We start from the raw sequence: 57,671 nt of genomic DNA, 5'->3' as shown, positions 1-57,671 counted from the left end.
CAGGTGGTGAAGCTCCAGGCCGCCATCGATCTCACGCTGGACTTCGCCCGCCGGCTGCAGACCGACACGGTGCTCCGGGCCAGCGTGCGGCTGGCCGTCGAGCAGTCGTCCTTCTCGTTCCCGGCCCAGGAGCCGTACAACCAGTCGGTCTCCGTGATGGAGGACCTTCTCGGGCAGGCGGAGAAGCAGGGCGAACTGCTGCCGGGGATGGACCTGGGAGAGGTGGCCTCGACCGTCGTCGGGGCCTTCACCGGCCTCCAAGTCATGTCGCAGGCCTACAGCAACCGGCGGGACCTGCCCGCCCGGATCTCCGCGCTGTGGCGGCTCCTCCTGCCGGGGCTCGCCGCCCCGGGCATGCTCCCGCGACTGCGGACGACCCCGCTGCCGGACGCCGAGGGGCCGTTGGCGAGGGAGGTGTCCGGATCGGTCTGAGAGTGGGGAGGGCGCGGCGCCCGCGCCGCCGACGGCGCACGGACCCTGGGGTCGCCGAACACTGCGTCGGCCCGAGGGTGTCGGGTCGGCGCGCGTCGTCGTCGGGGCCGTGCGACCGCGGCGTCGGCGGTGCGGGACCTCTGTCGTCCGGACCACGTGGAGGTGGTTCGGGCTGCGAGTGGCCCGGGCCGCACGTCACCAGATGGGGAGCGGCACGTCAGGAGGCGAGGAGCTGAGCCACGTGGACATCCCCGACGCTTCGCCCGAGTTCCTCGATGAGCCAGGTGATGTGTTCCTCGTCGCGCCGGTAGTGGGTCCACTTGCCGACGCGCGTGGAGCGGACGAGACCCGCGCGTTCGAGTACGGCCATGTAGGCGGAGACCGTGGACTGGGCGAGTCCGGTCTTGGCCTGGATGTGGCTGACGCAGACGCCGACCGCGCGCGGGTCGGTGACGGCCGGGTTGACCGGGAAGTGTTCCTCCGGTTCGCGCAGCCACTGAAGCACTTGGAGCCGCACGGGGTTGGCGAGTGCCTTGAGCGGTTCGAGCAGGGGTGCGAGCTCCCCTGCCGCGGGCGTGTCGTGTGTCGTCATGAGCCTTCCGGGCGGACGCGGGGCCGACTGTGATGCATCGATGATAGGCGATACGTTACGGCTTCGTAAGCTGCCGGCCGCCCGGTGAGGTGCCGCACGGTCCCCCTTGACACCACATATCGAAGTTCTGCGATACTTCGATGTGTCAGCGTTCCGCAACGGCACGCCCCGTACCGCATGCCACTGCAACGGAGGGTTTTTCTCATGCCTATCGGGCTCATCGCCCTGGCGCTGGGGGGCTTCGGGATCGGCCTCACAGAGTTCGGGATCGTCGGCCTGCTGCCGGAGGTCGCAGGCGACTTCGGTGTCTCGGAGTCGGTCGCCGGGTACCTGGTCTCCGGTTACGCGCTCAGTGTCGCGATCGGCGCCCTCGCGCTGACCGCGGCCATCTCCCGCTTCGACCGCAAGAAAGTCCTGGTCAGCCTGATGGTGCTGTTCATCGCGGGCAACCTGATCTCCGCGATCGCTCCCACCTACTCGCTGCTGATGGTCGGCCGGGTGGTCGCGGCCCTGTGCCATGGAGCGTTCTTCAGCGTCGGCGCGGTCGTCGCCTCGGACATGGTCGCCGAGAACAAGAAGGCTAGCGCCATCGCGCTCATGTTCGGCGGACTGACCGCCGCGAACGTGCTCGGTGTGCCGCTGGGCACCTTCCTCGGCCAGCAGCTCGGCTGGCGCTCCACCTTCTGGGCCATCACGGTCATCGGCGTGGTCACGCTGGTCGGCATCCAGGCCCTGGTCCCGCAGACGACGGCGGCCACCCGGACCAACCTGCGCAGCGAACTCGCCGTCTTCCGCCGCGGCCAGGTGTGGGTGTCCATCGCGCTCAGCATCCTCGCCTTCGGCGGTGTCATCGGCGGCTACACCTACATCGCCTTCACGCTCACCAAGGTCAGCGGGTTCTCCAACAGCACCGTTCCCTGGCTGCTGGTTCTGTTCGGGGTGGGCACCTTCATCGGCAACTTCATCGGCGGCAAGGCCGCCGACAAGTCCCTCAACGCCGCTCTGATCGGCAACATGGCGGTCCTCGCGGTGGTCATGGCCGTCTTCGCCCTCACGGCGGAGAACAAGGTGGCCACGGTCCTCTCGCTGCTGCTGATGGGCACCATCGGCCTCGCGACGGCGCCCGGCCTGCAAGTGCGGACCATGAAGTACGCCGCCGACGCGCCCACCATGGCCTCCGGCGCCAACATCGCGGCCTTCAACGTCGGCAACGCGATCGGCGCCTGGCTCGGCGGGCTGGCCCTCGCTGCCGGGTACGGGTACGTCTCCCCGCTGTGGGTCGGAGCCGGGCTCGCCCTCGCCGGGCTCGTCGTGGTGGCGGGAGGATCCCTGGGCGGCACCTCCGCGGCGTCCAGGACCGCGCCGGCGCCCGCCGCCCGCCGGACGGACCACGTCGAAGCCGGCGCGCAGTAGGAGCGCCGCCCGCTGCGGGGATAAACGTCTCGAAAAACGGATCCGAGGAACCGGAGAGGTTCCTCGGATCCGTTTTTAATTTCTCGTTCAGCGGGTGTGGAGAATTGCTTTGACCGGGTGGGGCAAGAGATCGGTTGAGCTCGTGTGCACCGCAGTGACCAGCATGTTTGATATTTCTCTGACATTGTCCTGAGTTTTCTTGATATCTGTCTTTGCATGGCTTGAAGAGGTCTGACAAACCCTGTATCGGTGTCTGTTGAAACGGATCGTACGGGCGGAAAGAATTTCCATGGGAGCCCGATGCGATGCGTCGGTCGAATTCCCGAAGCGCGTTCCTCGGGAACGCGAACCCGCCGCGCCCGAAGACGAGCGCGTGACGCACCTCGACGGAACGAAGGTGCCTTCCGTTTCCGCCCAGAACACCCGAGAAGGGGATGCCTGTGTCCCGCTCTCTTTCCCATGCCGATCCGACGCCGGACACCCTTGGACGGCCCGCGCTCGTAGAGGACGTCCTCAGTACCAGGGACCGCATCCGCGTGGCCGGGTTCTTCCCCGGTCTCGGCAGCCGGGCCTTCTACCGGGGTCTCGGCCGGTCCCTCTTCGACTCCGGGATCCCGGAGATCACCGACATCTACCGGGACGCCGCCCGCGCCCTCGGTTTCCCGGCCCGGCCCGACCTCCTCCTCATCGCCCCCGAGAACCTTCCCGAGGGCACGATGGAACGCCAGGGCTTCATCGGGGCAGCCCTGCTGGTGCACAGCCTGGCCCTGGACGCCTATCTTCGGCATCGGGTCGCCGAAACCGGAACCCCCGCCAGTTTCATCGCCTACACCGGCGAGAGTTTCGGCATCCTGACGGCCGCGGTGGCGAGCGGATCCCTTTCGGTCCCCGACGGTGCGCGGATCGCCCAGGCCTTCACGCCGCTGATGCTCCTGGCCGCCGGTGCCCGGAGCACCGACGAGGCGTTCGCCCGGAACATCGCCTCGTACCTGGACGACTCCGTCCGGCAGACGTCACTGGTCCCCGAACCCTTCCACGTGGTCGCCGTGAAGGCGCGGACCCCGGAGGGCCTCGTGGACGTTCTCGACGCGACAGGAGCCGCGTACCCGGTCACGGATGTCGAACTGCACAAGACGTACTCGCCGACACAGGCGAACCTCTACGTGCGTTCCGGTGTCAAGCCCGAGTTCGACCGGTTCGTCGCCGCCTTCCCGGAGGTGGTCACCCGGGAACTGAAGGATCCCACCGTGTTCCTGGCCCACTCGGCGCGGATGCGGCCGGCCCGCGACGCCCTGGAGCGGTTCCTCACCACCCACCGGATCCGCTTCGAAGAGCCTCGCGTCCCCGTGGTGTCCAACCACGACATGTCGTTGCTCACCACCGCGTCCGCCGTCCGCCAGGGAGTCCTGGCGATGACGGACCGGGTCATGGCCTCCCGGGACACCTGCGAGACGCTCGGCGGCCTCGACCCGGACATGGTGCTGGAGCTGGGCCTGGGCGCCAAGTCGGTTCAGCTGCTCAGGGACAATGCCGTCGCCGCACCCGTCATGGCGTACACGGGCAGTCACGAGGACACCGAGAGGTTCCTGCGTTCCGTCGACGTGACGGACGCCCTGATGGAGAACTTGGAGCGGCTGTACACCACCGACCAGGAGCTGACGGACCGTCATTACGACGTGCTCCGCGACCTGTTCCGGGTCGCCGCCGGGAGCGACTTCTGCGACGCCTACGTATCCCGGACGCTCGGGCGCGTCGTCACCGCGGAGATGCTGCGGCCCCACCGCGAAGGGTCGCCCGCGTTCCACCGGTTCCTCGAAGTCTTCCAGCACACGCGGAACCACCGGGACCACATCGCCGTCGACCGGGGCGAGCTCGTCATCAGGGCGCGGCTGAAGAAGAAGCTCACCGGCGATGACCCCGCATCACTGGGCAGGGCCCACGTCGAACTCAGGGTCGTCGACGGCGCCGGCGGGATGACGACGAGGACGGTCGACACCCGCCGCCCGGAGGTCGTCGTCTTCCACTTCGACCGACTCGCAGACGTCGACGACGCGTGTCTGGGCCGCCGGACCGGACTGCTGCTGGACACACAGCCGACAGCCGTGCAGATCCACCGGCAGACGCTCGACGGCCCGGACGCCGACGGCACCTCCCCGGCAGGCCGCCGCATCGTCTACCAGTACCTGTTGTTCCACACCCTCGCCCAGCACCGGCCCGCGTTGTTCGCGCAGAGCGACCACTACCTCGAAGGCGGCGACATCCCCGGCTGGCTGGCGGCCCTGGCCGTCTCCGGCGCGGTCTCCCTGACCGACGCGGTCGCCCTGTCGGCCGCGCGCCCGCAGGGCGACGCCGTGGAGCGGATACTGAGCCGCATCACCGAGGCGGTGATCCCGCTGGTGTCGCCCGAGGGCGTGCCGGTCCAGTCCAGGAGGGACCTTCAGGACGCCACCCGCGCCGTGCTCGCGGGCGGTGTCCTCGGTACCGGCGCGCCACGGCGGATCCATCTCAACGGCAACTGCCAGATCATCGCCCTCGGTGGAGACCCCGACATCGCCGGAGTGGACGCCGGCCCCTGTGACACGCATGTGGTCCGTGTCGTGGAGCCGGGCGAGGCGTGGAAGAAGCGTCTCAACCCCGCCCTGGACGAGTTCGAGTACGCCTGCGTCCTGTGTCTGACGGAGGAGAACGAGCGGGTCCTTCACAACGCGCGCAGCCGCAGGATCCTCTCCAGCACGGTGTACGCCTACATCGACAGCGACGAATCGGTCGTCAGCTTCGGCAAGGGCGGCAGCGAGTCCATGACGATCTTCGTCAGGAAGGAGGGCGAGGAGGGCATCACGGTCCGGAAGATCCTCAGCGAGGCACTCACGACCGCGCGGTGGAACCCGGACGGGGACGGCGTGATGCTGCCGCCGTTCGCGAAGGCCCGGAAACAGGCGGAGTTCCTGCAGTCCCTGCCCGCGTCGGTGCGCGGCTACTTCCCCGAGGTGTACTCCGTCCTGGAGCGAGAGGTCCCGGTCCCCTCCCATCTGCGCCGCGACGGTCGTACGGTCGACCGGGAGGTCATCTACGAGATGAGCTACGTGGAGGGGGACGAGGTCAGCCGGTTCGTCGAGCGGCACACCCCGCCGCCGGCGGTGGTCGCCCGCCTCTACGAACAGATCATCCGGGTGCTGAGCGAACGTGTGCACAGCGTGGGCCGGGTACCGGCACCGGGCGAGACGCTGGACGTCTCCTACTTCAGGAAGATCGAGGACCGCCTGGACCTGTGCCGCCGCACGGCGCCGCGCACCTTCAACGAGCACCTTCTCGGCACCGAGCGGATCGTCGTCAACGGGATCTCCTACCTCAACTCGGCGGCGCTGCTCAAGCGGTTCCGGGAGACACCCGAGTTCGCCGAGGTCCTCGAACCGGCCTATCACTCGCTCGTGATGGGCGACACGAACACCGAGAACATCAAGATCGCCAACAGTGAGCCACTGCTGCACGCCCAACGCGTCATCGAGTCCGGAGCACGGCAGGAGGACGTCGACGCGGCGCTGGCCGCCATCACCCCCGCCTCACTGGGCATCAAGTTCCTCGACCCGAGAGCCATCGGCTTCAAGAGCGAGGGCAAGGACACCCGCGACGACGCGATGTACGACAACAAGCCGTGGCACAACTCCATCGGCCACTACGACGAGATCCACTTCGAGTGGTTCACCCTGAGCGTCGACGCCGGCGAGGGGAGGACGCCCCGGGTCGACATCGCTTTCGTGGACGGCAACCCGTACCAGAGGTCGTACCGGGTGCGGGACGTGGTCGCCACCGGAACGGCGGTGGACCCGGAGGCGCCCGAAGGCATCGAGGACTACTTCGCCCCGGTGATGACGGCGGCGCTCGGACTGGACGACCCCGGCTCGGCCTACCTCAGGGACGACCCCTACTGGCTGGTGCGTTTCGTGTTCATGATGGGGCAGCACTTCACGGCCATGCCCCCGTTCCACTTCCAGCAGGAGCTGGACGGCACGCTCATGGACACCTACCAGACCCAGCGCCGCCCGGTCGCCATCTACTGCGAAGGCATCAAGTGGCTCAACTGGGCGCTGCAGATGCTGGAAGGCACGAGGACCGAATTCCTCGGCCTCGAGGTGCCCCGCCTGCCGCACCTGGGCGGCTGACGGCCGCCGGCCCGCGCAGCCCGCAGCGTGCCACGCACTCCCGGTCGCCGGGCGAACCCCGTCCGCACCTTGCCGCCCGGCGACCGGGCCCCGCACACCCGCACCGCACACCGCACCGCACAGAAGGAGCCTCCTGTGACGTCCCTGTCGTTCTCGGCACCGGTGGACGGCTTGCACCACCTGTCGAACGAGACCCGTGTGATCGCCACCCCGTGGAGCCGCATGGTGCGCGGCATAGGCCTCGGTCAGCACCCCGTCGCCTACGACGCCGAAGCCGCCGCGCGGATCCGGCACACGTTCGACCTGCTGTCCGCCAAGGGCGCCGACAGCAGCGCGTACACCCGTTTCTCCCGCCTGCTCGCCCACTTCGTCCTCGACGTCGCGGATCCCGACCGCCACCTGCGCCGCTCCGACCTCGAACAGGGCCTCGTCCCGATCCTGGACGCCGTCCGCGCCGAGGCGAACCCGTACTTCCGGGTGATGGCCGGCTGCATCCTGATGGACGCCTTCGCCAAGCTGGGCCTGGACCGGGCCCTGCTGGTCAATGCGGAGACGGACTTCCCGGCGGAGATCCTGGCCGTCGCCGACACCATCGAGCCGGACCGGATCAAGGACGAGAACGCGGGTCGGCACGGCCACTACGAGAAGCTGTCCGCCTACTCCGCTGTCTTCCTCGCGTTCGGCCAACTGGGTCTGAGGGACAGGCTGGTGGTCGGGCGGCGCAACCACGTCCGCGAGGCGCTGGGCCTGCTGGAGAGGATCCCCGCACCGTTCTTCCGCGGCCGCGGCGGCTCCATGCTGCTGTCGGTGATCTCGGTGCTCGGCTACGAGCGGTTCATCTCCGGCGAGGGCCGGGACTACAGGAAGGAGGTCCTCTCCTACCTCGACCGCGCGGACGAGCTGAGCCTGCCCCCCGCGTTCCCGCAGCCCATGTCGGAGAGCTTCCCGAAGGTCTATCCGCTCCTGACCATGCTGAACGCCATCGCCATGAGCGACCGGCCCGAGGAGTACCTGACCCACGGCCGGGACCGGCTGGCCGAGGCCAAGGAGCTGATGGGCCGCATCACCCCGGTCGAACGCACCCATATGGGCCTTTACTACATCATCGCCCTGCACAACCTCGGCCGGCTGCACGAACAGGTGCCGGACCTGGACGCCCTCGTCGAGGACATCGTCGGCCAGTGGGTGCACATCGATCCCGGAGCGAACTACTTCCTCCACGGGATCTCCTACGCCTACATCGTCCAGACCGCCCTGCTCACCGGCCGGCTGGCCCTGATCGACGGCAAGACGCTGGACCGGCTGGTGGACGGGTTCCCGGACCTGGACCGCACCGACGACGACCGGATCAACCGCCCCTATCCGTTCGCGTACGCGCTGAACGTCCTCGGCGAGGTGGGCTGCTCGCACCTCCTGTTCGAACCCAGGGACGCCTACGGCGGCGCCACGCCCATCGCCTGGGTCATCGACCGGCTCTCCGAGGGGGGCCGTGAGGAGCACCGCCTGTACATGCTGAACCACGCCCTCGTCAGCTACGCCCTGCGTCTGCGGGGGCCGAGGTGGGCGGAGACCCCCCTGTTCAAGAACTTCCGCTTCCCCCGCCCGAACGACAGGGGCGCGGACCGGCACGGCCGGTGAACCCGCGGCGGCGGTTCAGAGCGCCTTCGCGAAACACAGGCTCGATTCGTAGAAGCGGTAGTAGCCGAACTTCGCGCACGGTTCGTAGCCGCTGGAGGTGTACAGGGCCACCGCCTCCGGCTGCTTGGTGCCCGTCTCCAGGACCATGCGGGTGCGGCCGGCCGCGCGGGCGTCCTCCTCCAGGGCGGCGAGGATGCGGCGCGCCAGGCCCCGGCCGCGCATCTCCTCTATGACGAACATCCGCTTGAGTTCGGCGTCCCCGTCCTCGTATCCCTCGTCGCTCTTCTCCTGGGAGCGCCAGCCGCCCGTGGCCACGGGACGATCCTGCTCGTCGTACGCGATCAGGTAGAGGCCGGCCGGCGGTACGAACATCGCCGGGTCCAGGTGCGTGGCGTCGCCACCGTCGCCGTAGCGAACGTGGTACTCGGCCTGGACGAGGTCGTTGAGCTTGACGGCGTCGGGGTGGCCGAAGGAGGCACGGCGAATATTCACGCCGGAAAGCGTACATCTATACGAATACCGCTACCGGGGCTCTGCCCGCCTGCCGGTATCGTTCCCGGGTGCTCACTGTGACCTCCGTGAACGTCAACGGGATCCGTGCCGCCGCGAAGAAGGGCTTCGTGGAGTGGCTCGACGGTACCTCCGCCGATGTGCTGTGCCTCCAGGAGGTGCGCGCCGAACCCGGGCAGATCCCCGAGGGCGTCCGGGCGCGAGACGGCTGGCACGTCGTGCACGCCCCGGCCGCCGCCAAGGGGCGCGCGGGGGTGGCGCTCTACACGCGGCGCGAGCCCGACCGGGTGCGGATCGGGTTCGGGTCGGCCGAGTTCGACGGCAGCGGGCGGTATGTCGAGGCCGATCTGCCCGGTGTCACCGTCGCGAGCCTGTACCTGCCCTCGGGTGACGTCGGGACCGAACGGCAGGACGAGAAGGTCCGGTTCATGGCCGAGTTCCTCGGCCATCTCAAGCAGTTGCGGGAGCGGGCCGCCGCCGACGGACGCGAGGTGGTCGTCTGCGGCGACTGGAACATCGCCCACCGCGAGGCCGACCTGAAGAACTGGCGCGGCAACCGGAAGAACTCCGGCTTCCTGCCCGAGGAACGCGAGTGGCTGGGGCGGGTCTTCGAACCCGAGGACGGCGGGTACGTCGACGTGGTCCGGGCGCTGCATCCGGACGTCGAGGGGCCGTACACCTGGTGGTCCTACCGCGGGCGCGCTTTCGACAACGACGCAGGATGGCGCATCGACTACCAGATCACCACGCCGGGTCTCGCCGCCAAGGCGGTCAAGGCGTACGTGGAGCGCGCGGCGACGCACACCGCGCGCTGGTCGGACCATGCGCCGGTGACGGTGGTCTACGACCTCTGATCCGCCAGCAGTCGCCGGTCCAGGGCCAGTGACAGTTCCGCCTCCACCACGCTCTTCGCCAGTGGGCGCAGGCGTTTGATGTCCTCCGGCGAGCGGTCCTCCGTGGCCACCAGGTCGTCGAACACCTCCGCCAGGGCCTCCGCGTGTTCGCGGACGCGGCGGGCGGCGGCCAGGACGTCCGCCAGCGGGATGCCCTCACGGACCAGGGCCGCCGACACGTCCAGCAGTCGGCGGCTGACGTGCACGATCTCGCCGCCGTCCGTGCCGAGGTAGCCCAGTTCCAGTGCGGCGGACAGGTTCTCCGGTGTGGCCTGGTCGCCGAAGACGTCGGCCAGCGCCTCGGGGGTGAGCCGGACCGGGGTCTCCTCGCTGGGTGCGCCGAGGCCGAGCAACTCGCCGACGTTGCGGCCGTGGTCGAAGGCCTCGGCGAGTTCCGCGATGCCGCTGAGGGTGTGGCCGCGTTCCAGGAGCGCGGAGATCGTCCGCAGCCGGGCCAGGTGCGTGTCGTCGTACCAGGCGATACGGCCCTCGCGGCGCGGCGGGTGGATCAGCTTGCGCTCGCGGTAGAAGCGCAGCGTGCGCACCGTGACGCCGGCCTTCCTGGCCAGCTCCTCCATGCGGTACTCGCGCTGCTCCCCGTTGCCTGCCACGCCCGAACCCTACGTCGTACCGCCGGTAACTTTCCTTGCCCCACCCCTACCCATCGGTACGGCCGCTGCCCTACCCTCCCGATTGCGCCAGTGTTCACTGGCAGAGTCTGGCGGACCGGGAGGCTGCGGGATGGCCGAGCACGAGCATGTACGGGTGGCGGTGATCGGGACGGGGTTCGGCGGGCTCGGTGCCGCCGTGCGACTGCGCCGGGAAGGGATCACCGACTTCGTGGTCCTGGAACGGTCGGACGCAGTCGGCGGCGCCTGGCGCGACAACACCTATCCGGGCTGCGCCTGCGACGTCCCCTCCCACCTCTACTCGTTCTCCTTCGCCCCCTACCCCGACTGGCCGCGCACCTTCTCCGGTCAGGAGCACATCCGCGCGTACCTGGAGCATGTGGCGGACGTCTTCGGGCTTCGGCCGCACATCCGCTTCCGCAGCGAGGTGAAGCTGATGACCTGGGATGCCGCGAAGCTGCGCTGGGACATCGAGACCAGCAGCGGATCGCTCACCGCGGACGTCGTCGTCTCCGCAACCGGCCCGCTCTCCGACCCGAAGATCCCGGACATCCCCGGCCTCGACTCCTTCCCGGGCGCGGTCTTCCACTCCGCCCGCTGGGACCACGACCAGGACCTGCGCGGCAAGCGGGTCGCCATGGTCGGCACCGGGGCCTCCGCGATCCAGATCGTGCCGGCCATCCAGCCCGACGTCGCGAAACTGGTCCTCTTCCAGCGCACTCCGCCGTGGGTGCTGCCCCGCGTCGACCGCGCGATCAGCGGCCCGGAGCGGGCACTGCACCGCGCGCTGCCCGCCACCGCGCGGCTGCGACGCGGACTGCTGTGGGGAATACGGGAGTTGCAGATCCAGGCGTTCACCAAGCACCCGAACGAGCTGGGCCTCGTCGAGCGGCTGGCCAAGGCCAACATGGCCCGCGCCGTCAAGGACCCGGCCCTGCGGGCCAGGCTGACCCCCGACTACCGCATCGGCTGCAAGCGGATCCTGCTCTCCAGCGACTACTACCCGGCCCTCGCGCAGCCGAACGTGGACGTCGTCGCGAGCGGGCTCGCCGAGGTCCGCGGCTCGACGGTCGTCGCGGCGGACGGCACCGAGGCCGAGGTCGACGCGATCGTCTTCGGTACCGGGTTCCATGTGACGGACATGCCGATCGCCGAGCGGGTCGTCGGCGTCGACGGCAGGACGCTCGCGGAGACCTGGAAGGGCGGGATGCAGGCCCTGCGCGGGGCATCGGCCGCCGGGTTCCCCAACTGGATGACGATCATCGGGCCCAACACCGGGCTCGGGAACTCCTCGATGATCCTGGTGATCGAGTCCCAGCTGAACTACATGGCAGACTTCCTGCGGCAGTTGCGGGTCCTCGGCGGCCGGGTCGCGCTCGACGCCCGCCCGGATGCCGTCGCGGCCTGGAACCACAAGGTGCAGGAACGTATGAAGCGCACGGTGTGGAACACCGGCGGCTGCACCAGTTGGTACCTCGACGCGAGCGGTCGCAACACCACCATCTGGCCCGGTACGACGACGGAGTTCCGCTCGGCGACGCGGCGCGTGAACCTCGCCGAGTACGACGTGCTGCGGGCACCCGCCCAGCGGAGCGCGCAGGCCGAGGAGCGCGTGGAGGCCGGCGCATGAGGCGCCCGACGCCGGTGGCCACGGGCCCCTACGCGCCCCCGGCCCCGGACCGTGAGCTGACGGTCCTCTCCGCCGACGGCGCCCGGTTGCACGTCGAGCTGCACGGACCCGAGGGCGCGCCTCCGGTGGTCCTCGTCCACGGTTGGACCTGCTCGACCGCCTTCTGGGCGGCGCAGATCCGGGACCTCGCCGCCGACCACCGGGTGATCGCCTACGACCAGCGGGGGCACGGGAGCAGCCCCGTGAGCCGCATCTGCTCCACGGAGGCGCTCGCCGACGATCTGGAGGCGGTGCTCGCCGCCGCACTCGCGCCGGGCGAGAGAGCCGTGGTCGTGGGGCACTCCATGGGCGGGATGACGGTGCTGGCCGCCGCCGCGCGCCCCCGCTTCCGGGCGCACACGGCGGCCGTGCTGTTGTGCAGTACGGGCAGCGCGCGCCTGGTGTCCGAGTCGCTGGTGGTGCCGATGCGCGCCGGGCGCCTGCGCACCTGGCTCACCGCACGCGTCCTCGGCTCGCGCGCCCCGCTCGGGCCGGTCACACCGGTGGCGCGGCGCGTCCTCAAGTACGCCACCATGGGCGCCGCTTCGACGCCGGCCATGGTGGAGGCGTGCGCGCGGGTGGTGCACGCTTGTCCGCGCGAGGTGCGCCACGCGTGGTCGCGCGTGCTCGAAGGGCTCGATCTCGAGGACGCCGTACGGGAGCTGACCGCACCGACGGCCGTCGTGGTCGGCACTGCCGACCGGCTCACGCCGCCGGTGCACGCGCGGGCGCTGGTCGCCGCGCTGCCGCACTGCGTAGGCGGCACGGAGCTGCCGGGGCTCGGCCATATGACACCCGTGGAGGCACCGGAGCTGGTCACCGGGAAGATCCGCGAACTCGTCACCGCGTACGCGGCGGGCACACCGAACGAGCCGGTCAAGGAGGGCGCATGAGCAGGGTGAGCCTCGAGGGGCAGGTCGCCGTCGTCACCGGCGCGGCGCGGGGCGTCGGCGAACTGCTGGCCCGCAAGCTGTCGGCGCGCGGGGCCACGGTCGCGCTGGTCGGCCTGGAGGCGGACGCCCTCAAGCGGGTCGCGGAGCAGCTGTACGGGGACGGCGGGCACTGGTACGCCGACGTCACCGACCACGAGGCGATGACGCGGGTCGCACGGGAGGTTCAGCAGCGGTTCGGAAAGGTCGACATCGTGGTCGCCAACGCCGGTGTGGCCAACGGTGGGCCGTTCACCGAGTCCGACCCCGAGGCGTGGCGGCGGGTGATCGAGGTCAATCTGATCGGCTCCGCGGTGACGGCCCGCGCCTTCCTGCCGGCGTTGGTCGCGAGCCGGGGCTATCTCCTCCAGATCGCCTCACTCGCGGCGATCACGCCGGCGCCGATGATGACGGCGTACTGCGCGTCCAAGTCGGGCGTGGAGGCGTACGCGCACAGCCTGCGCGCCGAGGTCGCGCACCGGGGCGTACGTGTCGGGGTCGGGTATCTGTCCTGGACGGACACGGACATGGTGCGGGGCGCCGACGAGGACGAGGTGATGCGGGAGCTGCGGCAGCGGCTGCCGTGGCCGTCCAACAAGACGTATCCGCTGGGGCCGGCGGTGGACCGGCTGGTGGCCGGGATCGAGCGGCGGTCGACCCATGTGTACGGGCAGGCGTGGCTGCGCGGGATGCAGGCGGTGCGCGGGTATCTGCCGGGGATCATCGCGACCGTGGGGCAGCGGGACATGCGTCGGTTCGAGCCGCGGCTCAAGGGGGTGCGCACGGGGCTCGTCGGGGCCGGTGGTCGGGCCGATGAGCAGCGGCGGAGTACGCTCAGTAACTGATCGAAATGCGTGGTTTGTTCCTGCATGTCAGTCTGGTCGAGCCCGATCCCCTCACCCACTTCGGGAGTGAACCCACATGGGTATGAAGGACAAGTCCGAGCAGATCAAGCAGCAGGCCAAGCAGAAGATGGAGCAGGCCAAGCAGCAGGCGCAGCAGCGCGGCCAGCAGGCGCAGCAGCGGGGCCAGCAGGCGCAGCAGCGGGGCCAGCAGGCGCAGCAGCGGGGCCAACAGACGCGGGATGACGCGCAGCGGATGCAGGAGGAAGCGGAGGACCGCTTCGACCAGGACCGCGAGCGGTAGCCTGCGGCCGGCCTGCGGCCGGCTTCAGCAGCGATGAGTGGGGCGCCCTTTGCATTGAGGGCGCCCCACTTCTGCGTGCCGTCGTTCGAGGTCGGCTGTTGTGCGGTCTTTGTTGCACCGTGCCGGTGGCTGTGGGCTGTGGGCTGTGCCCACCCTCCCCCAAGCCGGCTGCCGCAGCGGTAGCGGCAAGCGGCAGCGGGATCAGCCCGTTGGCCTCGGTGGGAGTTTCGGGCGGGTTCTGTTCGGGACCTGGCTGTAGTCCGGTGGGGTTGCCGCCGGCTGGGTGTCCAGGAGGTTCAGGGCCACTTCGACCGCGTCCGCCAGTTGCCTGTGGCGGCCCTCCGCCCAGTCCACGGGGGTGCGCTCGATCTCCAAGTCCGGGGTGACACCCCGGTTTTCCACGGACCATCCGTACGCGTCGAACCACGCCGCGTTCATCGGCACCGTGATGACCGTGCCGTCGCCCAGGCGGTGACGGCCCGTCATGCCGACCACGCCGCCCCAGGTGCGCTGGCCCACCACCGGGCCGAGCTTCAGCAGTTTGAACGCGGCCGTGATCATGTCGCCGTCGGAGGACGTGGCCTCGTCGGCGAGGGCCACGACCGGTCCGCGTGGGGCGTTCGAGGTGTACGACACCGGCTGGGCGTTGCGTGTCAGGTCCCAGCCCAGGATGGGGCGCGTCAGCTTCTCGATGACGAGTTCGCTGATGTGGCCGCCCGCGTTGCCGCGTACGTCCACGATGAGCGCCGGCCGTGAGACCTCCTTCCTGAGGTCCCGGTTGAACTGCGCCCAGCCGGAGCCGCCCAGGTCCGGGATGTGCAGGTACCCGCAGCGGTCGCCGCTCAACTCCTTTACGACCGCACGGCGCTTGGCGACCCAGTCCTGGTAGCGCAGCGGCCGTTCGTCGATCAGCGGCACCACGGCCACACGACGGGGTCCGCCCTCCCCGTCGGCGGGCAGGAACGTCAGCTCCACCGTCGTACCGCCCGCCCCGGCCAGCAGCGGATACGGTCCCGTCACCGGGTCCACCGGCCGCCCGTCCACATGGGTCAGCACGGCGCCCTCGCGAATGCCGGTGCCCGCGAGGGGGGAGCGCGCCTTGGAGTCCGACGACTCGCCCGGCAGGATCCGCCTCACCACCCAGCGCCCGTCGTGGCGCACGAAGTTGGCGCCCAGCAGGCCCTGGTAGCGCTGGTAGTGCGGCGGGCCCTCGTTGCGCCGGGCCGCCGCCACGTACGCGTGCGAGGTGCCCAGTTCGCCCAGCACCTCGCGCAGCAGATCCGCGAACTCGTCCGGGGAGGCGACCCGTTCGACCAGCGGGCGGTACTGCTCCAGGATCGCGTCCCAGTCGATCCCACACATGTTCGGCTCCCAGAAGTAGGCCCGGATGAGCCGGCCCGCCTCCGCGTACGCCTGCCGCCACTCCGCGCCCGGGTCCACCTCGTGCATGATGCGGCGTGCGTCGATCCACACCGTCGTGTCGGAGTCGCCGGACTCGGTCGACGGCACGGCCCGCAGGTCGCCCTCGTCGACGACCACCAGCCGTGTCCCGTCCCCGCTCACCGCGAACCAGTCCAGGTGGCCGACCAGTTCGGACTTCTTCGCCTTGCTGAGGTTGAAGTGCTCCAGCGTGGGGCGGCCGGAGACGTCGTCCGGGTTGACGAAGGTCTCGCCCAGCGCGCCCGAGATCGGCCAGCGCAGCCACACCAGGCCGCCGCCCGCGACGGGACGCAGCTCCGAGTACTTCGAGGCCGTGACCGGGAACGGCGTCACCCGGTTCTCCAGCCCCTCGACCTCGACGGTCACCACGCCGCCGCCCTCCTCCTCGTCCTCCGCGGGGTCGAGACCGCCGGCCGCGGGCCGTCCCTCCGGGTTCAGCGCGAAGGGGGAGGGGGTCGCGGAGGACAGCGGGACCAGGTACGGGCGGCAGCCGAGGGGGAAGGACAGGTCGCCGGTGTGCACGTCGTACACGGGGTCGAAGCCGCGCCAGGACAGGAACGCCAGGTAGCGGCCGTCCCGGGTGAACACCGGGTTCTCGTCCTCGAAGCGGCCGTTGGTGACGTCGACGATCAACCGGTCCTTTATGCGGGCCATCCTGATCTGCCTCAGCGACCGGCCGATCCCCGGATGCGACCACGTCAGCCACGCGCCGTCCGGGGAGAACGCCAGCTCCCGTACCGGCCCGTTGTCCGAGCGGACCAACTCCGTGACCGCGCCCGCAGGCTCCTCGCCGCCGGCCTCTTCCCTGCCGGCCTCTTCGCTGCCGGCCTCTTCGCCGCCGGGCTCCTCGCCGCCGGGCTCCTCGTCGGCCACGGTGACGAGCAGCAGCCGTCCGTCGTTCGAGGCGATCGCGAGCCGTTCGCCCTGGGGATCCGCCACCATCTCCAGGACGCGTCCCAGTTGCCCGGAGGCCAGCCGGCGCGGCCCGCGGTCGCCCGAGGCCCGCGGCAGATACGCGATCTCGATGGCGTCCTCGCCCTCGGCGTCCGTGACGTACGCGATCTGCCCGCCGGCGCCCAGCATCTCCGGCAGCCGGATGCGCACGCCGGGGGTGTCCGTGATCGTGCGGGCGGGGCCGTCCCGGTGCGTGAGCCAGTACAGGCTGCCGCGGACGACCACCGCGCTGGCCCGCCCGGTCTCGTCCACCGAGATCCCGTCCACGTGCTGCGCCGCCGGCACCTGGTACTTGCGGCGCCCGGCCCGCGGCCCGCCCAGGCGCACGTCCAGGCGGCGCGGGATCGAGTCGGGGGACAGGTCGTCGACGATCCACAGGTCGCCCGCGCACTGGTACACCACCCGGGCGCCGTCGCTCGCGGCATGGCGGGCGTAGAAGCTGTCGTGGTCGGTGTGGCGGCGCAGGTCGGAGCCGTCGTACGCGCACGAGTACAGGTTGCCGATGCCCTCGTGGTCGGAGAGGAACGCGATTCGCCCGCCGACGAACATCGGCGAGTCCAGGTGGCCCTCGAGGTCGGCGAGCAGCCGCTGCCCGTGCAGCCACAGCCGGCCCATGGCGCCGCCGCGGTAGCGCTTCCAGGAGGCCGGTTCGTGCGGGGGTGTGCCGGTGAGCAGCAGCGTTCTGCGTTCGCCGTCGATGTCGGCCACCGCTATGTCGGAGACCGGGCCCCAGGGCAGCTTGCCGCCGGGGTCGCCGTCGGTCGGGACCTTGTAGGCGAAGGTGTAGTGGGAGAAGGGCTCGCCGTGCGAGGCGACGGCGAGGAGGTCGCCCTCCGGAGTCCAGCCGCACACCTGGGTGTCGACGCTGCCCCAGTAGGTCAGCCGCCGGCCGGGGCCGCCGTCCACCGGCGTCAGATGGATCTCCGGGAACAGGCTGCGCCAGCTCGTGTACGCGATGAACCGGCCGTCCGGCGAGAAGCGGGGATGTCCGATCTTCGTACGGTCCACGGTGAGCCGCCAGGCACGGCCGGACCCGTCCAGCGGAGCCGTCCACAGGTCGTCCTCTGCGGCGAAGCACAGGCGGTCGCCGTGCAGGTGAGGGAAGCGGAGGTAGCCGGGTGCCTTCTCGTTCTCGTACTCGTCGCGCGCTTCATTCACCTACCCATGCTTTGTCCGGCGACGGGGCGCGGCAACTCGTAGGGAGGGTGTGTCGGCAAGGGCGTCGACAGCCGCGTGACCCAGAACACGTACGAAACTGTTTCGTTTCGCTCGGCTGTGGGGGTATCGTCATGGCGTACGAAACAGTCTCGTTCGGAGCCCTGCGGCTCCGGGCGGGAGGCAGGAAGCACCGAGCAGGAGAGGTGAGTCGCATGACCGATGTCGCGACAGGGCGTCGTAGTCGGATCACCCCCGAGCGCGAGGCCGAGTTGTACGAGGCCGTGCTCGACCTGCTCCGTGAAGTCGGCTACGACGCCCTGACGATGGACGCCGTGGCAGCCCGCACCCGGTCCAGCAAGGCGACCCTCTACCGCCAGTGGGGCGGCAAGGCCGAGCTGGTGGCGCGAGCGATCCGGCACGGCAAGCCGAGCCGCTTCGACGACGTCGACACCGGGTCCCTGCGGGGCGACTTCCACGCCCTCGCGGCACACCAGGACGACTGCACCATGGAGCAGAACCACGCCCTGATGCGGGGGCTGGCCATGGCGACGCACACCAACCCCGACCTTCAGCGGGCGTTCCGGGAGCACCTCGTCGAACCGGAGAGGGAAGAGTTCCGGCGCGTGCTGCAGCGGGCCGTCGACCGCGGGGAGATCCGCGCCGACAACCCGGCGCTGCAGTTCGTGGTGCACATGTTGATCGGCGCCTTCGCCACGCGCGCCCTCATCGACAACCAGCCGCCCACGCAGGCGTTCCTGCGCTCGTACATCGACGCCGTGGTCCTCCCCGCCCTCGGCGCGCCCACCACCTGACCTGTCCCCGAGCTAGCCCCCACCTGACGTCACCGCTCACGTCGTCGGGCTGATCACCCCTGCCCTGAAACCCCACGACTGACCGGGAGTACGCCCTCGTGGCCACTTTTCTCTACAGACTCGGCCGTCTCGCCTTCCGGCGACGGCACTTCGTCGCCCTGATCTGGGTGGCGCTGCTGACGCTCGCGGGCGTCGGCGCCGCCAGCGCCCCGGCGGCGGGCTCCTCCTCCTTCTCCATCCCCGGCACCGAGGCCCAGAAGGCCTTCGACCTGCTCGAACAGCGCTTCCCGGGGATGAGCGCCGACGGTGCGACCGCCCGTGTCGTCTTCAAGGCGCCCGGCGGGGAGAAGGTGACGGCCAAGGACAACAAGGCGGTCGTCGAGAAGACCGTCAGGGAGCTGCGCTCCGGCTCCGAAGTGGTCTCCGCCGCCGACCCGTTCACCGCGCACGCCGTCAGCAAGAACGGCACGATCGCGTACGCGCAGGTGAAGTACAAGGTCTCCGGGATGGAGCTGAAGGACTCCTCCAAGGACGCCCTGAAGCAGGCCGCGCAGGGCGCGCGGGACGCCGGGCTGACCGTCGAGATCGGCGGTGACGCGCTGCAGGCCGCACCGGAGACGGGCGCGACCGAGGTCATCGGCATCGCTGTCGCCGCGGTCGTCCTCGTCATCACCTTCGGTTCGCTGGTGGCGGCCGGGCTGCCGCTGCTCACGGCCCTGATCGGCGTCGGCATCGGCGTCTCCACGATCACGGCGCTGGCGAACGCGCTGGACCTGGGCACCACGACCTCCACGCTGGCGATGATGATCGGCCTCGCGGTCGGCATCGACTACGCGCTCTTCATCGTCTCCCGCTACCGGGCCGAGCTGGCCGAGGGCCGTGAGCGCGAGGAGGCGGCGGGCCGGGCGGTCGGCACGGCGGGCTCAGCGGTGGTCTTCGCGGGCCTGACCGTGGTGATCGCGCTGGTGGGCCTGTCGGTCGTGAACATCCCGATGCTGACGAAGATGGGCGTCGCGGCGGCCGGCACCGTGGCCATCGCGGTCCTGATCGCGCTCACGATGATCCCGGCGCTGCTCGGGTACGCGGGCCGCAGGGTCAAGCCGGCGGGAGAGAAGAGCAGGCTGCTGGGCGGCGGCCGGGCCGCCGTCGGCAAGAGGGACAAGCCGAACATGGGCACCCGCTGGGCGAGCTTCGTCGTGCGCCGCCCGGTGGCCGTCCTGCTGCTGGGTGTGATCGGCCTCGGTGCCGCGGCCGTTCCGGCGTCCCAGCTGGCACTCGGCCTGCCGGACGACGGTTCCCAGCCGACGTCCACGACCCAGCGCCGGGCGTACGACCTGCTGTCGGAGGGCTTCGGGCCCGGCTTCAACGGGCCGCTGATGGTGGTGGTCGACGCGAAGGCGAGCGACGACCCGAAGGCGGCGGTCGCGACGGTGACCGACGACATCAAGGGCCTGAAGGACGTCACGACGGTCACGCCGGCGACGTACAACAAGGCGGGCGACACGGCGATGATCACGGTCGTCCCCGGCTCCAAGCCGTCCTCGACGACCACCGAGGACCTGGTGCACGGCATCCGGGACACCGGCGCCGGGCTGGAGGCGAAGACGGACGCCAAGCTGCTGGTCACCGGCACGACGGCGATGAACATCGACTTCTCGCAGAAGCTCAACGACGCGCTGATCCCGTACCTGGCGCTGGTGGTCGGCCTCGCCTTCCTCCTCCTGACCGTGGTCTTCCGCTCGATCCTGGTCCCGCTGAAGGCGGCGCTCGGCTTCCTGCTCTCGGTGACGGCGGCGCTCGGCGCGGTGGTCGCGGTGTTCCAGTGGGGCTGGCTGTCCGGCCTGCTGGGCGTCCAGCAGACGGGCCCGATCATGTCGATGATGCCGATCTTCATGGTGGGCGTGGTGTTCGGCCTGGCGATGGACTACGAGGTCTTCCTCGTCACCCGTATGCGTGAGGCGTACGTCCACGGGGAGACCCCCGGCCAGGCGATCGTGACCGGCTTCCGGCACGGTGCGCGAGTGGTGACGGCGGCGGCCGTCATCATGATCGCGGTGTTCTCCGGCTTCATCGGCTCCAGCGAGTCGATGATCAAGATGATCGGCTTCGGCCTCGCGATCGCGGTGTTCTTCGACGCGTTCGTGGTCCGGATGGCGCTGGTTCCGGCGGTCCTGGCGCTGCTGGGCCGCCGGGCGTGGTGGCTGCCGAAGTGGCTGGACCGGGCACTGCCGAACGTGGACGTCGAGGGTGAGGGCCTGCGGGCGGCGGCCGACGCGGCCGATCGCCGGAACCCGGACGCGGATCCGGACCAGGACAGGGAGCTGGTACGGGTCTGAGAGACGGCTTCCGAACGCGAACGGGGCGCCTCACCGGTGGTGGGGCGCCCTGCCTGTGCGTACGGCGACGGGGCTCAGCGCTCTTCGTCGCCGGGCTCGTCGTCGGCGAAGATCTCGGCGGCGGAGGTGGCGGTGATGGCACGGTCGAACCAGCGGGTGAGGGTGCCGAGGTCCTTGCAGGAGGTGACACGCTCGCGGTCGGCGTCGGTGAGGGGGATGGTGCGGCGGTCGAGGATGCGCAGGATGTCCTCGGCCTGTCGTTGGATGTGGCCTTCGGTGCGGCCTTCGGTGCGGCCCTCGTCGCGGCCCTCGTCGCGGATCTCTTCGGACAGGGGTGAGGTGAAGAAGGAAGTGTCGACGGCCACGAGGTTCCTCCAGATTTCGGCGGCTCGGGTCTTGTCGCCCAGGCCCTGAGCGGTGAGTTCCACGTACTTCATCGCGGCCTCCGGATCGGAGACCTCCAGGCCCTTCAGGGCTACCGACAGTGCTTTCAGTATGACATCGACGTCCTGATCGCGGCTGTGCACCATGGCGGACAACACGGCCATCTGGATGTCCTTGGCTGCCTCGGCGGCGTCCTGGATGACGGGTACCTCATCCGGTCCCAGGACCAGGGGACGCAGTGTCAGGGCGGGCCATTCCGGTGGGCCGATGTTCACGGGGCTGGATGCCCACGCGGCGGTACTCCGGTCCTTGCAGAGGACGAGGAGCAGTGGGGGCAACTTGTACTTGGCGTACAGGTGGGCGAGATAGTAGGCCCAGTTCGCGGGCTTGTCCGGGTCCTTCTTTCCCTGAGCCTCGATGGCGACGAGGAATGTGCCCTTCGCTGTCTCCATCTTCAACAGCGAGTCGACGCGTCGTTCCAGGGGGCGGTTCTCCGTGAGGTCGGTCGCGAGTTCGGTGATCGAGGTTGGATCTCCGAACGGGATGTGGAGCATCCGTAAGGCCCGGGTGACAAGGCCGGATTCCTCTTGGAAGACCCGGTGCAGGGCCTCGTGCTGGGAGCTGACCATGACGGGCAGCGGTCCTTTCGTCGGGAACGGTCGTGAGCATATGCCGGTGAACTAGTCCTAAATCCAGCTGAGATAGGAATGATCACCCTTTGGAGTGATGAGTCGCCCTGTGTGCAGCTCCGCCCAGACCGTCTTGAGCGGTGGCGGACCCGGGGCCACGCCCCAGCGATCGGACAGAGCCTCGACGAGCAGGAGCCCACGACCGGACTCGGCGTCCGCAGCCGCCCGATCCAGCCGGGGGAGACGGTCGTCCCGCGCGTCCGTGACCTCGATCCGGAGGGTGTCGCCGACGACGTACATCGTGAGCCGGAAGTCACGGCCCAGCACGCGGCCGTGTGTCACCGCGTTCGCCGCCAGCTCCGCCACCACGTGCGCCGCCGCGTCCAACGGCAGGCCCCATGCGCGCAGTTGCCCGGTCGCGAGCAGGCGGGCCAGGCGGGCACCGCGAGAGGTGGAGGACAACAGGGTCGTGAAGTCGCGAATGAGGGCGGTTTCCTGATTCATGTCACTCAGCGTGGCGGGATGTGCCTACGCTGATGGGCGACTTGGTGTGTGCGTACGGTGACTGTCCGGCGTTTGTCCTGGGCTGTCTCTGCTGTCTGAAGGTGGGTGGGCGTGAGCGAGGGTGCGGACGAGGCGGGCTGGGGAGTGGAACCCGGTGACGAGATCGCACCGTTGGTGGAGGCTGTCGGCCGGCTCCTCAAGTTCTGCCGTGAGGCCGCCGGGATGAGGGTCGTCGAGTTCGCCGATGTCATGGGGTACGGCGAGGATTCGATCCGCAAGGTCGAGCGCGGGGCACGGATCCCACGCGCCGATTTTCTGGACAAGGCGGACGAGATCCTGAAGGCGCAGGGGCATCTGAAGGCCTTCAAGGGGGACATGGAGAAGGCGCGCTACCCGAAGAAGGTCCGGGAGCTGGCGCAGTTGGAGGAGCGGGCCGTCGAGCTTCAGCTGTACGGCAACCACAACATCCATGGGTTGTTGCAGACGGAGGAGTACGCGAGGGCGTTGCTGCAGACCTGGCGGCCCAGGTTGTCGCCCGACGAGCTGGAGCGCGGTGTGGCTGCGCGCATGGCTCGCCAGTCCATCCTCGAGAAGGAGCCCGCGCCTGAACTCAGCTCGTCCAAGAGCAGGTGACGATCGAACGCCCGATCGGGGGGACAATGGTCTTGCGGCGACAACCCGAACGTCTGCTGGAGGTCGCCCAGTTGTCGAACGTCGAACTGCAAGTCATGCCCACCGAACGGGCGGACCACCCGGGAACCGGCGGGCGGATCCAGGTGCTGAGGTTCGGGGACGGCACCGGGGTGGGGCGGACGGACGACGGCTTCGGGGGGCGTCCGGTCTCCGACCCCCGGCAGCTCCGGATCCTCGAACTGCGGTATGGCATCATCCGAGCTCAGGCTCTCCCGCCGAGGGAGTCCCTGGCCTTCATCGAGAAAGCGCTGGGAGCACTATGAGCACGCCGGAACTCCACTGGTTCAAGAGCAGCTACAGCGACAGCAGTAACCCGAGTGACTGCGTCGAGATAGCCGCAACCGCCACCGCCACCCACATCCGCGACTCCAAGACCCCCCAAACACCCCACCTCACCGTCGCCCCCACCACCTGGAATTCGTTCGTGGCCTTTGTGTCCGGCAGCTAACCTGCCGTCCATGACGACGACGCCCGCAGAAGACTCCGGAGCCCACCCTCGTTTCGCTGCGGCCCTCGATGAGCTCGGGCTCGGCGACTTCCGCCCCCGTATCCGCCGCTTCCCGGACGCGACCCGTACCGCTGCCGAGGCCGCCGCCGCGATCGGGTGCGAGCTCAGCCAGATCTGCAAGTCGCTGGTCTTCGCGGCGGACGGGGAGCCGGTGCTCGTGCTGATGGACGGGGCATCGCGGGTGGACGTGGAGCGCGTCCGCGAGGAGCTGGGCGCCGAGAAGGTCACTCGGGCGAAGCCCGATGTCGTGCGGGAGGCCACCGGGTACGCGATCGGAGGCGTACCGCCCTTCGGGCACCGTACGAGGACGCGGGTCCTCGCCGACCGTTCGCTGCTCGACCACGAGACGGTGTGGGCGGCCGCCGGCACCCCGCACACGGTGTTCCCCATGGACCCCAAGTCACTGATCGCCCACGCGGGCGGCACGCTGGTGGACGTGCGCGAGCAGTCCGAGTGACGTCGGCCGTCACCGCGGCGGTGCTGCTCGCCGCGGTCACGCACGCCAGCTGGAACGCCATCGCCCACCGCATCACCGACAAGCTGGTCGGCTTCACGCTGATCTCGGGTGGCGGGGTGCTCATCGGACTGGCGATCGCCCTGTTCGCGCCGGTCCCGGCGGCTCGGGCGTGGCCGTATCTCTTCGTCTCCACCGGCATTCACATCGCGTACTACGCCCTGCTGATGCGCTCCTTCCGGCTCGGCGACTTCGGGCAGGCGTACCCGATCGCCCGCGGCACGGCCCCGCTGGTGGTCACCGTGCTGGCGGCGGTGTTCGCCCACGAGGTGCCGGACGGCTGGGCGGCGGCGGGCATCGCCGTGTCGTGCGCGGGGCTGACCGGGGTCGCGCTGTGGGGGCTGCGCGGGCGCCGGCCGAACTGGGCGGCCATCGGCGCCGCACTCGCCACCGGTCTGACGATCGCCGCGTACACCGTGGTGGACGGGTTGGGCGTACGGGCGTCGGGGTCCTCCCTCGGGTATATCGCCTGGCTGATGGCCGTGCAGGGAGTCGTCATTCCCGCCTATGCCTGGTACCGGTGGCGGGGGGAATTCGCGGGCCGCCTCCGGCCGTTCGCGGCGCTCGGGCTGCTCGGCTCCGCCCTGTCCGTGGCGGCGTACGCCCTCGTGCTGTGGGCCCAGACCCGGGCCGAGCTGGCCCCCATCGCCGCCCTGCGGGAGTCCTCGATCATCGTCGGCGCAGCCATCGGTGCCGTCTTCTTCAAGGAGCGGTTCGGCGCTCCGCGGATCGCGGCGGCCGGGCTGGTGGTCGTCGGGATCGGGCTGATGCTGCACGCGGGTTAGCCGATGCGTCGGGCTTGGTCCCCGTAGGCGTGCCGCGGTTGCCTGCCCAGGCACGGTCGCAGGCGCGACGTGTTCCAGAACGCGCGCTCCAGCCGTTCGGTCAATTCCTGTGTCAATGGTGGTCGAGGCACTGGCCGAGCCGTCCTGCGGGCCCGAGCGCGTCCAACTGCGGCAACCGGGCCTCCTGGTGCTCGGATTGGTTCGGATCCTCGAACCAACAAGACGCTGATGCGGTGGAGGTGCCGACGGGCCGTCAGTTGAGTTGAGGGTCTCTGTGACCCGAGTCAGGGGGTGGCCGTGGCGGTGGTGGACAGGTTCGCCGTGACTGTCCCGCTGCGAACACAGCCCACGGGTCGGGTATGCCCCCGGCATCTCGGTGCTCCGCGAGGCGGGCCCGGACCCGAGGTGCCGTGGGCGCCCCGGGCCGTTGAGGCTCGAATCATTCCGCTGGTGGTCCACGGCCACCCGATGACCTTCTGGTACGTACCGGCGGCGCGGCGATGGGTTGTGGAACGAGGATGCGTCGCATGAGTGTCGCCCGTGATGAAGGATGAGCCGGCTCAGTTCTGCTCAGAGAAGGAATAGTTCACTTGTCGCGTGCATGTCGATCCGCATAGTGTCCAGGCATTCGACCGCCAGGGGGGCGGTCCACTGGAAAGGTGTTTCAAGGGCATCGATGTGCGTCATGCCGCGATTGCCGCCGGCGCGGCCCTGTTGCTCTGCTTCGGGATCGCCGGCACTGCAGTCGCGGATGGGGAGGCGCCGTCGTCAACCGTGGGTAGTTCTGTTCAGGACCAGGACAGTTCGGCCATGGTAGTGGAGACGACCGAGATCGACGACCGTGTCGACCACGAGGATGGAAAGGAGGTGGCCATCGTCGAACCGAAGCGGTGTGACGGCCCGTCGACATGGGTTTCCATCACCTCGAAGCAGGCCTATCACATTCCGTCTTGGTGGAACGGCACCAAGTACAAGGACGGTCCCGGCGGCACCATGACTGTCAGCGTCACCAAGAGCGGCACCATCTCAAGTGAAATGACGGTCGGCGCAGAATCTGAAATGAGCGCGGTCATCGCGAAGGCGAAGGTCAGCGTCAGCGCGAAGATCGCAGGCAGTGTTTCCGTCACGACCGGACACACGTACTCGCGCAACATCTCCAACAACAAGTACGGCCACCTGCAGTACGGGTCTTGGGGCTACAAGGTTTCGTGGGTGAAGTACCGGTCGAGCGGCAATGGCTGCGACGGTGTCAAGCTCGCGAGCGGGCAGGCGACTCTTCCCACGTCCGAGACCGGATGGAAGTACTGGGAAACGTCGTCATGACCGCAATGAAGGCGCATCTCGGGCGCCGTACCTGGGTCATCGGATGTGCCCTGGCGTCGGCATTCTCCCTCGCTTCTTGTACCTCCGACGGCGACCCTGGGTCGGCTCACCCGTCATCGTCGGCGAGTGCGACAGCGCGATCCTCGCCGTCAGCGGAAAAGAAGCTCACTGCCGAGGTGCAGTCGGCTCTTGCAGCCAGCGCAACCAAGCAGAATGCCATGGTCGAGTCAGGGGTGGAGCGCGTCACTGACGGCGTGCACTCCGAACCCTTGTTGGACAAGGGAAACGCCTACAGGCTGTCCGTCGTATGCGCTGGCAGCGGAGATGTGGAGATCGCATTCACCCCGACCAGCGTGTCGTCGAAGAAGGATGTTTCCTGCGATCAGTCTACGTTCCAGCAGCGGTTCACCGGCGTGGACTCGCTGCGCATCGATGTCACCGCCAGGCGTGGTTCGACGGGGATGATCGGATGGCGAATCGATAGGGTTTGACCCGTCGGCTTTGCTCCCACGCCGGCCCTTGGTCGCCTTGGTGGCTTCCAGGGGCCCGACTGACGAAATTGCCTCGTGCCCCCCGGATGACGGCGGCCGGGTTGCCGGTTGTCCGGATGGGGCTGATGCCGCCCGCCGGGTAGGCGCCAACGGAATGCGCGTCCCCTGGGGGAGCATGGGAAGCGCATCAGTCACCGTGCGATCAGAAAGTTGACGTCATGACAGACAAGCTCACCGTGAGTGTCCTCGGTACCGGCATCATGGGGGCCGCGATGGCCCGCAACATCGCCCGCGCCGGACACACCGTCCGCGCCTGGAACCGCACCCGTGACAAGGCCGAGCCGCTCGCCGCCGACGGCGCGCAGATCGCCGGCACCCCCGCGGAGGCGGTGCGGGACGCCGACGTAGTCCTGACCATGCTCTACGACGGCGCCACCGTCCTTCAGGTCATGCGGGAGGCCGCCGACGCCCTGCGTCCCGGCACCGCCTGGGTGCAGTCGACCACCGCCGGGATCGAGGCCACGGGCCGGCTGGCCGCCTTCGCCCGCGAGCACGGCCTGGCCTTCTACGACGCCCCCGTGCTCGGCACCCGCCAGCCCGCGGAGGCCGGGCAGCTGACCGTCCTCGCCGCCGGGCCCGACGAGGGGCGGCAGACGGTGACGCCCGTCTTCGACGCCGTCGGCGCCCGCACGCTGTGGACCGGTCAGGACGGTGCGGCGGGCAGCGCCAGCCGTCTGAAGCTGGTGGCCAACAGCTGGCTCCTCGCCGTCACCGCCGCGACCGGCGAGGTACTGGCCCTGGCCAAGGCCCTGGACGTGGACCCGCAGAAGTTCTTCGACATCATCGCGGGCGGCCCGCTGGACATGGGCTACCTGCACGCCAAGGCCGACCTCCTCCTGAACGGCACGCTGACCCCGGCCAGTTTCGCCGTGGCGACGGCCGAGAAGGACGCCCGTCTGATCGTCCGGGCGGGGGAGGAGCACGGCGTCCGCCTCGACGTTGCCACCGCGACCGCCGAACGCCTCGCCCGCGCCGCCGCCCAGGGCCACGCCGATGAGGACATGGCCGCCGCGTACTTCGCCAGCTTCGAGGAGAAGTCCGGCTCCTGAAGGTTCCGGAGGATTCCCAAGGTGCCCGCGCCGTGCATCGGGGCTCCATGAGGAGCACCCTGGAATCAGCGGTTCCGGAGGTGATCGTCATGGCTATGCACACCGCAGTCGGATGGCATGTGGAACTCGAGTTCGAGGAGGACGACCAGCGGACGCGGGCGGCGGCGCTCGTCCGGCTCCCCGACGGCAAGGAGGTCCGGGCACGCGGGTACGCCAGCCGCCACGGCTCGGACTCGAATCAGCCGCGCGTCGGTGAGGAGATCGCGGGGGCGCGTGCGCTGAACGAGCTGGCGATGCAGCTGCTCACGAAGGCGCACGACGAGATCGACGAGGCGTCGGGGAGGACGTCGCATCCGCTGACGTTCCACTGACGCCCACAGTGAGATCGAACAGCGAGAGCGAGGAGTACCGATTCCGGTGGTGCCCGCACGTCGAGGCGTGCGGGCACCACCGTGTCGTGCCCGGCTACGCCAGCGTCGTACGCACCGCCCGTACCAGCGCCTGTGCCCGCGGGTCCGCTGTCACGCTCTTGTGGAAGCCGTTCGTCACATAGCCGAAGGCGATGCCCGACTCCGGGTCCGCGAAGCCCAGTGCGCCGCCGCGGCCCGGGTGGCCGAAGGAGCCGGGGGCGAGCAGCGGGGACGCGCTGCCGTGGAGCATGTAGCCGAGACCGAAGCGGGTCGGGACCACCAGCACGCGGTCCGGGCCCGCGGAGGCCTCTCGGCGGGCCAGCTCCACCGTCGCCGGGGAGATGAGGCGTACGCCGTCCACCTCGCCGGTCAGCGCGGCGTAGAAGCGGGCCAGCGCGTCGGCCGTCGCGATGCCGTTCGACGCGGGCAGGACCGCCGCCCGGTACCCGGGGTCGTTCTCGTCGGGCTGCGGGGTGATCGCCGCGAAGGCACGGCGGGTCAGGCTCGCCGGGTCCGCGTACGCGTCGGCGACCGCGCGCTTGGGCCGGGTGCGCAGGGCGCCCTCCCGGGCCGGGGCCTCGAGCGGGCCGACCCGGCCGACCCGGTGCGCCTCCGCCTCGGGCAGGCCCACCCACAGGTCAAGGCCCAGCGGCCCGGCGATCTCGGCGGCGATCCACGCGCCGATCGAACGGCCCGTGACCCGCCGCACCAGCTCGCCCGTCAGCCAGCTGTACGTCTGCGCGTGGTAGCCGTGGTCCGTGCCGGGCTCCCAGACGGGGGCCTGCCCGGCCAGCGCTGTGGCCGCCAGGTCGGGGTCGGCGGCCTCGGCCGGGGTGAGCGGGCGGTCCAGGACGGGTACGCCCGCCCGGTGCGCCAGAACCTGCCGCACGGTGGTGCGCTCCTTGCCCCGCGCCTTGTACTCGGGCCAGTGGTGTCCGACCGGCGAGTCCAGGTCCAGCTCCCCGCGCTCGGCCAGCATCAGCAGCACGGCCGCCGCGACGCCCTTGGTCGCCGAGCGCACGACCTGCGCCGTCTCCCGCTGCCAGGGCGCCGTGCCGTCGGCGTCCTTCGTGCCACCCCACAGGTCCACGACCTTGCGCCCGTCCCGGTAGACGGCGACCGCCGCCCCGCGCTCGCCGAGCGCCTCGAAGTTCCGTACGAACGCCTCCCTGACCGGCTCGAAGCCCTCGGCCACAGCGCCGTTCACGTCCACGTCCGCACTCCCGTCCCGATCGTCGATCGCCTGCGACTATGGGCGTAACGCGCGCCTCGAGCCTGCGATTCCTGGGGTTCATCAGCCCAGCACAATCGTTACATCGATGTTCCCGCGGGTGGCGTTCGAGTACGGGCACACCCTGCGGGCCGCCTCCACGAGCCGGGCCGCGACCTCCTGGTCGAGGACGGGCAGCGAGACGTCCGCGCCACCGCGCGGCCGCAGCGCGCTGCTCGTTCGTCACGCGCCCGTCGTCACGGACCGCGGATCGAAGCCGAAGGGCAGTTCCAAACGGTGGGCGCGCATCAGCTCGTCGTCGGCGAGCAGGTCGGCGGTCTTGCCGTCCGCCGCGATCACGCCGTCGCTCAGGATCAGGGAGCGCGGGCACAACTCCAGGCCGTACGGCAGGTCGTGCGTGACCATGAGCACCGTCACGTCCAAGGACCTGAGGATGTCGGCGAGTTCGCGGCGCGAGGCCGGGTCGAGGTTGGAGGACGGCTCGTCCAGGACCAGGATCTCCGGCTCCATGGCGAGGACGGTCGCCACGGCCACCCGGCGGCGCTGACCGAAGGAGAGGTGGTGCGGCGGACGGTCCTTGAACTCCGCCATGCCGACCCGCTCGAGGGCGCGGGCGACGCGCTCCTCCAGGTCCGCGCCCTTCAGTCCGGCCGCCGCCGGCCCGAACGCGACGTCCTCGCGGACCGTCGGCATGAACAACTGGTCGTCCGGGTCCTGGAAGACGATGCCGACCCGGCGGCGGATCTCCGCCATGTGCCGCTTGCCGACGGGCAGCCCGGCGACCTTCACCGTGCCCGTGCCGCCGGTCAGGATGCCGTTGAGGTGCAGCACGAGCGTGGTCTTCCCGGCGCCGTTCGGCCCGAGCAGCGCGACCCGTTCGCCGCGCTCGATGCGGAAGTCGACGCCGAACAGGGCCTGGTGGCCGTCGGGATAGGCGAAGGCCAGACCGGCCACTTCCAGTGACGGTGTCACTTCCGGTGAAGGTGTCACAGCATCCATCCCAGCAGGCAGACGACGAGGGCGGCGAAGGGCAGGGCGAGGGCGTACGACCACTGCGTACGGGACGCGGTCACCTCGTCGATGACCGGCATCGAGCCGGAGTAGCCCCGGCTGACCATGGCCAGGTGCACGCGCTCGCCCCGTTCGTAGGAGCGGATGAACAGCGCGCCCGCCGACTTCGCGAGCACGCCCCAGTGGCGGACGCCGCGCGCCTCGAAGCCGCGCGACTCCCGCGCGATCCGCATCCGCCGCATCTCGTCGGTGATGACGTCGCCGTAGCGGATCATGAAGGAGGCGATCTGCACGAGCAGGGGCGGGAGCTTCAGGCGCTGCAGGCCGAGGAGCAGTTCGCGCAGCTCGGTGGTGGCGGCGAGCAGGACGGAGGCGGCGACGCCGAGGGTGCCCTTGGCGAGGACGTTCCACGCGCCCCACAGGCCGTTCACGCTCAGCGAGAGCCCGAGGACCTCGACGCGCTCGCCCTCGGCCACGAACGGCATGAGCACCGCGAACGCGACGAACGGCACCTCGATCAGCAGCCGCCTCAGCAGGAAACCGGCGGGCACGCGGGCCGCGTACGCCACGAGGGCGAGGAGGCCGGCGTACAGCGCGAACGCCCACATCGCCTCGCGCGGGGTGGAGACCACGACCACCACGAAGGCGAACGCGGCGGCGAGCTTGGTGTGCGGCGGCAGGGCGTGCACGGGGGAGTGCCCGTGCCGGTACAACCGATGGGCGTGGCCGGCGCCCATGTCAGCTGGCCCGCGAGGGTTCGGCCGTCCGCCGCCTGCGGACGGCCCAGAAGACCGCGCTGCCCGCGACCAAGGTGACCCCGACGCCGATCACTCCGGCGAGGCCGCCGGAGAGGCGGGCGTCGGCGATGTCCTTGACCCCGTAGTCGGCGAGCGGGGAGTCGGCCGTCGCGTGCGGCTCGGTCCTCCGGTCGATGCCCTGGTCCTTGGCGACCTTCTCCAGGCCGTCCGGGCTGGCGGAGGCGTAGAAGCTGACGAAGCCGGCGAGGAGCAGAGAGGTGACCAGGCCGGTGACCCACAGCTTGCGGTGGTGGGGGTACCTCCCTGCTCGAGCGGAGACGAGAGCTTGGGGTCGGGCGGCGGCCACCGGGACGGCGGGCTCGGCGCCGGGCGCGTCGACCAGTTGACCGTTCACCCGCAGCTTGAGCTTCTGCTCCAGGCCCCGCGCCCCGTACACCAGGTCGGGCCGTACGGCGATGACGGCGCCGACCGTGAGCGCGGTGATCGTGGCCTCGCCGATGCCGATGAGGACGTGGACGCCGATCATCGCGGTGGCGACCTTGGAGATGGCCACGTCGGTCGTACCACCCACGGCGTAGATCAGCGTGAAGGCGACCGCGGCGGCCGGCACCGAGACCAGCGCGGCGACGAAGGAGGCGACGGTGACCGAGCGCCGCCTGCGCGGCAGCACCTTCACCAGGCCGCGGAAGACGGCGTACGACACGACGGTCGTCACGACCGCCATGTCGGTGATGTTCACGCCGAGCGCGGTCAGACCGCCGTCCGCGAAGAGGATGCCCTGCATGAGCAGGACGACCGAGACGCACAGGACCCCGGTGCAGGGCCCGACGAGTATCGCGGCCAGCGCGCCGCCCAGCAGATGCCCGCTGGTGCCCGCGGCCACGGGGAAGTTCAGCATCTGCACCGCGAAGATGAACGCGGCCACCAGGCCGGCCAGCGGGGCGGTGCGCTCGTCGAGCTCACGCCGGGCGCCTCTCAGGCTGACGGCCAGGGCGCCGGCGGCGAGAACACCGGTCGCGGCGGAGGTGGGGGCGTCGATGAATCCGTCCGGGACATGCACCGTTCGAGGATAGCGGCTTATTGCGACCACTTTGCAAGAGCTTGAGCGTTGTGGAAAGCGCACGGGGCGCGCACTGTGGCAAGCGACACTCGCATCGGAGGCCGGTGGCGCCCATATGTGCGACATTGGATGGGTAGCGGATTCACAGCTTCTGCTCGGGTGACGCAGCGTGAGGAGTGGTCCGATGTCCGTGGTGGAACAGTACGCGCGAGCCCATGTCGTCACCGACTCCCCGGAAACTCCTGACGCCGTCCCCGTCGTCCTGCGCTACGACCCGGACGCCGACCCCCGCTCGGTGCGCATCGGCCTGCCCGGCCCGCATGAGTGGGCCTTCTCCCGGGACCTCCTGGAGCAGGGCCTGAACGCTCCGGCGGGTACGGGCGAGGTTCGCATCTGGCCGTGCGGCCGGGTCCAGGCCGTGATGGAGTTCCACTCGCCGCAGGGCGTGGAAGTGGTGCAGTTCGAGTCGAAGGCCCTGATGCGGTTCCTGCGCCGGACGTACACGGTGGTGGCGGGGCCGGGGCGGTAGGGTGCGTCACCGGCAACGCCCTCGGCGGCACCGAGCGTCCGAGGGATCGGCTTCCCGTCCGGGGGAGGGGACAGCTTCCTGTGCGCGGACAGCTCCCGCCCCGGGGCTCAGCTTCCGGCGCGCAGCAGCGCCGCCACGATCGGGGCTCAGCTTCCGGCGCGCCGCAGCGCCGCCACGATCGGGCCTCAGCTTCCCGCGCGCCGCAGCGCCGCCACGATCGGGCCTCAGCTTCCCGCGCGCAGCAGCGCCGCCACGATCGGGCCCGCCGTGTCGCCGCCGTGGCCGCCTGCCTGGACCACGCCCGCGGCGGCCAGGTCGCCCTTGTAGGCCGTGAACCAGCCGTTCGGCTTCTTCTGGCCGTCGACCTCCGCCGAACCCGTCTTCGCGCCGGAGTCCGGGCCCAGCCCCGCCATCGCCTTGGCGGCCGTGCCGTACGCCGCCGTGTACTGCATGACCTCCTTCAGCTCGGACTGGGTCTTCGCGGACATGGTGCGCGAGGCCTTCGCGAGCGTCCGGTCGTCCACCGTCGGGGACACCAGGTACGGCTGGTGGAAGACGCCGGTCTGCACCGTCGAGGCCACAGACGCCATGTTCAGCGGGTTCATGCGCACCCCGCCCTGGCCGATCAGCGAGGCGCCCATCTGCGCGCCGCTCTGCACCGGGATCGAGCCGTCGAAGGTGGGGACGCCGATGGACCAGTTGTTCAGGCCGAGGCCATAGACCTGCTGGGCCTCCTCGGTCAGGTCGCTGTTGGACAGCTTCGGCGCGAAGTTGATGAAGGCGTTGTTGCAGGAGGCCGCGAAGCTCAGCTTGAACGAGCCCTGCTTGATCTCCGAGTCGTCGTCGTTGTGGAACGTCCAGCCGGCCAGCTTGTACGTCTTGGGGCAGGGGTGCGACGCCTCGGGGGTGACGAGCCCCTTCTCGAACAGCATCGTCGACGTGATGATCTTCATCGTGGAGCCGGGGGCCAGCGAGCCCTGGAAGGCGACGTTGAAGCCGTGGCTGGTGTTGGCGACGGCGAGGATCTCGCCGGTCGACGGGCGCATGACGACGACCGAGGCGTTCGCCTGCTTGGCGACCTGCTGCTCGGCAGCCGCCTGGAGCGTCGGGCTCAGCGTCGTCTTCACCGTGCCCGGCGTGCCCTCGCTCAGCGTCACCAGCGTCTTGTCGGGCGTCTTCTCCTTGCCCTTCGCCGCCGCCTTGCGCACGATCCGCAGCTCGATGCCCGCCGTGCCGCCGGCCTTCTTGCCGTACTTCTCGCGCAGGCCGTCCAGCACCGTGCCCAGCGACGGGTACTTGGCCGCGGTGATCTCGCCGCCATCGCGATCCAGCGTCTTGACCGGGGGTGTGCCCGCCTCGCCGGTCACCAGGCGGTCGCCGTCCGTCAGGTCCGGGTGCACCACCGACGGCTGCCACCGCACGAGCGGCACGCCGTCGTTCGCCCGCCGCACCACGGTCAGCTTCGAGTCGTACGTGAACGGCTTGCTCACGCCCCGGTACGACACCGTGGCCTTGACGGAGAACGGGACCGTCGCCCCGGTGGGGGTGCCGGGGGTCAGCGTGACGCCCGTGATGTGCGCGTCCTTGCGATAGCCGGTCAGCGCCGCTGTGGCGGCGGCCGAGTCGTCCGTGGCACCCGCCGCCTTCGCCGCGTCGCCCCGCTGCCAGGCCGTGAGGAACGCGGTGGCCGTCGCGTGGACCTCTGAGGCGGACGGCGGCCCGATCCTCACCAGCTTCCGGTGGCCCGAGGCCGCGTTGCGGTCGTCGGCCGCCGCGCCGCCGCCCAGCAGGCTGTAGGCGCCGACGGCGCCGCCCAGCCCGATGACGGCGATCAGCCCGCCGATCACCAGCGGCCGGCTGTTGTTGCGCCCGGCGACGCGCCTTCTCTTGCCCACAGCTCCCGGTCCTCCGCAGTTCCCAGGTCCCCCATTGCCCTCACAGTCCTCAACGAGAACAACACACTAGAGTCCCGCGGTGACACGGGTGACTTCAGCTGCCCGTTCGTAGCACAGCTGCGACAATAGGACCGGCCGCGTCGCCGCCGTGCCCGCCCTCCTGGGTCATGGCCGCCGCCGCGATGTCGCCCCGGTAGCCGGTGAACCAGCTGTTGGACTTCGCCTGCCCGTCGACCTCCGCGGACCCGGTCTTCGCGCCGATGTCACCGCTGAGCCCCGCCATCACCTGCGCGGCGGTGCCCTGGGTCGCCGTCAGCCGCATCATCGCCCGCAGCTGCGCGACCGTGCTCGCGGACAGCCCCTTGGCGGTGGCCAGTTCGCGGTGGTCGAGGTCGGGGGAGACCAGGTACGGCTGCCGGAACGTGCCCGTGATCGCGGTCGCCGTGACCGACGCCATGTTCAGCGGGCTCATCTGGACCTGACCCTGGCCGATGGCGTTGGCGGCGCGGTCCGGGCCGGTGGAGGCGGGAACGCTGCCGTCGAAGGAGACGATGCCCGTCTTCCAGTTGTTCTGCCCGAGCCCGAACCGCTCCTCGGCCTCGTCGGTCAACGATTCGTCCGTAATGGGCTTCTCGTCGATCAGCTTGACGAACGCCGTGTTGCACGACCGCATGAAGCTGTTCGCCAGTGTGGCCCTCTCGTTGGGAACCATGCCCTGGAGGTTGTGGAAGGTCTGGCTCTGCCAGGTGGCCGTCGGCGTGCAGGGCGCGGGGCCGTTCATCGTGGTGACGCCGTTGTCGATGAGCATCGCCGACGTGATGATCTTCATCGTGGAGCCGGGGGCGAGCCGCCCCTCGAACGCCGCGTTGAACTCGTCCCGGCGGTGGTTGGCGACCGCGAGCACCTCACCCGTACTCGGCTTTACCGCCACCACGGACGACTCCGTGTACTTCTGGACGGCCCGCTCGGCTACGGCCTGCGCGGTGGCACTGAGCGTGGTGCGCAGCTTGCCGGGCGTGCCCTCGGCGAGCGTCAGCAGGGTCTTGCCGGGTGTGTTCACGTCGGCGCGCTGGACCGACAGCTCGATGCCGGGTCTGCCGCCCGCCGTGTCGCCGTACTCCTCGCGCAGGGCGTCCAGGATCGGACCCAGGGACGGGTACTTGTCCTTCGTCAGCACCGCCCCGTTGCGGTCCACCGCCTCGATCGGCGGGGCCTTGGCCTCCCCGGTGACGAGCGTGTCGCCCTTCTCCAGGGCCGGATGGACGACGGACGGCTGCCAGTCGACCAGCGCCCGCCCGGTGGTCACGCCGCGTACGACGGTCAGCCTGCTGGCGTAGGCGAGCGGCTTGGACTTCCCCTCGTAGGACACCGTCGCCTTCACGGAGAACGGCACCGTGTCCCCGCTGGGCGCGCCCGGCGTGATGTGCACGCCGGTGATGTGCGCACTGGACCCGTAGGCGCTGAGCAGCTGCCCCGCGGCGTCGGAGTTGTTCGTGTACGAGGCCGCCGTGGCCGCGTCGCCCTTCTCCCAGGCGGCGAAGAACCTGCCGGTCGCCTCCTTGACCTCACCGGCCGACGGCGGCCCGGTCTTCACCTGCGCGGCCCCTTGGGAACCGCCCCCGGAACCCTCGTTCAGCGCGCTCAGCATGTTGTAGGCGCCGTACCCGGCCCCTGCGACCATCACCGCGAACACCCCGCTCACGATGACGACCTTGACCCCCTTGCGCATGGCACACAGCCCCCTCCCCGTAGGCCTCGCACTGTAGGCAGCCCGAGGGGCGGTTGGGGGCTGTGTGGTCGTTCGTTGTCGAAGAGTGATCAGAAATATGACCTGAACCCACGCATCCAGCCACGTACGTGAATGCCAGTACGTGAGCGGGGCGGCCCCGCCATCACCTGAGGGCGAGGCCACGGTCGGCGGGCGGTACGCCGGTCAGGAGACGTCGGCGCGCACCGGGTCGCCGAACAGGTCCTCGGTGTACGTACTTCGCGGTGAACGCGCCCTCGCCCTTCTTGCCGCTGTTGTTGATCGTGATCAGCGACGCCGGTGCGTTGCCGCAGAGCCGTCAGAGGGGGCCGGCGACAGCCGTCGACGCTCGGCAACGACAACGAGGGCGCGGCCGGCCGCCGCGCCCTCGTGGTGTCTCCGCCCAGCTAGACCCAGGTGTCCAGCCACATCCGCGACCGCCAGGAGTCGATCGGGATCGCCGTGCCCGTGTACAGGGGCCAGAAGTAGATGAAGTTCCACGCGATCAGCAGGACCAGGACGCCCGCGCCCGCCGCTCCCGCGATCCGGCGGCGTTCGTCCGCGCCGGGTGGGCCGAGGAGGGCGCCGATCATCATCGCGACCGCGAGGCACAGGAACGGCACGAAGACGACCGCGTAGAAGTAGAAGATCGTGCGCTCCTGGTACAGGAACCAGGGCAGGTAGCCGGCCGCGACACCGCACGCGATGGCGCCCGCGCGCCAGTCGCGGCGGAATGCCCAGCGCCACAGCACGTACACGAGCGCGAAGCAGGCCGCCCACCACAGCAGCGGGGTGCCGAGTGCGAGGACCTCGCGGGCGCACTTCTCGCCCGCGTCCGTGGGGCAGCCCGCCTCACCCGGGTTCGGGGACTCGTAGAAGTACGAGACCGGGCGGCCCACCACGATCCAGCTCCACGGGTTCGACTGGTACGTGTGCGGGGACGTCAGGCCGACGTGGAACAGATAGACCTCGTGCTCGTAGTGCCACAGGCTGCGCAGCCAGTCGGGCAGGAAGGTCCAGTTGCCGCCCTTGCCGTCGGTGGCCGCCCAGTTGCGGAAGTAGCCGCCGGAGCCGTTGGCCGGGGACAGGATCCAGCCGGTCCAGGAGGCCAGGTACACCGCGAGCGCGACCGGGACCGTCGCCAGGAAGGTCAGGCCCGTGTCCCGCTTGAGGACCGTGACGTAAGGGCGGCGGGCGCCCGCGACCCGGCGCGCGCCCACGTCCCACAGCAGGGCCATCGCACAGAACGCGGCCAGGAAGTACAGGCCGTTCCACTTCGTGCCGATCGCGAGGCCGAGCATCAGGCCCGCCAGCCAGCGCCACGGACGCCGTGCGAAGCGGGTGGTCTCGGCGGTGTGCGCGTCCGGGCGCACCCGGCCGTCCGCGTCCACAGGGAGGGCCGCCGCCAGCTTGGCGCGCGCTCTGTCCCGGTCGACGAGCAGGCAACCGAAGGCCGCGAGCACGAAGAACTCCAGCACGCCGTCGAGCAGCGAGGTGCGGCTCATCACGAACTGCAGCCCGTCCACCGCCAGCAGCCCGCCCGCCAGACAGCCCAGGAAGGTGGACCGGAACAGGCGGCGGCCGATACGGCACAGCAGCAGCACCGCCAGCGTGCCGAGCAGGGCCGTCATGAAGCGCCAGCCGAACGGGTCGAAGCCGAAGATCAGCTCGCCCAGGCCGATGACGTACTTGCCGACCGGCGGATGCACGACGTACGCGGCGTCCGTCGGGACCGGCACATGGCCGTTGTGCCGAAGGATGAGGTCGTTGGCGTCCTTGGCCCAGTTCGCCTCGTACCCGTTGTGGACGAGCGCCCACGCGTCCTTCGCGTAGTACGTCTCGTCGAATATCACCGCCCTGGGGCTGCCCAGGTTCCAGAACCGCATCAGCCCCGCGATCAGCGTCACGAGCAGCGGGCCGCCCCACGCCGACCAGCGCGTGATCCGGTCGGCGACGTCCGACCGCAGGCCGATCGTCGCCCAGATGCGCGGGCTGGGCCGGTTGTACGGCGGCACGAGCCGGTCGCGGACGTCGCTTCTCGGGCGCGCCGCGTAACCGAAACGGCGCAGCCGCTGCTGCCACGACGGCCGCGGCTCTTCGGCGGCCTGGCCCTGCCGGGTGTCCGTGGAGGACGCGGTACTGGTCACCGCGCCATCGTAGGGAACCCGTCTGTGTGAGTCCCGCGTACGGCGCCTGCGAGGATGGAAACGTGACAGTTGCACCTGGGACTACGACCGGAACCCTGGTCCTCGCCGGAACCCCCATCGGGGACATCGCGGACGCGCCGCCGCGGCTCGCCGAGGAGCTGGCCACCGCCGATGTGATCGCCGCCGAGGACACGCGCCGGCTGCGCCGGCTCACCCAGGCGCTGGACGTCCAGCCGGCGGGGCGTGTCGTGTCGTACTTCGAGGGCAACGAGTCCGCCCGGACACCGGAGCTGGTCGAGGCCCTGGCGGGCGGGGCGCGGGTGCTGCTCGTCACCGACGCGGGGATGCCGTCCGTGTCGGACCCCGGGTACCGGCTGGTGGCCGCCGCCGTGGAGAAGGACATCCGGGTGACCGCCGTGCCGGGGCCGTCCGCCGTGCTCACCGCGCTGGCGCTGTCCGGGCTGCCGGTTGACCGGTTCTGCTTCGAGGGGTTCCTGCCGCGCAAGGCGGGGGAGCGGCTGTCGCGGCTGCGCGAGGTCGCCGAGGAGCGGCGCACGCTGGTGTACTTCGAGGCCCCGCACCGGCTCGACGACACGCTCGCCGCGATGGCGGAGGTGTTCGGGGGCGAGCGGCGGGCCGCGGTGTGCCGCGAGCTGACCAAGACGTACGAGGAGGTCAGGCGCGGCTCGCTGGGGGAGCTGGCGGCGTGGGCAGCCGAGGGCGTACGCGGCGAGATCACGGTCGTGGTGGAGGGCGCCGGCGAGAAGGCCCCCGAGGAGCTGGACGCGGCCGAGCTGGTGCGCCGGGTGCGCGTCCGCGAGGAGGCCGGAGAGCGCCGCAAGGAGGCCATCGCGGCGGTCGCGGCGGAGGCGGGCCTGCCGAAGCGGGAGGTCTTCGACGCGGTGGTGGCGGCGAAGAACGCGAACGCGGCGGGCTGAGCCCCGGCGCTCCCCGCTCCCGGCGGGCGGTTCCGGCCCCTCGGCGCGGCGTCCGGGCGATGCGCGCCGCCATGATCGCTGGATACCCGTGTGAGGGGGCTCGTACCCGTTCTGAGCAGGGCGCATCTCTCCTGAGCGTGCGCCCCATAGGGCGGCAAAGGGCTGTCGTCGAAGGCAAAGCCGAAGCGGGCGATCGGGTGAGTTTGGCAAGCGAAGTCCAAATCGCCCCCAACACTCGACAGGTCCGCTCCCGCTCCCGCTCGTGAAGGCGTCCACTGGGTGACAGGGACGCACCCGTCCCTCGCCACCGTGGGACCGCGCGGGGTTCCGGGGGGAAGCCCGCACCGTGGGGCGCTTGTCCAGCGGACAAGAGGAGCTGGAATGAGTGAGATATCAGGGCGGACCGGCCAGGCCGCAGCGGCCGGCCAGGTCACAGGGCAGCCCGACCGCAGCGCGGCGACCGCCGTCGTCCACGAGTCCTATTCCTTCGCGTGCATGCGCTGCGGGCACGGCTGGGAGCAGTCGTACGAGATAGAGCACCACCTCGACGCGGACGGCACCGAGTTCGTGATGTACGTGGCGAACGGCCGCGTCGTCCCCTCGCCGCTGAGCCGCCCGGCCTGCCACAACTGCGACAGCCGCGTGGTGCGCATCATGCGCCCGGGCCAGGTGTCCTCCGTGCAGAACTCCCTGCACCGGCACCACGCCCCGGCCCAGGAGGCCGACGGCGAGGACCGTGAGGCGCCGCGCACGCAGCCGGAGGCCACCGACGGCCACCACCACTGGCACCTGTCGGACCTGCTCCACCCGTTCCAGAACCACCGCAAGGCGGGCTGAGGGCCCCTGCCGCGAGGCAGGCCCCAGGCGCGGCATGCCCCTTTCGTAGGATCGGGGCATGCCTTCCCGAGCGTCCGACACGTCAGGCAAGTCCGACAAGAACACGCCGCCGCCGCTTCCCGCGCCCCTCGGCGTGCCAGTCGCCGACTCGCACACCCACCTCGACATGCAGTCCGGCACGGTGGAGGAGGGCCTCGCCAAGGCCGCGTCGGTCGGCGTGACGACGGTCGTGCAGGTCGGCTGCGATGTCCGGGGCTCGCGCTGGGCCGCCGAGACGGCCGCGGCCCACGAATCCGTGCACGCGGCGGTGGCCCTGCACCCGAACGAGGCCCCGCGCATCGTGCACGGCGACCCTGGGGGCACCTCCCAGCCCCCTGGCACTGGGGGAGGATGGTCCCGGCAGGGCGCCTGGCAGCCGGGCGGGGACGCGGCGCTGGACGAGGCGCTCGCCGAGATCGACCGTCTCGCAGCCCTGCCGCAGGTCAAGGGCGTGGGGGAGACCGGGCTCGACTACTTCCGCACCGGGCCTGAGGGCAAGGCCGCTCAGGAGCGCTCCTTCCGTGCCCACATCGAGATCGCCAAGCGGCACGGCAAGGCGCTGGTGATCCACGACCGCGAGGCCCACGCCGACGTGCTGCGCATCCTCAAGGAGGAGGGCGCGCCGGAGCGGACCGTCTTCCACTGCTACTCGGGTGACGCCGAGATGGCCGAGGTCTGTGCGCGGAACGGGTACTTCATGTCGTTCGCCGGCAACGTGACCTTCAAGAACGCCCAGCCGCTGCGCGACGCCCTCGCCGTGGCGCCCCTCGACCTCGTCCTGGTGGAGACCGACGCGCCGTTCCTGACGCCCGCGCCGTACCGCGGACGGCCGAACGCGCCCTATCTCATTCCGGTCACGGTCCGCGCCATGGCCGCGGTGAAGGGCGTCGAGGAGGACGCGCTGGCGGCGGCCGTCGCGCGCAACACGGCCCGCGCGTTCGCGTACTGACCGGCCGCCCGGCCGGGGTGTCCCCGGGGGCCCGTGTCGCGACACCGAGTGTCGGCGTTGCTTTGGAGAGTGACGGCCAGCCGCTAGGTTCTGGTCGCCGTGTCGGAACCTCTCTGGAGCGTGTCGTCGTGAGCAACCGGCAGTACTCGCCGTACGGGGCGTACGAGGACCGTGAGGCCCCCGGTCGCGCCCACCCGGACACGTACCGGCCCGCGTACGAGGAGCGCGCCCGCGCGGCCGCTCGGGCCACGGGGATAACGGCCCGCCCGCCCCGCCGGGAGCCGGAGGCGGCCCCGCGCCCCTCAGGGCGCGCCCAGGCCCGGCACGCGGCGCGCGGCAGAAAGGGCGGCGCACGCCCCGACTCCATGCGCCGTCTGATCCCGCAGGCGCTCGTGGTCGCGTTCCTCGCCGGCGGCACCACCGCGTTCGTCGCCAACGACAAGGCCGTCGAGCTGACCGTGGACGGCCGCACCCGCACGCTGCACACCTTCGCCTCCGACGTCGGTGAACTGCTCGCACGGCAGGGCGTGAAGGTCGGCGATCACGACCTCGTCACCCCGGCGCCCGGGACACCGCTCGCGAGCGGCGACGAGGTCGCGGTGCGCTACGGCCACCCCGTGCGGCTCACCATCGACGGCATCCAGCGCGAGCTGTGGACGACGGCGCCCACGGTGGAGGCCGCGCTCCGGCAGCTCGGGGTGCGCGCGGAGGGCGCCTACGTATCGACCTCGCGCTCCCAGGGGATCGGCCGCGACGGGCTCGAGCTGGACGTCCGCACCGAGCGCACCGTGACGGTCCTCGCGGACGGGCAGGCCCGCACCATCCGGACCAACGCGGCGACCGTCCGCGAGGCCGTCGCCCAGGCCGGGGTCGTGCTCTACCGGCAGGACACGACGTCCGTGGCACCGGACAGCTTCCCGCGCGACGGGCAGACGGTGACCGTGCTGCGGGTGATGGGCTCCCAGGAGGTCCGCGAGGAGCCGATCCCGTTCGACGTGCGGCGCACCAAGGACCCGGAACTGCTCAAGGGCACGGAGGTGGTCGCGCGCCCCGGGCAGGCGGGCGCGCGCCGGGTCACGTACGCCCTGCGCACCGTCAACGGCGTGAAGGAGAGACCGCGGCGGGTCAGTGACGAGGTGGTGCGGCAGCCACAGACCCAGCTCGTCCGGATCGGCACCAAGCCGCACCCGGACCTGGTGGAGGGCGCGGAGCACCTGAACTGGAAGGGACTCGCGGCCTGCGAGTCCGGCGGCCGCGCGCACGCGGCGGACCCGTCCGGCACGTACGGCGGCCTCTACCAGTTCGACCGGCGCACCTGGCGCAGCCTCGGCGGCTCGGGCCGGCCGCAGGACGCCCCCTCGGAGGAGCAGACGTACCGGGCGAAGAAGCTGTTCGCACGCCAGGGGACCAGCCCGTGGCCGCACTGCGGGTCACGGCTGTACCGGTGACGGTGCCACCGGCCGGTGGCCCGCGCGCCGCCCCGTAGGCTTGCCCCGTGAACAGCCCCACCCCCGACGCCCTGCTGGGCCCCGCCGACGTCCGTGAGCTGGCGGCGGCCCTCGGCGTGCGCCCGACCAAACAGCGCGGCCAGAACTTCGTCATCGACGCCAATACCGTGCGGCGCATCGTCCGCACCGCCGAGGTGCGGCCCGACGACGCCGTCGTGGAGGTGGGACCCGGGCTCGGCTCACTGACGCTGGCGCTCCTCGAGGTCGCCGAGCGCGTCACCGCCGTCGAGATCGACGACGTGCTGGCGGCGGCACTGCCCGCAACCATCACGGCGCGCATGCCGGAGCGCGCCGAGCGGTTCGCGCTGGTGCACTCCGACGCGCTTCACGTCCGTGAGCTGCCGGGCCCCGCGCCCACCGCGCTGGTCGCGAACCTGCCCTACAACGTCGCCGTCCCCGTCCTGCTCCACATGCTCGACACCTTCCCGAGCATCGAGCGGACGCTGGTGATGGTGCAGTCCGAGGTCGCCGACCGACTCGCCGCCGCGCCCGGGTCGAAGGTGTACGGGGTGCCGTCCGTGAAGGCCAACTGGTACGCGGAGGTCAAGCGCGCCGGGGCCATCGGGCGCAACGTCTTCTGGCCCGCGCCCAACGTCGACAGCGGGCTGGTCTCGCTGGTGCGGCGCGCCGAGCCGATCAAGACGGCCGCGTCGAAGGGCGAGGTGTTCGCGGTCGTGGACGCGGCGTTCGCCCAGCGGCGCAAGACGCTGCGGGCCGCGCTCGCCGGATGGGCGGGGTCGGCCGCGGCGGCGGAGGCCGCGCTCGTGGCCGCCGGCATCTCACCGCAGGCGAGGGGCGAGTCGCTGACGGTCGAGGAGTTCGCGCGTATCGCCGAGCACAGGGAGTCCGAGTAAGTGAGTGTCAGGGTTCGCGTCCCGGCCAAGGTGAACGTGCAGCTCGCGGTGGGCGGTGCCCGCCCCGACGGCTTCCACGACCTGGCGAACGTCTTCCTGGCCGTCGGCCTGTACGACGAGATCACGGTGACCCCGGCCGACGAACTGCGCGTCACCTGCTCCGGGCCGTACGCGGAGCAGGTACCGCTCGACCGTACGAACCTGGCGGCGGGGGCGGCGCTGACGCTCGCGGAACGCCGCGGCCTCGATCCGGCCGTGCACATCCACATCGCCAAGGACATCCCGGTCGCCGGGGGCATGGCGGGCGGCAGCGCGGACGGGGCGGGCGCGCTGCTGGCGTGCGACGTGCTGTGGGGTGCGGGAGCCTCGCGCGAGGAACTGCTGGACATCTGCGCCGAGTTGGGCAGCGATGTGCCGTTCAGCCTGGTGGGCGGGGCGGCGCTGGGCACCGGGCGGGGCGAGAGGCTGACCGCGTTGGAGGTCGGGGGCACGTTCCACTGGGTGTTCGCGACGGCAGGGCGCGGCCTGTCCACCCCGGCGGTCTTCCGCGAGTTCGACCGCCTGAACGAGGGGGTGCGGATCCCCGAGCCGGTCGCGTCCCAGGACCTGCTGGACGCCTTGGCAAAGGGCGACGCGGGCGCGCTGGCGGCGACGGTCTCGAACGACCTGGAGCCGGCGGCGCTGTCCCTGTTCCCGGAACTGGCGGACACGCTCGGCGCGGGGCGCGCGGCGGGGGCGTTGGCGGGACTGGTGTCGGGGTCGGGGCCTACGACGGCGTTCCTGGCGCGGGACGCGGAGTCGGCGGGGAGGGTGGCTGAGGCGCTCGTGGCGTCGGGGACGTGCGAGTCGGCGAGGGTCGCGGTGTCCCCGGCGCCGGGGGCGACGGTGGTCTGATGAGTGAGCCTCAGAGCTCGTCGATGGCGGTCAGATCGATGTCGATGGAGTACGGCCTGTCGACCTTGATGCGGTCGCGATAGGTGCCGGTAGACCTGTACATGCCTGTGTCCTGCGACAGCTCGAAGACCTCGACGGCCGGATGCTTGTAGGGCCCGGTCATCTCGACCAGCCAGTAGTACTAGATGCCTGCGGCGGCGTACTTGTGCGTCTTGGTGAGCCGATCGCGGGCTTCGGACTCCGGGGAAACGACCTCGACGGCGAGTACGACGTCCTTGCCTTCGAAATATGTCTGGTCCCGCCCCTTCTTGGCGGCTGCCTTGATCACGGAGATGTCCGGTTCGGGGCCGTTACGCCGATCAAGCACCACGGTCATCTCGCGTGCGACTTTCAACCCGGGCGGCAGAGTGCGGCGCAGGCCGCTGACCAGCAGGTCGATCGCGGCGAAGTAGAAGTAGCGCTGCGGGCGCACGAGGACCAGGCTCCCGTCGATCAGCTCGGTGTGGGGCGGGAGATCCGGCAGTGTGAACAGGTCGTCGACGGTGTAGCCGTCCATCGGGGGCATCCGCCATCCGGACCGCTCAGCAGGCTGGGCTGTCATGGTTCCTCCCATGGACAAGATCCTGGCGCCGCCCTCCACGGTAGCGGCCCAGTGCCGATCACGTCACCACAAAGAGTGACGACACCCGCGCGCCCCCTCCCCTCCCCCGGAGGCCCTACGCTTGAAGGCTGATCGATCCCCGCGTCAGGAGTGAAATGGCCGTCAACCTGGTCAATGTCGAGAACGTCAGCAAGGTGTACGGCACCCGTGCCCTGCTCGACGGCGTCTCGCTCGGCGTGTCCGAAGGCGACCGGATCGGGGTCGTCGGGCGCAACGGCGACGGCAAGACCACCCTGATCCGGATGCTCGCCAAGCTGGAGGAGGCCGACACCGGCCGCGTCACCCACTCCGGCGGGCTGCGCCTCGGCGTGCTCACCCAGCACGACTCCCTCGACCCGGCCGCCACCGTCCGCCACGAGGTCATCCGCGACATGGCCGACCACGAGTGGGCGGGCAACGCCAAGATCCGCGACGTGCTCACCGGCCTGTTCGGCGGGCTCGACCTGCCCGGGTTCCCCCAGGGGCTCGACACCGTCATCGGCCCCCTCTCCGGCGGCGAGCGGCGCCGTATCGCGCTCGCCAAGCTGCTGATCGCCGAGCAGGACCTGATCGTCCTCGACGAGCCCACCAACCACCTCGACGTCGAGGGCATCGCCTGGCTCGCGGGGCACCTGCGCGAGCGCCGCTCCGCGCTGGTGTGCGTCACCCACGACCGCTGGTTCCTCGACCAGGTGTGCACCCGCATGTGGGACGTGCAGCGCGGCGAGGTCTTCGAGTACGAGGGCGGCTACTCGGACTACGTCTTCGCCCGCGCCGAGCGGGAGCGCATCGCCGCCTCCGAGGAGACCAAGCGGCAGAACCTGGTCCGCAAGGAGCTGGCGTGGCTGCGGCGCGGCGCCCCGGCCCGTACCTCCAAGCCCCGCTTCCGCGTCGAGGCCGCCAACGAACTGATCAAGGACGTGCCGCCGCCCCGCGACAGCAGCGAGCTGATGAAGTTCGCCTCCACACGGCTCGGCAAGAGCGTCTTCGACCTGGAGGACGTCACCGTCCAGGCCGGCCCGAAGGTGTTGCTCAAGCACGTCACCTGGCAGCTCGGCCCCGGCGACCGCATCGGCCTCGTCGGGGTCAACGGCGCCGGCAAGACCTCCCTGCTGCGCGCCATGGCCGACGCCGCCCGCAGCGAGGGCGAGCAGCAGCCCGCGGGCGGCCGGATCGCCGTCGGCAGGACCGTCAAACTCGCCTACCTCTCCCAGGAGGTCGCCGAACTCGACCCCACCTGGCGTGTCCTCGAGGCCGTGCAGCGGGTCCGCGAGCGCGTCGACCTCGGCAAGGGGCGCGAGATGACCGCCGGGCAGCTGTGCGAGACGTTCGGCTTCAACAAGGAGAAGCAGTGGACGCCGGTCGGCGACCTGTCCGGCGGTGAGCGGCGGCGGCTGCAACTGCTGCGCCTCCTCATGGACGAGCCCAACGTCCTCTTCCTCGACGAGCCCACCAACGACCTCGACATCGAGACCCTCACCCAGCTCGAGGACGTCCTCGACGGCTGGCCCGGCTCGATGATCGTGATCTCCCACGACCGCTTCTTCGTCGAGCGCACCACCGACAAGGTCTACGCCCTCCTCGGCGACGCCACGCTGCGGATGCTGCCCCGCGGCATCGACGAGTACCTGGAGCGGCGCCACCGCATGGAGGAGGCCGCAGCGGCGGCCGCGGTACCGGCACCCGCCATGGCCAAGCCCGCCGCCTCCGCCGCCGACGCCCGGGCCGCGAAGAAGGAACTCCAGCGGATCGAGCGGCAGTTGGACAAGATCTCCGAGCGGGAGTCCAAGCTCCACGAGCAAATCGCCGAGAACGCCACGGACTTCGAGAAGGTCGCGGGACTGGACGCGGAGCTCCGCGAGTTGGCCGGTCAGCGCGAGGAGCTGGAGCTGCGCTGGCTCGAACTCGCCGAGGACGCCTAGGCGTTGGCGGACGCGGAGCGCGCGCCGCGAGCGGTGCGGGAAGGCGCGTAACGAGGGCATCACGGGCCGGTCCTCGCTTGGGAACAGGGGCAGGACCGGCCCCGTGTTCGAGGACGTCCCAGTGATAGAAAGGTCCGTCTGAGAACAGCCTGAGTACCACCGGCGTGGCGGAAACGAGCACCACGGGCGTGGGGACACATCAGTTTTGAGGGGGAAAGCGCTGATGACTCAGCCGCCTAACAGACCGCCCCGGGGCGGCAGTTCCGGGGCACCGCAGAATCCGCCGCCACAGGGTGGTTTCGGTGCCCCACAGGACCCCCGGCAGGCGACCCCGCCGCCGCCCTTCCAGCCCCCGGCGACCCCACCGCAGCCGGGGTACGGCTACCCGCAGCCGCAGCCGCCTTCCGGTCCGTACCAGCAGCCCGGCGCATATCCGCAGCCGGGCCCGTACGGCGGACCGGGCCCCTACGTCCAGCCCGGTCCGTACGCCCAGCAGCCCGGTCAGCCCGGACCCTACCCCCAGCAGCCCGGCCCCTACGCCGCTCCCCACCCCGGCTACGGCTACCCGCAGCAGCCGCCCCAGTTCCCCGGCGCGCCCGTCCCGCCCCCCGGCGGCGGCTCCAGGAACCCCTTCAAGGGCAAGCCCGCGCTGGTCGTCGCCGCCGTCGCCGCGCTGCTCCTCATAGGCGGCACCGTGTACGCGGTCAGCAGCGGTGGCGGGGACAACAAGCCCGCCGCCGACAAGAACCCGAGCTCCGTGCCGTCCTCCACCGCCTCCGCCCCGGCCGACGCGGGCGGTGGCAGCGGCGACGGCGGCGCGGACCCGGAGAACCTCAACCAGGGCCGCAAGTCGGGCGAGGACAGGGTCCTTTGGTACCAGCAGGCGCCCGACGCGCCCGGTCACGGCGCCGACGCCCCCGGCATGTGGATCACAGGCAGGACAGCGGTGAAGGCCGCGTACAAGCAGGTCTTCGCCTACGACGTCGCGGGCGGCAGTCCCACCTGGAACCCGATCTCCTTCCCGCAGAAGATCTGCGCGGTCACTGCGCACAAGACGGCCGACGACAAGGTCGTGGTCGCCTACATGAGCGGCGTGAGCGACAGCGCCAAGTGCAACCACATCCAGGAGATCGACCTCGACACCGGCAAGAAGGGCTGGAGCGCGCAGATCGCCGACGGCGCCCTGTTCGACAGCGCGCTCGCCGTCGACCTGACCATCACGGGCAGGACCCTGCTGGTCGCCCGCGCGCAGTCCGGCCTGGCGTACGACGTGGCCACCGGCAAGAAGCTGTGGGAGAAGCAGCGGTACGGCGCGGCCTGCTTCCCGACCGCGTTCGCGGGCGGCGCCAAGCTCCTCTCGGTCGCCTCCTGCGGTGCCGGGGGCTCCGATGCGCACGACGAGGTGCAGGAGCTCGACCCCACGACCGGCAGGGCCAAGTGGACCAAGAAGATCGCCAAGGGCTGGACGGTCGCCCGCGCCTACTCCGTCGACCCGGTCGTCCTCTACCTCACCAACGAGGACAAGACGCGGTGGAACGTCTCCACACTGAGGAGCGACGGCAGCCTGCGCTCCCAGCTCGACGCCAACGAGTCCTTCGCACCCCGGTGCGGCTGGGCCATCCTCAACCGTGACCTGCAGGGCTGCACGGGCGCCGTGGCCGACGCGAGCACCCTGTACCTGCCGACCGACGCGAAGAGCGGCCCGAACGAGATCGTCGCGATCAGCCTGGACACAGGCAAGGAGAAGTGGCGGGTGAAGTCCCCGGCGGACGAGTCGATGCTCCCGCTCAAGATGGACGGCACCCACCTGATCGCGTATGTCGAGCCGTCGTACGACACGGGCGGCCAGGTCGTCTCCATCGCGACGGCCGGCGGGAGCCGCACCGCGGCGAAGCTGCTGCAGAACCCGGCGGGCGCCGCGCAGGTCGAGAGCGGCTTCTTCTCCAAGGCGATCGACTACGTGGACGGGCGCCTCTACCTCTCCACCACCCGGCTGACCGGCGGTACCCGGTCCAAGGAGAAGCTGATGCTGGCCTACGGCAAGTGAGCGGTCCGCCGACCCTCCCGTCCCCGCCCACTGTTCCTGTGTCCTTCGAGGTCCTCACGCCATGAGCCAGCCGCCGTCCCCTCCCGACCAGCCGCCCCCGCCGCCCCACCAGCCGCCGCCGGGCGGTGGCTTCGGCGCCCCGCAGCCCCCTGCCCCGGGCGGTGGCTTCGGCCCCCCGCAGCCCCCGCCGCCGGGCGGCTTCGGCGCACCCCAGCCGCCGCCCCAGGCACCTCCGCCGCCCGCCCAGGGGTCGGGCTACGGCTACCCGCAGCCGCCGGCCCCGCCCCAACCGGGATACGGGTATGCCCAGCAGCCCGGACACGGCTACCCGAACCAGCAGCCCGGCTACGGCTATCAGCAGCCTCCGATGGTCCCCGTACCGCCGCGCGGGACCCCGGGCGGCGGCCGCAAGGGGCCGAGCGCCACGGTGTGGATCGTCGTCGCGGCGGTCGCGGCCATCGCGCTGATCGTCGGCGTCGGGGCCTGGTACGCGAACAGCTCCTCCGGCGGCGACACGGGCGGCGGTTCCGCGTCCGGTGCCGGCAGCGGCCAGGGCGGCCAGGGCAGCGGCACCGGCGGCTCCGGCTCCGGCAAGGAGAAGGCGCCGGCCGACCCCAGCGCCAAGGTCCTCTTCCAGATCCCGGCGCCGCGGATCACGGACAGACAGGAGCTCGACAACGTCGCGGGCTCCTGGCTCACCGACTCCGTCTACGCCAAGGCCGGCATCAACAAGATCGTGGGCTACGACCCGGACACCGGCGCGACCAAGTGGACGCTGCCGCTGAACGGCCAGACCTGCGCGGGCTCACCCGAGATCAGCTCCTCGGGGATCGCCGCGGTGGTCTCCGAGTCGGGCAAGCGGGCGAACGTGCGGGACCGCAAGCCGTGCAGCGACGTCACCGCGTTCGAGGTCGCCACCGGGAAGAAGCTGTGGACGAAATCGGTCGGCACCGGTAGCGCACCGGTCATGTTCCGCGAGGTCTCGATCAACGGCACGACGGTCGCCGCCGGCGCCGGCCTCTACGGCGGTGCCGCCTTCGACCTGACCACCGGCAAGGTGCTGTGGCAGCACGAGAGGGGCTCCTGCACGGACGTCGGCTACGCGGGCGGCGATCAGCTCGTCGCGGTGCGCACGTGCGGCCCCTTCGGCAAGGAGTTGTACGAGGTACAGCTGCTCGACCCGGGGACGGGTGGCGCCAGGTGGAGCTACAAGCTCCCCCAGGGCATCGACAACGCCAAGGTGATCTCCACCAAGCCGGTCGTGTTCGGCGTGGACTCGGGCGGCATCACCGCCTCCGGCGCCACGGACGTCTTCTCGCTGGACGACACCGGCAAGCTGCGGACGAAGATCACGCTGGAGGACGGCAAGTACGAGCACCACTGCGGCGTCGGCAAGGTGCACGACTGCCAGGCGATCACGGTGGGCAACGACAAGCTGTACGTGCCGACCAACGACCACGACGGCTCGGCCCAGGGCGCCCGGACCAACGAGATCATCGCGTTCTCGCTGGCAACCGGGAAGACCACCGGCGACCGGATCGACGCCGGCGACGGCTACGACATCTTCCCGATCCGCATGGACGGCGGGAACGTGCTGGCGTACAAGAGCGGCCCGTACAACAGGGGCGCCCAGGTGGTCTCGGTCGACGGCGGGTCCCTGAAGCAGACGAGACTGCTGGAGACCCCGGCCTCCCGGGAGGTGCTGGGCGCGATCATGAGCATGGTGCCGAAGACGTCCGAGCTGCTCTACAGCGACGGTCGGCTCTTCCTCGGCAAGGAGCTGGTCAGCAAGCCGTTCACGGCGGACCAGAAGTCGTACACCGCGCTCGGCTTCGGCGCGAAGTAGCGCGTACGCGGCGCACGGCGAAGGCCTCGCTCCTGTTCGGGGGCGGGGCCTTTCACGTACCCGTCATCAGGCGCCATTGGGCGGGATTTCCGTAATCCGGGGCACTTCTGGCCGGTAGGGGAAGCGCGATGTCGAACAAGCGTGTAGCTTCCGGGGGCATGAAGGGCGGGGGGTGCGCCGGGGGGCTTCTGTCCATGCGGGCCGGTGGGCATCCATAGTGGGCATCCACGGGGGGGACTGGGGGGTTGCTCGATGGGAGTGCGGCTCATGGTGGTCGACGACCACCGATTGCTCGCCGAGGCGCTGGCCTCGGCTCTGAAGCTGAGGGGACACCGGGTGCTCGCCGCGGCGGCGCCCGCCGCGGGGGGGGCGGACCTGGTGATCAGCAGGGCGCCCGAGGTGTGCCTGCTGGGCACGGCGGCACCCGCGGAACCGGGCGCCTTCGACCCGGTGGTGCGCATCAAGCGGGAGCGCCCGCAGGTGGCGGTGCTGGTGCTCGGCCCGGTGCCGAGCCCGCGCGGGATAGCGGCCGCGTTCGCCGCCGGCGCCTCGGGCTACGTACGGCACGACGAGCGCATCGAGGGCGTCGAGCGGGCCATCATGAAGGCGCGGGCGGGCGAGGCGGCCGTGGCGCCGCAGCTGTTGCAGGGCGCGTTCGACGAACTGCTCAACCCGGCGGCGCAGCCGGACGACGAGGGCCAGCGCCTGTTGCAGATGCTGACCCCGAGGGAGGTCGAGGTCCTGGTCCGGGTGGCCGACGGCGAGGACACCCGCCTGATCGCGGCGGGTATGGGCATCGCCCCGTCCACGGCCCGCACCCACGTCCAACGCGTCCTGATGAAACTGGGCGTGGGCTCCCGCCTCGAGGCTGCCGCCCTGGCCGCCCGGACGGGCTTGCTGGACCGGGCGGGGCCCGTCCAGCCCGGAAGCGAGTAGCCGAAGGTGCGCCCGGACAGGGGCGCGGGACCGTGTCGACATGCGGCTTCGCCGCGCGGGCGCGGCCGGCCACGGACCACCCGCAGCCGACGTACGACGCGCAGTTCCCCGGCGCTCAGGGAAGCGTGGCCGCGCTACTCCGGCCTCTCCTTCGACACCGCGTCAACGGACGGCGGAGCTATCGGCCTCAGCTTCAGCCACAGCAGGAACAGCAGGCCCAGGATCAGCATCCCGAGGCCCGTCCACAGGTTGATGTTGACGCCCTCCGCCTTGCGGATCGCCGCGTCGGAGGCCGTGAAGCCCGCGATCATCACGATGACGCCGTAGAGAACGAACAGGCCGCCGATGATGCGACGGAGGTCGAAGATGCGTGCCGCGGTGGCGGACTTTCCTTCCAGCTCGGTGACTTGGCGCTGGACGTCGTGTTCGGAGTACTCGGACATGGTCGGTCAATCCTCCGCGGTCAGAGCGAGAACGGGATGTAGCAGGCGGCGGCGAGGACGACCGCGCCCCAGCCGAGCAGGGCGGGCCTGCGGTACCAGGCGTCGTCGCCCGCGGAGGGCGGCTCGGCCATGCCGGGCAGGGGGGTCCCCCCTGCACCGGAGCTTGTCGTAGGTGCTTGGGGGAGGGTGCCGTAGACGAGGCCCTGGAGCTGGTCCTCCGGCTTGGGCCTGGTGAACAGCGAGACCGCGACCATCACGACCGCGCCGGCCACGAAACCGGCGATCGCGGAGACGAAGTTGGCGCCCTGGTCGGAGGGGATGCCGATGATGCCGTGCTTGTAGATGACGAAGTAGTTCACCATCGCGGTGACCGTGCCGGCGAGCAGGCCCCAGAAGCCGGACTTCGTGGACGCGCGCTTCCAGAACATGCCGACGACGAACACCACGAACATCGGCACGTTGAAGAAGGAGAACAGCGTCTGCAGGTAGCTCATGATGTTCGAGAACGACGACGCCAGGAACGCCGTGCCGACCGACGCCAGCACGCCGATCGCCGTGATGAGGCGGCCGAAGCGGACGTAGTACGCGTCCTCGCGGTCCTTGACGATGTACCGCGCCCAGATGTCGTTGGTGAACACCGTGTTGAAGGACGACACGTTGGCCGCCATGCCCGCCATGAAGGCCGCCAGCAGACCGGTCACCGCGATGCCGAGGACACCGTTGGGCAGCAGTTCCTGCATCAGGTACGGGATCGCGTCGTTGTACTGCAGGGACGAGCCCGGCGTGCCGATCTTCGGGACCAGGACGGCGGCCACCAGGCCCGGGATCATCACCAGGAACACGATGAAGATCTTCGGGAACGCGGCGATCAGCGGGGTGCGCTGGGCCGCGGAGAGGTTCTTCGCGGACAGGGCGCGCTGGACCTCGGCGAAGTTGGTGGTCCAGTAGCCGAAGGACAGCACGAAGCCGAGGCCGAGGACGATCGTCAGCCAGTTGGCGCCCAGCGGGTTGGCGTGGCCGATCCCGGTGCCGCCCCAGGCGGTGACGAAGTCGTGGCCGTGGGTCTGGGTGAGCTTGTCGGTCAGGCCGCCCCAGCCGCCGACCTTCTTCAGGCCGATCACGGTGATCGGGATGAGGGCCGCGAGGATCACGAAGAACTGCAGCACCTCGTTGTAGATCGCCGACGACAGGCCGCCGAGGGTGATGTACGCGAGCACGAAGAAGCCGGCGACCACGATCGCCACCCACTGCGGCCAGCCCAGCAGCGCCTCCACGACGATCGCGAGGGCGTAGAGGTTGACGCCCGCGATGAGGATCGCGGCGAAGGCGAACAGGATCGAGCTCAGCAGGTGCGCCCCCTTGTCGAAGCGCAGCAGCAGGAACTCGGGCACCGAGCGGACCTTGGAGCCGTAGTAGAACGGCATCATCACCAGGCCCAGGAAGACCATGGCCGGGATGGCGCCGATCCAGTACCAGTGCACGGTATAGGCGCCGTACTGGGCGCTGTTGGCGGCCATGCCGAGGATCTCGGTGGCGGCCAGGTTGGCGGAGATGAACGCGAGACCGGTGATCCAGGCGGGCAGGGAGCGCCCGGACAGGAAGAAGTCGAGGCTGGTCTTCACCGAGCGGCGGGCTGCGAAGCCGATGCCGAGGACGACCACGAAGTAGATCCCGAGGATCGCGTAGTCGAGCCCGTTTGTGGGGAGTCGTAGCTCGGCTGCCAGATATGTGGGGGTTTCCATGAGTACTCGCTTCGTTGCGTGAACCAATCAGTGCGGAACCGTACGCCCCCACGTTCGATATTTGAACACCTCTGATGATGGTCTTTGTTGGATTGTGACGTTGACGCAGGTGGTGACTTGTGTTTTGGTGTGTTGGGTTATGTTTGAAGGGTGAGTGGCTCGAATGGAGAGTCGAACGTGAAGAAGACCTCGACCCGGCTGGCCGACGGTCGTGAGCTCATCTACTACGACCTGCGCGACGACGTCGTGCGGGACGCGGTCGACCGCCGGCCGCTGGAGCGGACCGTCACGACCTCCGAGATCCGCCAGGACGTGCTGCTCGGCGACTCCGTCGCCATCGCCTCGCACCGGCAGGGCCGCACCTACCACCCGCCCGCCGACGAGTGCCCGCTGTGCCCCTCCCGGGACGGCAGGCTGAGCGAGATCCCCGACTCGTCCTACGACGTCGTCGTCTTCGAGAACCGTTTCCCCTCGCTCGCCGGCGACTCCGGCCGCTGCGAGGTCGTCTGCTTCACCTCCGACCACAACGCCTCCTTCGCCGACCTGACCGAGGAGCAGGCGGGCCTGGTCCTGGACGCCTGGACCGACCGCACCGCCGAGCTGTCCCACCTGCCGGCCGTCGAGCAGGTCTTCTGCTTCGAGAACCGCGGCGCGGAGATCGGCGTGACCCTCGGCCACCCGCACGGGCAGATCTACGCGTACCCCTTCACCACCCCACGCACCGCCCTGATGCTCCGTTCACTGGCCGCCCACAAGGAGGCGACCGGCGGGGAGAACCTGTTCGACGCCGTCCTGGAGCGCGAACTCGCCGACGAGCGGATCGTCCTGCAGAGCGAGCACTGGGTGGCGTTCGTGCCGTACGCCGCGCACTGGCCCTACGAGGTCCACCTCTACCCCCGCCGCCGCGTCCCCGACCTGCTCGGCCTCGATGAGGCGGCACGCACAGAGTTTCCCAAGGTCTACCTGGAACTCTTGAAGCGCTTCGACCGGATCTTCGGCGAGGGCGAGCCTCCGACGCCGTACATCGCCGCCTGGCACCAGGCGCCGTTCGGCACACTGGACGAGTTCGACGGCGTGACCAGGGACGACTTCGCGCTCCACCTCGAGCTTTTCACCATTCGCCGCACTTCCGGCAAGCTGAAGTTCCTCGCGGGTTCCGAGTCCGGCATGAACGTGTTCATCAACGACGTGCCGCCGGAGGCCGCGGCCCGGCGACTGCGAGAGGTAGCGAGTTCATGAGTGGGAAGTACCTGGTCACCGGTGGCGCCGGCTATGTGGGCAGCGTGGTCGCGCAGCACCTGCTGGAGGCCGGCCACGAGGTCGTCGTCCTCGACAACCTCTCCACCGGCTTCCGCGAGGGCGTGCCGACCGGTGCTTCCTTCATCGAGGGAGACATCCGCGACGCCGCCAAGTGGCTGGACGCCTCCTTCGACGCGGTCCTGCACTTCGCCGCGTTCTCGCAGGTCGGCGAGTCGGTCCTGAAGCCGGAGAAGTACTGGGACAACAACGTCGGCGGCACCATGGCCCTGCTCGGCGCCGCGCGCGAGGCCGGCGTGCGCAAGCTCGTCTTCTCCTCCACGGCGGCCACCTACGGCGAGCCGGTGAACACCCCGATCACCGAGACCGACCCGACCGCGCCGACCTCCCCCTACGGCGCCTCCAAGCTCGCCGTCGACCACATGATCACCGGCGAGGCGGCCGCGCACGGCCTGGGCGCCGTCTCCCTGCGCTACTTCAACGTCGCCGGCGCCTACGGCGCCTACGGCGAGCGCCACAACCCCGAGTCCCACCTCATCCCGCTCGTCCTCCAGGTCGCGCAGGGCAGGCGCGAGGCCGTCTCCATCTTCGGCGACGACTACCCGACGCCGGACGGCACCTGCATCCGCGACTACATCCACGTCGCCGACCTCGCCGAGGCCCACCTGCTCGCCCTTGACGCCGCCACCCCCGGCGAACACCTGATCTGCAACCTCGGCAACGGCAACGGCTTCTCGGTGCGCGAGGTCATCGAAACGGTGCGCCAGGTCACCGGGCACCCGATCCCCGAGGTCGTGGCCCCCCGCCGCGGCGGCGACCCGGCGGTCCTGGTCGCCTCCGCGGCCACGGCCCGCGAGAAGCTCGGCTGGAACCCGTCCCGCGCGGACCTCGCGGGGATCGTCGCGGACGCGTGGCAGTTCGCACAGAACACCGTGAGGGAGCAGTAGGTGGGCGTACGCGAGGGTTTCGGGGAGATCTACGGGACGGCTCCCGAGGGCGTCTGGGCCGCACCGGGCCGGGTCAACCTGATCGGCGAGTACACGGACTTCAACGAGGGCTTCGTGATGCCGCTCGCGCTGCCGCACACGGCGGTCGCGGCGGTCTCGCGGCGCACCGACGGTGTGCTGCGGCTGCACTCGGCGGACATCGAGGGCCCGGTCGTCGAACTGCACGTCGACGAACTGCAGCCGCTGACCAACACCGGCTGGGCCGCCTACCCGGCGGGTGTGGTCTGGGTGCTCCGTGAGGCCGGCCACCCGATCACGGGCGCGGACGTCCACCTGTCCTCGACGGTGCCCACGGGCGCCGGACTGTCGTCGTCGGCGGCGCTCGAGGTGGTCGTCGCCCTCGCGCTCAACGACCTGTACGAGCTGGGCCTGACCGGTCCGGAGCTGGCCAGGATCGCCCAGCGCGCCGAGAACGACTTCGTGGGCGTGCCCTGCGGGATCATGGACCAGATGGCGTCGGCGTGCGCCACGGACGGCTACGCGCTGCACCTGGACTGCCGTGACCTGTCCGTCCGGCAGATCCCCTTCGACCTGGCCTCCCAGGGCCTGACGCTGCTGGTCGTCGACAGCCGCGTGAAGCACGCGCTGGGCGACGGGGCGTACGCCGAGCGGCGCGAGGGCTGCGAGGAGGGCGCACGGCGGCTGGGCGTCTCGCATCTGCGGGACGTGGCGTACGAGGAGCTTCGGGCCGCGCTCGCGCGCCTGTCCGACGAGCGGGTGCGCCGCTATGTGCGCCATGTCGTCACGGACGACCACCGGGTCGACCAGGTGGTCCGGCTGCTGGACGCGGGCGAGGTCCGGGCGATCGGCCCCGTACTGACCGAGGGCCATGTCTCCCTCCGCGACGACCTGCGGATCTCCTGCCCGGAGCTGGACCTGGTGGTGGACACGGCGAACGCCGCGGGCGCGCTGGGGGCGCGGATGACGGGCGGCGGCTTCGGCGGCTCGGCGATCGTCCTGGTGGAGGCGTCGGACACGGACACGATCACCAAGGCGATCGAGGAGGCGTTCGCCGCCGCCGGTTATACGGCACCTCGTGTGTTCCCGGCGGTACCGTCGGCCGGAGCGCGCCGCCTGAGCTGATTACGCCCCCCCACCCTTCGCGTCCCTGGGGGCTGCGCCCCCGGACCCCCGCTGTCGGCCTTGCGGCCTCGTCCTCAGACTCCCCCGAGCTCTTCGAGCAGGGGGACCCCCGGACGGGCTGAGAATTCAGCCCCTCCGGCGTTTGAGGAGCGGGGGTCCGGGGGCCGGCCCTCGAACGGGGTCTGGGGCGGAGCCCCGGGTCCGGGGGCCGGCCCTCGAACGGGGTCTGGGGCGGAGCCCCGGCGGGGTGCAGGGGCGCAGCCCCGCGAGGGGTGCAGGGGACGTAGTCC

Annotated in this window: 47 protein-coding genes and 3 pseudogenes (1 of these 50 running past the window's edge); 33 read left to right on the top strand and 17 right to left on the bottom strand. The window is 70.6% G+C overall.

What is annotated here, in order from left to right:
- On the top strand, nt 1-432 hold the 3' portion of the coding sequence (locus AB0N14_RS21690) for a ScbR family autoregulator-binding transcription factor (RefSeq protein WP_366027331.1). The gene continues 216 nt to the left of window position 1, outside the view; 432 of the gene's 648 nt are visible here — the last part of the coding sequence; its start codon lies off the left edge, out of view; it ends in the stop codon at nt 430-432.
- A gap of 217 nt (nt 433-649) precedes the next feature.
- Here AB0N14_RS21690 and AB0N14_RS21685 read toward each other — a convergent pair whose 3' ends face one another.
- Entirely contained in the window at nt 650-1,024 is a 375-nt protein-coding gene (locus tag AB0N14_RS21685) for a metalloregulator ArsR/SmtB family transcription factor (protein ID WP_366027330.1), read from the bottom strand.
- A 204-nt stretch (nt 1,025-1,228) separates the two neighbouring features.
- Between AB0N14_RS21685 and AB0N14_RS21680 the strand changes: the two genes are divergently transcribed.
- From AB0N14_RS21680 to AB0N14_RS21670, 3 genes are all read left to right on the top strand, one after another.
- Complete coding sequence (locus AB0N14_RS21680) at nt 1,229-2,437, top strand: MFS transporter (RefSeq protein ID WP_366027329.1); 1,209 nt, start codon at nt 1,229-1,231, stop codon at nt 2,435-2,437.
- 440 nt (nt 2,438-2,877) lie between these two features.
- Nucleotides 2,878-6,597 (top strand): ACP S-malonyltransferase, encoded by a 3,720-nt coding sequence (locus AB0N14_RS21675; RefSeq protein WP_366027328.1) that lies wholly within the window; start codon nt 2,878-2,880, stop codon nt 6,595-6,597.
- 135 nt (nt 6,598-6,732) lie between these two features.
- Nucleotides 6,733-8,235, top strand: a complete 1,503-nt coding sequence (locus tag AB0N14_RS21670; protein ID WP_366027327.1) for a hypothetical protein — start codon at nt 6,733-6,735, stop codon at nt 8,233-8,235.
- A 15-nt stretch (nt 8,236-8,250) separates the two neighbouring features.
- Here AB0N14_RS21670 and AB0N14_RS21665 read toward each other — a convergent pair whose 3' ends face one another.
- Entirely contained in the window at nt 8,251-8,727 is a 477-nt protein-coding gene (locus tag AB0N14_RS21665) for a GNAT family N-acetyltransferase (protein WP_366027326.1), read from the bottom strand.
- A 77-nt stretch (nt 8,728-8,804) separates the two neighbouring features.
- Here AB0N14_RS21665 and AB0N14_RS21660 point away from each other — a divergent pair, with 77 nt between their 5' ends.
- Nucleotides 8,805-9,599, top strand: a complete 795-nt coding sequence (locus AB0N14_RS21660; RefSeq protein ID WP_366027414.1) for an exodeoxyribonuclease III — start codon at nt 8,805-8,807, stop codon at nt 9,597-9,599.
- Here AB0N14_RS21660 and AB0N14_RS21655 read toward each other — a convergent pair.
- The gene (locus AB0N14_RS21655) at nt 9,587-10,249 is read right to left on the bottom strand and encodes a MerR family transcriptional regulator (RefSeq protein ID WP_366027325.1); all 663 of its coding nucleotides are present in this window, start codon (nt 10,247-10,249) and stop codon (nt 9,587-9,589) included. The two genes, AB0N14_RS21660 and AB0N14_RS21655, sit on opposite strands and share 13 nt — an antisense overlap.
- A gap of 130 nt (nt 10,250-10,379) precedes the next feature.
- Between AB0N14_RS21655 and AB0N14_RS21650 the strand changes: the two genes are divergently transcribed.
- The 4 genes from AB0N14_RS21650 to AB0N14_RS21635 all read left to right on the top strand — a co-directional run bounded on the left by AB0N14_RS21650 (nt 10,380) and on the right by AB0N14_RS21635 (nt 14,011).
- Nucleotides 10,380-11,897: an NAD(P)/FAD-dependent oxidoreductase gene (locus AB0N14_RS21650; RefSeq protein ID WP_366027324.1), complete on the top strand. Its 1,518-nt coding sequence runs from the start codon at nt 10,380-10,382 to the stop codon at nt 11,895-11,897.
- Nucleotides 11,894-12,829 carry an alpha/beta hydrolase gene (locus AB0N14_RS21645; RefSeq protein WP_366027323.1) on the top strand — a complete coding sequence of 312 codons (936 nt, stop codon included), beginning with the start codon at nt 11,894-11,896 and terminating at the stop codon, nt 12,827-12,829. The genes AB0N14_RS21650 and AB0N14_RS21645 overlap by 4 nt, the downstream gene beginning before the upstream one ends.
- Nucleotides 12,826-13,710, top strand: coding sequence for an SDR family oxidoreductase (locus AB0N14_RS21640; RefSeq protein WP_366027322.1), 885 nt, complete (start codon nt 12,826-12,828; stop codon nt 13,708-13,710). The genes AB0N14_RS21645 and AB0N14_RS21640 overlap by 4 nt, the downstream gene beginning before the upstream one ends.
- 76 nt (nt 13,711-13,786) lie before the next feature.
- Nucleotides 13,787-14,011 carry a hypothetical protein gene (locus tag AB0N14_RS21635; RefSeq protein ID WP_366027320.1) on the top strand — a complete coding sequence of 75 codons (225 nt, stop codon included), beginning with the start codon at nt 13,787-13,789 and terminating at the stop codon, nt 14,009-14,011.
- Nucleotides 14,012-14,212: 201 nt separating this feature from the next.
- Here AB0N14_RS21635 and AB0N14_RS21630 read toward each other — a convergent pair whose 3' ends face one another.
- Nucleotides 14,213-17,563 carry a S41 family peptidase gene (locus AB0N14_RS21630; RefSeq protein WP_366027319.1) on the bottom strand — a complete coding sequence of 1,117 codons (3,351 nt, stop codon included), beginning with the start codon at nt 17,561-17,563 and terminating at the stop codon, nt 14,213-14,215.
- A 212-nt stretch (nt 17,564-17,775) separates the two neighbouring features.
- On the opposite strand from AB0N14_RS21630, the gene AB0N14_RS21625 reads away from it, so the two are divergent.
- On the top strand, nt 17,776-18,375 hold the full coding sequence (locus AB0N14_RS21625) for a TetR/AcrR family transcriptional regulator (RefSeq protein WP_366027318.1): 600 nt from the start codon (nt 17,776-17,778) through the stop codon (nt 18,373-18,375).
- Nucleotides 18,376-18,473: 98 nt separating this feature from the next.
- Nucleotides 18,474-20,711 (top strand): MMPL family transporter, encoded by a 2,238-nt coding sequence (locus tag AB0N14_RS21620; RefSeq protein ID WP_366027317.1) that lies wholly within the window; start codon nt 18,474-18,476, stop codon nt 20,709-20,711.
- A 74-nt stretch (nt 20,712-20,785) separates the two neighbouring features.
- Here AB0N14_RS21620 and AB0N14_RS21615 read toward each other — a convergent pair whose 3' ends face one another.
- A complete protein-coding gene (locus AB0N14_RS21615) occupies nt 20,786-21,724 on the bottom strand; it encodes a hypothetical protein (protein WP_366027316.1) in 939 nt (312 codons plus the stop codon).
- Nucleotides 21,725-21,781: 57 nt separating this feature from the next.
- Complete coding sequence (locus tag AB0N14_RS21610; RefSeq protein ID WP_366027315.1) at nt 21,782-22,228, bottom strand: ATP-binding protein; 447 nt, start codon at nt 22,226-22,228, stop codon at nt 21,782-21,784.
- A 105-nt stretch (nt 22,229-22,333) separates the two neighbouring features.
- Between AB0N14_RS21610 and AB0N14_RS21605 the strand changes: the two are divergent.
- The 8 genes and pseudogenes from AB0N14_RS21605 to AB0N14_RS21570 all read left to right on the top strand — a co-directional run bounded on the left by AB0N14_RS21605 (nt 22,334) and on the right by AB0N14_RS21570 (nt 28,022).
- Nucleotides 22,334-23,184: pseudogene (locus AB0N14_RS21605) on the top strand (helix-turn-helix transcriptional regulator).
- A complete protein-coding gene (locus AB0N14_RS21600) occupies nt 23,181-23,369 on the top strand; it encodes a DUF397 domain-containing protein (RefSeq protein ID WP_366027314.1) in 189 nt (62 codons plus the stop codon). Before AB0N14_RS21605 ends, AB0N14_RS21600 begins: the two are co-directional and overlap by 4 nt.
- Nucleotides 23,370-23,379: 10 nt before the next feature.
- Nucleotides 23,380-23,886, top strand: coding sequence for a YbaK/EbsC family protein (locus tag AB0N14_RS21595; protein ID WP_366027313.1), 507 nt, complete (start codon nt 23,380-23,382; stop codon nt 23,884-23,886).
- A complete protein-coding gene (locus AB0N14_RS21590; RefSeq protein ID WP_366027312.1) occupies nt 23,883-24,728 on the top strand; it encodes a DMT family transporter in 846 nt (281 codons plus the stop codon). Before AB0N14_RS21595 ends, AB0N14_RS21590 begins: the two co-directional genes overlap by 4 nt.
- A 597-nt stretch (nt 24,729-25,325) precedes the next feature.
- The gene (locus AB0N14_RS21585; RefSeq protein WP_366027311.1) at nt 25,326-26,051 is read left to right on the top strand and encodes a hypothetical protein; all 726 of its coding nucleotides are present in this window, start codon (nt 25,326-25,328) and stop codon (nt 26,049-26,051) included.
- Nucleotides 26,048-26,542: a hypothetical protein gene (locus AB0N14_RS21580; protein ID WP_366027310.1), complete on the top strand. Its 495-nt coding sequence runs from the start codon at nt 26,048-26,050 to the stop codon at nt 26,540-26,542. Before AB0N14_RS21585 ends, AB0N14_RS21580 begins: the two co-directional genes overlap by 4 nt.
- A gap of 218 nt (nt 26,543-26,760) precedes the next feature.
- On the top strand, nt 26,761-27,651 hold the full coding sequence (locus AB0N14_RS21575) for an NAD(P)-dependent oxidoreductase (protein ID WP_366027309.1): 891 nt from the start codon (nt 26,761-26,763) through the stop codon (nt 27,649-27,651).
- An 89-nt stretch (nt 27,652-27,740) separates the two neighbouring features.
- Entirely contained in the window at nt 27,741-28,022 is a 282-nt protein-coding gene (locus AB0N14_RS21570) for a DUF1876 domain-containing protein (RefSeq protein WP_366027308.1), read from the top strand.
- A gap of 94 nt (nt 28,023-28,116) precedes the next feature.
- Here the strand turns inward: AB0N14_RS21570 and AB0N14_RS21565 are convergent, their stop codons facing one another.
- From AB0N14_RS21565 to AB0N14_RS21545, 5 genes and pseudogenes are all read right to left on the bottom strand, one after another.
- Nucleotides 28,117-29,274 carry a serine hydrolase domain-containing protein gene (locus tag AB0N14_RS21565; RefSeq protein WP_366027307.1) on the bottom strand — a complete coding sequence of 386 codons (1,158 nt, stop codon included), beginning with the start codon at nt 29,272-29,274 and terminating at the stop codon, nt 28,117-28,119.
- Between the two features lie 81 nt (nt 29,275-29,355).
- A pseudogene (locus AB0N14_RS21560) lies at nt 29,356-29,475 on the bottom strand (organic hydroperoxide resistance protein); the annotation flags it as partial.
- 39 nt (nt 29,476-29,514) lie between these two features.
- Nucleotides 29,515-30,291: an ABC transporter ATP-binding protein gene (locus tag AB0N14_RS21555; RefSeq protein WP_366027306.1), complete on the bottom strand. Its 777-nt coding sequence runs from the start codon at nt 30,289-30,291 to the stop codon at nt 29,515-29,517.
- A complete protein-coding gene (gene cbiQ, locus AB0N14_RS21550; protein ID WP_263230400.1) occupies nt 30,279-31,040 on the bottom strand; it encodes a cobalt ECF transporter T component CbiQ in 762 nt (253 codons plus the stop codon). The genes AB0N14_RS21555 and cbiQ overlap by 13 nt, the downstream gene beginning before the upstream one ends.
- 1 nt (nt 31,041) lies before the next feature.
- Nucleotides 31,042-32,121 (bottom strand): energy-coupling factor ABC transporter permease, encoded by a 1,080-nt coding sequence (locus tag AB0N14_RS21545; protein WP_366027305.1) that lies wholly within the window; start codon nt 32,119-32,121, stop codon nt 31,042-31,044.
- Nucleotides 32,122-32,305: 184 nt separating this feature from the next.
- On the opposite strand from AB0N14_RS21545, the gene AB0N14_RS21540 reads away from it, so the two are divergent.
- Nucleotides 32,306-32,650 (top strand): SsgA family sporulation/cell division regulator, encoded by a 345-nt coding sequence (locus AB0N14_RS21540; RefSeq protein ID WP_366027304.1) that lies wholly within the window; start codon nt 32,306-32,308, stop codon nt 32,648-32,650.
- A gap of 224 nt (nt 32,651-32,874) precedes the next feature.
- On the opposite strand, the gene AB0N14_RS21535 is transcribed toward AB0N14_RS21540, so the two are convergent.
- From AB0N14_RS21535 to AB0N14_RS21525, 3 genes are all read right to left on the bottom strand, one after another.
- The gene (locus AB0N14_RS21535) at nt 32,875-34,545 is read right to left on the bottom strand and encodes a penicillin-binding transpeptidase domain-containing protein (RefSeq protein ID WP_366027303.1); all 1,671 of its coding nucleotides are present in this window, start codon (nt 34,543-34,545) and stop codon (nt 32,875-32,877) included.
- 94 nt (nt 34,546-34,639) lie between these two features.
- Nucleotides 34,640-36,274 carry a penicillin-binding transpeptidase domain-containing protein gene (locus AB0N14_RS21530; RefSeq protein WP_366027302.1) on the bottom strand — a complete coding sequence of 545 codons (1,635 nt, stop codon included), beginning with the start codon at nt 36,272-36,274 and terminating at the stop codon, nt 34,640-34,642.
- A 425-nt stretch (nt 36,275-36,699) separates the two neighbouring features.
- Complete coding sequence (locus AB0N14_RS21525; RefSeq protein ID WP_366027301.1) at nt 36,700-38,439, bottom strand: phospholipid carrier-dependent glycosyltransferase; 1,740 nt, start codon at nt 38,437-38,439, stop codon at nt 36,700-36,702.
- Nucleotides 38,440-38,501: 62 nt separating this feature from the next.
- Here AB0N14_RS21525 and rsmI point away from each other — a divergent pair, with 62 nt between their 5' ends.
- The 6 genes from rsmI to AB0N14_RS21495 all read left to right on the top strand — a co-directional run bounded on the left by rsmI (nt 38,502) and on the right by AB0N14_RS21495 (nt 44,458).
- Nucleotides 38,502-39,377, top strand: a complete 876-nt coding sequence (gene rsmI, locus AB0N14_RS21520) for a 16S rRNA (cytidine(1402)-2'-O)-methyltransferase (RefSeq protein WP_366027300.1) — start codon at nt 38,502-38,504, stop codon at nt 39,375-39,377.
- Between the two features lie 381 nt (nt 39,378-39,758).
- Nucleotides 39,759-40,214 (top strand): hypothetical protein, encoded by a 456-nt coding sequence (locus AB0N14_RS21515; RefSeq protein ID WP_366027299.1) that lies wholly within the window; start codon nt 39,759-39,761, stop codon nt 40,212-40,214.
- A 58-nt stretch (nt 40,215-40,272) separates the two neighbouring features.
- Entirely contained in the window at nt 40,273-41,202 is a 930-nt protein-coding gene (locus AB0N14_RS21510) for a TatD family hydrolase (protein ID WP_366027298.1), read from the top strand.
- A 128-nt stretch (nt 41,203-41,330) separates the two neighbouring features.
- Nucleotides 41,331-42,650 carry a ubiquitin-like domain-containing protein gene (locus tag AB0N14_RS21505; RefSeq protein ID WP_366027297.1) on the top strand — a complete coding sequence of 440 codons (1,320 nt, stop codon included), beginning with the start codon at nt 41,331-41,333 and terminating at the stop codon, nt 42,648-42,650.
- A 47-nt stretch (nt 42,651-42,697) separates the two neighbouring features.
- Nucleotides 42,698-43,564, top strand: a complete 867-nt coding sequence (gene rsmA / locus AB0N14_RS21500; protein WP_366027296.1) for a 16S rRNA (adenine(1518)-N(6)/adenine(1519)-N(6))-dimethyltransferase RsmA — start codon at nt 42,698-42,700, stop codon at nt 43,562-43,564.
- Nucleotides 43,565-44,458 carry a 4-(cytidine 5'-diphospho)-2-C-methyl-D-erythritol kinase gene (locus tag AB0N14_RS21495; protein WP_366027294.1) on the top strand — a complete coding sequence of 298 codons (894 nt, stop codon included), beginning with the start codon at nt 43,565-43,567 and terminating at the stop codon, nt 44,456-44,458. It abuts the gene before it with no gap.
- Nucleotides 44,459-44,468: 10 nt separating this feature from the next.
- Here AB0N14_RS21495 and AB0N14_RS21490 read toward each other — a convergent pair.
- Nucleotides 44,469-45,059 (bottom strand): annotated as a pseudogene (locus AB0N14_RS21490) (Uma2 family endonuclease).
- Between the two features lie 155 nt (nt 45,060-45,214).
- Here AB0N14_RS21490 and AB0N14_RS21485 point away from each other — a divergent pair.
- The 4 genes from AB0N14_RS21485 (at nt 45,215) to AB0N14_RS21470 (ending at nt 51,849) form a co-directional block, all read left to right on the top strand.
- Entirely contained in the window at nt 45,215-47,020 is a 1,806-nt protein-coding gene (locus AB0N14_RS21485) for an ABC-F family ATP-binding cassette domain-containing protein (RefSeq protein WP_366027293.1), read from the top strand.
- Nucleotides 47,021-47,243: 223 nt separating this feature from the next.
- Complete coding sequence (locus AB0N14_RS21480) at nt 47,244-49,067, top strand: PQQ-binding-like beta-propeller repeat protein (RefSeq protein ID WP_366027292.1); 1,824 nt, start codon at nt 47,244-47,246, stop codon at nt 49,065-49,067.
- A gap of 61 nt (nt 49,068-49,128) precedes the next feature.
- Nucleotides 49,129-50,913, top strand: coding sequence for a PQQ-binding-like beta-propeller repeat protein (locus tag AB0N14_RS21475; RefSeq protein ID WP_366027290.1), 1,785 nt, complete (start codon nt 49,129-49,131; stop codon nt 50,911-50,913).
- 252 nt (nt 50,914-51,165) lie between these two features.
- A complete protein-coding gene (locus AB0N14_RS21470; RefSeq protein WP_366027289.1) occupies nt 51,166-51,849 on the top strand; it encodes a response regulator transcription factor in 684 nt (227 codons plus the stop codon).
- 134 nt (nt 51,850-51,983) lie between these two features.
- Here AB0N14_RS21470 and AB0N14_RS21465 read toward each other — a convergent pair whose 3' ends face one another.
- On the bottom strand, nt 51,984-52,292 hold the full coding sequence (locus tag AB0N14_RS21465) for a hypothetical protein (protein WP_366027287.1): 309 nt from the start codon (nt 52,290-52,292) through the stop codon (nt 51,984-51,986).
- Nucleotides 52,293-52,312: 20 nt separating this feature from the next.
- Nucleotides 52,313-54,034 carry a sodium:solute symporter family protein gene (locus tag AB0N14_RS21460; protein WP_366027285.1) on the bottom strand — a complete coding sequence of 574 codons (1,722 nt, stop codon included), beginning with the start codon at nt 54,032-54,034 and terminating at the stop codon, nt 52,313-52,315.
- Between the two features lie 177 nt (nt 54,035-54,211).
- Here AB0N14_RS21460 and galT point away from each other — a divergent pair, with 177 nt between their 5' ends.
- From galT to galK, 3 genes are read left to right on the top strand one after another with little or no spacing between them, the layout of a single operon-like run.
- On the top strand, nt 54,212-55,273 hold the full coding sequence (gene galT, locus AB0N14_RS21455; RefSeq protein ID WP_366027284.1) for a galactose-1-phosphate uridylyltransferase: 1,062 nt from the start codon (nt 54,212-54,214) through the stop codon (nt 55,271-55,273).
- Nucleotides 55,270-56,238, top strand: coding sequence for a UDP-glucose 4-epimerase GalE (galE, locus tag AB0N14_RS21450; RefSeq protein WP_366027283.1), 969 nt, complete (start codon nt 55,270-55,272; stop codon nt 56,236-56,238). Before galT ends, galE begins: the two co-directional genes overlap by 4 nt.
- Nucleotides 56,239-57,381, top strand: a complete 1,143-nt coding sequence (galK, locus tag AB0N14_RS21445) for a galactokinase (protein WP_366027282.1) — start codon at nt 56,239-56,241, stop codon at nt 57,379-57,381.
- Nucleotides 57,382-57,671: the final 290 nt, after the last annotated feature.

The sequence above is a fragment of the Streptomyces sp. NPDC051104 genome, from assembly GCF_040682835.1.
GTDB classification, from domain to species: domain Bacteria; phylum Actinomycetota; class Actinomycetes; order Streptomycetales; family Streptomycetaceae; genus Streptomyces; species Streptomyces cynarae.
The sequence above is the reverse complement of the archived record's forward strand: the minus strand, read 5'-3'. Positions and strand labels throughout refer to the sequence as shown.

What these genes read in the sequence shown, in the direction of transcription:
- AB0N14_RS21460 (WP_366027285.1), bottom strand. Translation starts at nt 54,034, where the DNA reads ATGGAAACCCCCACATATCTGGCAGCCGAGCTACGACTCCCCACAAAC.
- AB0N14_RS21540 (WP_366027304.1), top strand. Translation starts at nt 32,306, where the DNA reads ATGTCCGTGGTGGAACAGTACGCGCGAGCCCATGTCGTCACCGACTCC.
- AB0N14_RS21680 (WP_366027329.1), top strand. Translation starts at nt 1,229, where the DNA reads ATGCCTATCGGGCTCATCGCCCTGGCGCTGGGGGGCTTCGGGATCGGC.
- AB0N14_RS21570 (WP_366027308.1), top strand. Translation starts at nt 27,741, where the DNA reads ATGGCTATGCACACCGCAGTCGGATGGCATGTGGAACTCGAGTTCGAG.
- AB0N14_RS21685 (WP_366027330.1), bottom strand. Translation starts at nt 1,024, where the DNA reads ATGACGACACACGACACGCCCGCGGCAGGGGAGCTCGCACCCCTGCTC.
- AB0N14_RS21480 (WP_366027292.1), top strand. Translation starts at nt 47,244, where the DNA reads ATGACTCAGCCGCCTAACAGACCGCCCCGGGGCGGCAGTTCCGGGGCA.
- AB0N14_RS21485 (WP_366027293.1), top strand. Translation starts at nt 45,215, where the DNA reads ATGGCCGTCAACCTGGTCAATGTCGAGAACGTCAGCAAGGTGTACGGC.
- AB0N14_RS21640 (WP_366027322.1), top strand. Translation starts at nt 12,826, where the DNA reads ATGAGCAGGGTGAGCCTCGAGGGGCAGGTCGCCGTCGTCACCGGCGCG.
- AB0N14_RS21475 (WP_366027290.1), top strand. Translation starts at nt 49,129, where the DNA reads ATGAGCCAGCCGCCGTCCCCTCCCGACCAGCCGCCCCCGCCGCCCCAC.
- AB0N14_RS21600 (WP_366027314.1), top strand. Translation starts at nt 23,181, where the DNA reads ATGAGCACGCCGGAACTCCACTGGTTCAAGAGCAGCTACAGCGACAGC.
- AB0N14_RS21530 (WP_366027302.1), bottom strand. Translation starts at nt 36,274, where the DNA reads ATGCGCAAGGGGGTCAAGGTCGTCATCGTGAGCGGGGTGTTCGCGGTG.
- AB0N14_RS21470 (WP_366027289.1), top strand. Translation starts at nt 51,166, where the DNA reads ATGGGAGTGCGGCTCATGGTGGTCGACGACCACCGATTGCTCGCCGAG.
- AB0N14_RS21650 (WP_366027324.1), top strand. Translation starts at nt 10,380, where the DNA reads ATGGCCGAGCACGAGCATGTACGGGTGGCGGTGATCGGGACGGGGTTC.
- cbiQ (WP_263230400.1), bottom strand. Translation starts at nt 31,040, where the DNA reads ATGGGCGCCGGCCACGCCCATCGGTTGTACCGGCACGGGCACTCCCCC.
- AB0N14_RS21595 (WP_366027313.1), top strand. Translation starts at nt 23,380, where the DNA reads ATGACGACGACGCCCGCAGAAGACTCCGGAGCCCACCCTCGTTTCGCT.
- AB0N14_RS21555 (WP_366027306.1), bottom strand. Translation starts at nt 30,291, where the DNA reads ATGGATGCTGTGACACCTTCACCGGAAGTGACACCGTCACTGGAAGTG.
- AB0N14_RS21635 (WP_366027320.1), top strand. Translation starts at nt 13,787, where the DNA reads ATGGGTATGAAGGACAAGTCCGAGCAGATCAAGCAGCAGGCCAAGCAG.
- AB0N14_RS21610 (WP_366027315.1), bottom strand. Translation starts at nt 22,228, where the DNA reads ATGAATCAGGAAACCGCCCTCATTCGCGACTTCACGACCCTGTTGTCC.
- AB0N14_RS21645 (WP_366027323.1), top strand. Translation starts at nt 11,894, where the DNA reads ATGAGGCGCCCGACGCCGGTGGCCACGGGCCCCTACGCGCCCCCGGCC.
- AB0N14_RS21615 (WP_366027316.1), bottom strand. Translation starts at nt 21,724, where the DNA reads ATGGTCAGCTCCCAGCACGAGGCCCTGCACCGGGTCTTCCAAGAGGAA.
- AB0N14_RS21510 (WP_366027298.1), top strand. Translation starts at nt 40,273, where the DNA reads ATGCCTTCCCGAGCGTCCGACACGTCAGGCAAGTCCGACAAGAACACG.
- AB0N14_RS21465 (WP_366027287.1), bottom strand. Translation starts at nt 52,292, where the DNA reads ATGTCCGAGTACTCCGAACACGACGTCCAGCGCCAAGTCACCGAGCTG.
- AB0N14_RS21515 (WP_366027299.1), top strand. Translation starts at nt 39,759, where the DNA reads ATGAGTGAGATATCAGGGCGGACCGGCCAGGCCGCAGCGGCCGGCCAG.
- galE (WP_366027283.1), top strand. Translation starts at nt 55,270, where the DNA reads ATGAGTGGGAAGTACCTGGTCACCGGTGGCGCCGGCTATGTGGGCAGC.
- AB0N14_RS21580 (WP_366027310.1), top strand. Translation starts at nt 26,048, where the DNA reads ATGACCGCAATGAAGGCGCATCTCGGGCGCCGTACCTGGGTCATCGGA.
- AB0N14_RS21575 (WP_366027309.1), top strand. Translation starts at nt 26,761, where the DNA reads ATGACAGACAAGCTCACCGTGAGTGTCCTCGGTACCGGCATCATGGGG.
- AB0N14_RS21625 (WP_366027318.1), top strand. Translation starts at nt 17,776, where the DNA reads ATGACCGATGTCGCGACAGGGCGTCGTAGTCGGATCACCCCCGAGCGC.